This window comes from Amycolatopsis sp. NPDC028719 (genome assembly GCF_055565395.1).
This window is the reverse complement of the sequence record NZ_JBVHUL010000012.1, coordinates 54,576-109,628: the sequence shown is the minus strand read 5'-3', so window position 1 is coordinate 109,628 and position 55,053 is coordinate 54,576. Positions and strand designations below refer to the sequence as shown.

Annotated in this window: 58 protein-coding genes and 1 pseudogene (2 of these 59 running past the window's edge); 27 read left to right on the top strand and 32 right to left on the bottom strand. The window is 71.9% G+C overall.

The window, feature by feature from the left end; translation table 11 throughout:
* A protein-coding gene (locus ACZ4TR_RS40805) for an FAD-dependent monooxygenase (protein ID WP_465293492.1) crosses the window boundary here: on the bottom strand, positions 1-226 show its beginning. It extends 1,181 nt beyond the left edge of the window; only the first 226 of its 1,407 coding nucleotides appear in the window; its start codon is at positions 224-226; its stop codon lies off the left edge, out of view.
* Between the two features lie 44 nt (positions 227-270).
* On the opposite strand from ACZ4TR_RS40805, the gene ACZ4TR_RS40800 reads away from it, so the two are divergent.
* Positions 271-918: a TetR/AcrR family transcriptional regulator gene (locus ACZ4TR_RS40800; protein ID WP_465293491.1), complete on the top strand. Its 648-nt coding sequence runs from the start codon at positions 271-273 to the stop codon at positions 916-918.
* A gap of 332 nt (positions 919-1,250) precedes the next feature.
* Here the strand turns inward: ACZ4TR_RS40800 and ACZ4TR_RS40795 are convergent, their stop codons facing one another.
* From ACZ4TR_RS40795 to ACZ4TR_RS40780, 4 genes are all read right to left on the bottom strand, one after another.
* Positions 1,251-1,556: an antibiotic biosynthesis monooxygenase gene (locus ACZ4TR_RS40795; RefSeq protein WP_465293490.1), complete on the bottom strand. Its 306-nt coding sequence runs from the start codon at positions 1,554-1,556 to the stop codon at positions 1,251-1,253.
* A gap of 53 nt (positions 1,557-1,609) precedes the next feature.
* Positions 1,610-2,701 (bottom strand): succinyldiaminopimelate transaminase, encoded by a 1,092-nt coding sequence (gene dapC / locus ACZ4TR_RS40790; protein ID WP_465293489.1) that lies wholly within the window; start codon positions 2,699-2,701, stop codon positions 1,610-1,612.
* Positions 2,698-3,018: a ferredoxin gene (gene fdxA, locus ACZ4TR_RS40785; protein ID WP_003083029.1), complete on the bottom strand. Its 321-nt coding sequence runs from the start codon at positions 3,016-3,018 to the stop codon at positions 2,698-2,700. The genes dapC and fdxA overlap by 4 nt, the downstream gene beginning before the upstream one ends.
* Positions 3,019-3,131: 113 nt before the next feature.
* On the bottom strand, positions 3,132-3,314 hold the full coding sequence (locus ACZ4TR_RS40780; protein WP_465293488.1) for a hypothetical protein: 183 nt from the start codon (positions 3,312-3,314) through the stop codon (positions 3,132-3,134).
* A gap of 58 nt (positions 3,315-3,372) precedes the next feature.
* Here ACZ4TR_RS40780 and ACZ4TR_RS40775 point away from each other — a divergent pair, with 58 nt between their 5' ends.
* Genes ACZ4TR_RS40775 through ACZ4TR_RS40745 form a run of 7 tightly spaced genes read left to right on the top strand, consistent with a single transcriptional unit; the run spans position 3,373 to position 8,114 of the window.
* A complete protein-coding gene (locus tag ACZ4TR_RS40775; RefSeq protein WP_465293487.1) occupies positions 3,373-4,164 on the top strand; it encodes a GNAT family N-acetyltransferase in 792 nt (263 codons plus the stop codon).
* Positions 4,161-5,150, top strand: a complete 990-nt coding sequence (gene cofD / locus ACZ4TR_RS40770) for a 2-phospho-L-lactate transferase (protein WP_465293486.1) — start codon at positions 4,161-4,163, stop codon at positions 5,148-5,150. The genes ACZ4TR_RS40775 and cofD overlap by 4 nt, the downstream gene beginning before the upstream one ends.
* Positions 5,086-6,480: a coenzyme F420-0:L-glutamate ligase gene (locus ACZ4TR_RS40765; protein WP_465293485.1), complete on the top strand. Its 1,395-nt coding sequence runs from the start codon at positions 5,086-5,088 to the stop codon at positions 6,478-6,480. The genes cofD and ACZ4TR_RS40765 overlap by 65 nt, the downstream gene beginning before the upstream one ends.
* Positions 6,477-7,022 (top strand): NUDIX hydrolase, encoded by a 546-nt coding sequence (locus tag ACZ4TR_RS40760; protein WP_465293484.1) that lies wholly within the window; start codon positions 6,477-6,479, stop codon positions 7,020-7,022. The genes ACZ4TR_RS40765 and ACZ4TR_RS40760 overlap by 4 nt, the downstream gene beginning before the upstream one ends.
* Positions 7,023-7,048: 26 nt before the next feature.
* Entirely contained in the window at positions 7,049-7,510 is a 462-nt protein-coding gene (locus ACZ4TR_RS40755) for a hypothetical protein (RefSeq protein WP_465293483.1), read from the top strand.
* Complete coding sequence (locus ACZ4TR_RS40750) at positions 7,507-7,872, top strand: GntR family transcriptional regulator (protein WP_465293482.1); 366 nt, start codon at positions 7,507-7,509, stop codon at positions 7,870-7,872. Before ACZ4TR_RS40755 ends, ACZ4TR_RS40750 begins: the two co-directional genes overlap by 4 nt.
* Positions 7,872-8,114 carry a hypothetical protein gene (locus tag ACZ4TR_RS40745; RefSeq protein WP_465293481.1) on the top strand — a complete coding sequence of 81 codons (243 nt, stop codon included), beginning with the start codon at positions 7,872-7,874 and terminating at the stop codon, positions 8,112-8,114. The genes ACZ4TR_RS40750 and ACZ4TR_RS40745 overlap by 1 nt, the downstream gene beginning before the upstream one ends.
* Positions 8,115-8,130: 16 nt before the next feature.
* On the opposite strand, the gene ACZ4TR_RS40740 is transcribed toward ACZ4TR_RS40745, so the two are convergent.
* Together ACZ4TR_RS40740 and manB are read right to left on the bottom strand one after the other, a co-directional pair.
* Positions 8,131-9,027, bottom strand: coding sequence for a DNA-3-methyladenine glycosylase family protein (locus ACZ4TR_RS40740; RefSeq protein ID WP_465293480.1), 897 nt, complete (start codon positions 9,025-9,027; stop codon positions 8,131-8,133).
* Between the two features lie 2 nt (positions 9,028-9,029).
* Positions 9,030-10,109, bottom strand: a complete 1,080-nt coding sequence (gene manB / locus ACZ4TR_RS40735) for a mannose-1-phosphate guanylyltransferase (RefSeq protein ID WP_465293479.1) — start codon at positions 10,107-10,109, stop codon at positions 9,030-9,032.
* A gap of 141 nt (positions 10,110-10,250) precedes the next feature.
* On the opposite strand from manB, the gene ACZ4TR_RS40730 reads away from it, so the two are divergent.
* A complete protein-coding gene (locus ACZ4TR_RS40730) occupies positions 10,251-10,727 on the top strand; it encodes a hypothetical protein (protein WP_364526422.1) in 477 nt (158 codons plus the stop codon).
* On the opposite strand, the gene ACZ4TR_RS40725 is transcribed toward ACZ4TR_RS40730, so the two are convergent.
* From ACZ4TR_RS40725 to ACZ4TR_RS40715, 3 genes are all read right to left on the bottom strand, one after another.
* On the bottom strand, positions 10,724-11,584 hold the full coding sequence (locus tag ACZ4TR_RS40725) for a glycosyltransferase family 2 protein (protein ID WP_465293478.1): 861 nt from the start codon (positions 11,582-11,584) through the stop codon (positions 10,724-10,726). The genes ACZ4TR_RS40730 and ACZ4TR_RS40725 overlap by 4 nt on opposite strands.
* A 79-nt stretch (positions 11,585-11,663) precedes the next feature.
* The gene (locus ACZ4TR_RS40720) at positions 11,664-12,812 is read right to left on the bottom strand and encodes a glycosyltransferase family 4 protein (RefSeq protein ID WP_465293477.1); all 1,149 of its coding nucleotides are present in this window, start codon (positions 12,810-12,812) and stop codon (positions 11,664-11,666) included.
* Between the two features lie 53 nt (positions 12,813-12,865).
* The gene (locus tag ACZ4TR_RS40715; protein WP_465293476.1) at positions 12,866-13,942 is read right to left on the bottom strand and encodes a glycosyltransferase family 4 protein; all 1,077 of its coding nucleotides are present in this window, start codon (positions 13,940-13,942) and stop codon (positions 12,866-12,868) included.
* Between the two features lie 9 nt (positions 13,943-13,951).
* On the opposite strand from ACZ4TR_RS40715, the gene ACZ4TR_RS40710 reads away from it, so the two are divergent.
* The 3 genes from ACZ4TR_RS40710 to ACZ4TR_RS40700 are packed head-to-tail and all read left to right on the top strand — an operon-like array spanning position 13,952 to position 18,497.
* Complete coding sequence (locus ACZ4TR_RS40710; RefSeq protein ID WP_465293475.1) at positions 13,952-14,887, top strand: glycosyltransferase family 2 protein; 936 nt, start codon at positions 13,952-13,954, stop codon at positions 14,885-14,887.
* 30 nt (positions 14,888-14,917) lie between these two features.
* The gene (locus tag ACZ4TR_RS40705; RefSeq protein ID WP_465293474.1) at positions 14,918-17,419 is read left to right on the top strand and encodes a glycosyltransferase; all 2,502 of its coding nucleotides are present in this window, start codon (positions 14,918-14,920) and stop codon (positions 17,417-17,419) included.
* Positions 17,412-18,497 carry a glycosyltransferase family 4 protein gene (locus tag ACZ4TR_RS40700; RefSeq protein WP_364526410.1) on the top strand — a complete coding sequence of 362 codons (1,086 nt, stop codon included), beginning with the start codon at positions 17,412-17,414 and terminating at the stop codon, positions 18,495-18,497. Before ACZ4TR_RS40705 ends, ACZ4TR_RS40700 begins: the two co-directional genes overlap by 8 nt.
* Before the next feature lie 109 nt (positions 18,498-18,606).
* Here the strand turns inward: ACZ4TR_RS40700 and rfbD are convergent, their stop codons facing one another.
* Together rfbD and rfbB are read right to left on the bottom strand one after the other, a co-directional pair.
* The gene (rfbD, locus tag ACZ4TR_RS40695) at positions 18,607-19,494 is read right to left on the bottom strand and encodes a dTDP-4-dehydrorhamnose reductase (protein WP_465293473.1); all 888 of its coding nucleotides are present in this window, start codon (positions 19,492-19,494) and stop codon (positions 18,607-18,609) included.
* Positions 19,495-19,503: 9 nt separating this feature from the next.
* Positions 19,504-20,493 (bottom strand): dTDP-glucose 4,6-dehydratase, encoded by a 990-nt coding sequence (gene rfbB, locus ACZ4TR_RS40690; RefSeq protein ID WP_465293472.1) that lies wholly within the window; start codon positions 20,491-20,493, stop codon positions 19,504-19,506.
* 140 nt (positions 20,494-20,633) lie between these two features.
* Between rfbB and ACZ4TR_RS40685 the strand changes: the two genes are divergently transcribed.
* Both ACZ4TR_RS40685 and ACZ4TR_RS40680 read left to right on the top strand, forming a co-directional pair.
* The gene (locus ACZ4TR_RS40685; protein ID WP_465293471.1) at positions 20,634-22,154 is read left to right on the top strand and encodes an LCP family protein; all 1,521 of its coding nucleotides are present in this window, start codon (positions 20,634-20,636) and stop codon (positions 22,152-22,154) included.
* A 37-nt stretch (positions 22,155-22,191) separates the two neighbouring features.
* The gene (locus tag ACZ4TR_RS40680; RefSeq protein WP_465293470.1) at positions 22,192-23,484 is read left to right on the top strand and encodes an LCP family protein; all 1,293 of its coding nucleotides are present in this window, start codon (positions 22,192-22,194) and stop codon (positions 23,482-23,484) included.
* 6 nt (positions 23,485-23,490) lie between these two features.
* Here the strand turns inward: ACZ4TR_RS40680 and ACZ4TR_RS40675 are convergent, their stop codons facing one another.
* Positions 23,491-24,321 (bottom strand): NmrA family NAD(P)-binding protein, encoded by an 831-nt coding sequence (locus ACZ4TR_RS40675; RefSeq protein ID WP_465293469.1) that lies wholly within the window; start codon positions 24,319-24,321, stop codon positions 23,491-23,493.
* Positions 24,322-24,429: 108 nt separating this feature from the next.
* Between ACZ4TR_RS40675 and ACZ4TR_RS40670 the strand changes: the two genes are divergently transcribed.
* Positions 24,430-25,140 carry a TIGR03089 family protein gene (locus tag ACZ4TR_RS40670; protein WP_364526398.1) on the top strand — a complete coding sequence of 237 codons (711 nt, stop codon included), beginning with the start codon at positions 24,430-24,432 and terminating at the stop codon, positions 25,138-25,140.
* Positions 25,141-25,201: 61 nt separating this feature from the next.
* On the opposite strand, the gene ACZ4TR_RS40665 is transcribed toward ACZ4TR_RS40670, so the two are convergent.
* Positions 25,202-25,642 (bottom strand): DoxX family protein, encoded by a 441-nt coding sequence (locus ACZ4TR_RS40665; RefSeq protein WP_364529546.1) that lies wholly within the window; start codon positions 25,640-25,642, stop codon positions 25,202-25,204.
* Positions 25,643-25,900: 258 nt separating this feature from the next.
* Here ACZ4TR_RS40665 and ACZ4TR_RS40660 point away from each other — a divergent pair, with 258 nt between their 5' ends.
* Complete coding sequence (locus ACZ4TR_RS40660) at positions 25,901-27,826, top strand: GTP-binding protein (protein ID WP_465293468.1); 1,926 nt, start codon at positions 25,901-25,903, stop codon at positions 27,824-27,826.
* Here the strand turns inward: ACZ4TR_RS40660 and ACZ4TR_RS40655 are convergent.
* From ACZ4TR_RS40655 to ACZ4TR_RS40635, 5 genes are all read right to left on the bottom strand, one after another.
* A complete protein-coding gene (locus ACZ4TR_RS40655; RefSeq protein WP_465293467.1) occupies positions 27,790-28,650 on the bottom strand; it encodes a DUF1206 domain-containing protein in 861 nt (286 codons plus the stop codon). The two genes, ACZ4TR_RS40660 and ACZ4TR_RS40655, sit on opposite strands and share 37 nt — an antisense overlap.
* A 150-nt stretch (positions 28,651-28,800) precedes the next feature.
* On the bottom strand, positions 28,801-29,226 hold the full coding sequence (locus ACZ4TR_RS40650; protein WP_465293466.1) for a hypothetical protein: 426 nt from the start codon (positions 29,224-29,226) through the stop codon (positions 28,801-28,803).
* A gap of 68 nt (positions 29,227-29,294) precedes the next feature.
* Positions 29,295-29,777, bottom strand: a complete 483-nt coding sequence (locus ACZ4TR_RS40645) for a triacylglycerol lipase (RefSeq protein WP_465293465.1) — start codon at positions 29,775-29,777, stop codon at positions 29,295-29,297.
* Positions 29,774-30,235 (bottom strand): esterase/lipase family protein, encoded by a 462-nt coding sequence (locus ACZ4TR_RS40640; protein WP_465293464.1) that lies wholly within the window; start codon positions 30,233-30,235, stop codon positions 29,774-29,776. Before ACZ4TR_RS40640 ends, ACZ4TR_RS40645 begins: the two co-directional genes overlap by 4 nt.
* A 385-nt stretch (positions 30,236-30,620) precedes the next feature.
* On the bottom strand, positions 30,621-31,778 hold the full coding sequence (locus tag ACZ4TR_RS40635) for an acyl-CoA dehydrogenase family protein (protein WP_364529002.1): 1,158 nt from the start codon (positions 31,776-31,778) through the stop codon (positions 30,621-30,623).
* Positions 31,779-31,893: 115 nt separating this feature from the next.
* Between ACZ4TR_RS40635 and ACZ4TR_RS40630 the strand changes: the two genes are divergently transcribed.
* The gene (locus tag ACZ4TR_RS40630; protein ID WP_465293463.1) at positions 31,894-33,570 is read left to right on the top strand and encodes a class I adenylate-forming enzyme family protein; all 1,677 of its coding nucleotides are present in this window, start codon (positions 31,894-31,896) and stop codon (positions 33,568-33,570) included.
* On the opposite strand, the gene ACZ4TR_RS40625 is transcribed toward ACZ4TR_RS40630, so the two are convergent.
* Positions 33,535-34,572, bottom strand: coding sequence for an Lrp/AsnC family transcriptional regulator (locus ACZ4TR_RS40625; protein WP_465293462.1), 1,038 nt, complete (start codon positions 34,570-34,572; stop codon positions 33,535-33,537). The genes ACZ4TR_RS40630 and ACZ4TR_RS40625 overlap by 36 nt on opposite strands.
* A gap of 105 nt (positions 34,573-34,677) precedes the next feature.
* Here ACZ4TR_RS40625 and ACZ4TR_RS40620 point away from each other — a divergent pair, with 105 nt between their 5' ends.
* Positions 34,678-35,367 carry an SDR family NAD(P)-dependent oxidoreductase gene (locus ACZ4TR_RS40620; protein ID WP_465293461.1) on the top strand — a complete coding sequence of 230 codons (690 nt, stop codon included), beginning with the start codon at positions 34,678-34,680 and terminating at the stop codon, positions 35,365-35,367.
* Between the two features lie 3 nt (positions 35,368-35,370).
* On the opposite strand, the gene purE is transcribed toward ACZ4TR_RS40620, so the two are convergent.
* From purE to ACZ4TR_RS40595, 5 genes are all read right to left on the bottom strand, one after another.
* Complete coding sequence (purE, locus tag ACZ4TR_RS40615; RefSeq protein ID WP_465293460.1) at positions 35,371-35,868, bottom strand: 5-(carboxyamino)imidazole ribonucleotide mutase; 498 nt, start codon at positions 35,866-35,868, stop codon at positions 35,371-35,373.
* A 10-nt stretch (positions 35,869-35,878) separates the two neighbouring features.
* Positions 35,879-37,063: a 5-(carboxyamino)imidazole ribonucleotide synthase gene (locus ACZ4TR_RS40610; protein WP_465293459.1), complete on the bottom strand. Its 1,185-nt coding sequence runs from the start codon at positions 37,061-37,063 to the stop codon at positions 35,879-35,881.
* 12 nt (positions 37,064-37,075) lie between these two features.
* The gene (locus tag ACZ4TR_RS40605; protein ID WP_465293458.1) at positions 37,076-38,284 is read right to left on the bottom strand and encodes a glycosyltransferase 87 family protein; all 1,209 of its coding nucleotides are present in this window, start codon (positions 38,282-38,284) and stop codon (positions 37,076-37,078) included.
* Entirely contained in the window at positions 38,259-39,611 is a 1,353-nt protein-coding gene (locus ACZ4TR_RS40600; protein WP_364528981.1) for a glycosyltransferase 87 family protein, read from the bottom strand. The genes ACZ4TR_RS40605 and ACZ4TR_RS40600 overlap by 26 nt, the downstream gene beginning before the upstream one ends.
* Positions 39,612-39,682: 71 nt before the next feature.
* Positions 39,683-40,516: a GGDEF domain-containing protein gene (locus tag ACZ4TR_RS40595; RefSeq protein ID WP_465293457.1), complete on the bottom strand. Its 834-nt coding sequence runs from the start codon at positions 40,514-40,516 to the stop codon at positions 39,683-39,685.
* A 269-nt stretch (positions 40,517-40,785) separates the two neighbouring features.
* On the opposite strand from ACZ4TR_RS40595, the gene ACZ4TR_RS40590 reads away from it, so the two are divergent.
* The 7 genes from ACZ4TR_RS40590 to ACZ4TR_RS40560 all read left to right on the top strand — a co-directional run bounded on the left by ACZ4TR_RS40590 (position 40,786) and on the right by ACZ4TR_RS40560 (position 48,010).
* Positions 40,786-42,993, top strand: a complete 2,208-nt coding sequence (locus tag ACZ4TR_RS40590) for a sigma-70 family RNA polymerase sigma factor (RefSeq protein WP_465293456.1) — start codon at positions 40,786-40,788, stop codon at positions 42,991-42,993.
* Positions 42,994-43,003: 10 nt separating this feature from the next.
* Complete coding sequence (locus tag ACZ4TR_RS40585; protein ID WP_465293455.1) at positions 43,004-43,504, top strand: GtrA family protein; 501 nt, start codon at positions 43,004-43,006, stop codon at positions 43,502-43,504.
* Between the two features lie 37 nt (positions 43,505-43,541).
* Positions 43,542-44,069 (top strand): GtrA family protein, encoded by a 528-nt coding sequence (locus tag ACZ4TR_RS40580; protein WP_465293454.1) that lies wholly within the window; start codon positions 43,542-43,544, stop codon positions 44,067-44,069.
* 370 nt (positions 44,070-44,439) lie between these two features.
* Positions 44,440-45,741: an MFS transporter gene (locus ACZ4TR_RS40575; RefSeq protein WP_465293453.1), complete on the top strand. Its 1,302-nt coding sequence runs from the start codon at positions 44,440-44,442 to the stop codon at positions 45,739-45,741.
* Positions 45,738-46,592 carry an NAD(P)H-binding protein gene (locus ACZ4TR_RS40570; protein WP_465293452.1) on the top strand — a complete coding sequence of 285 codons (855 nt, stop codon included), beginning with the start codon at positions 45,738-45,740 and terminating at the stop codon, positions 46,590-46,592. Before ACZ4TR_RS40575 ends, ACZ4TR_RS40570 begins: the two co-directional genes overlap by 4 nt.
* 16 nt (positions 46,593-46,608) lie before the next feature.
* Entirely contained in the window at positions 46,609-47,259 is a 651-nt protein-coding gene (locus tag ACZ4TR_RS40565; protein ID WP_465293451.1) for a response regulator, read from the top strand.
* A gap of 118 nt (positions 47,260-47,377) precedes the next feature.
* Complete coding sequence (locus tag ACZ4TR_RS40560; protein WP_465293667.1) at positions 47,378-48,010, top strand: response regulator transcription factor; 633 nt, start codon at positions 47,378-47,380, stop codon at positions 48,008-48,010.
* Between the two features lie 93 nt (positions 48,011-48,103).
* Here ACZ4TR_RS40560 and ACZ4TR_RS40555 read toward each other — a convergent pair whose 3' ends face one another.
* The gene (locus tag ACZ4TR_RS40555; RefSeq protein ID WP_465293450.1) at positions 48,104-49,387 is read right to left on the bottom strand and encodes an ATP-binding protein; all 1,284 of its coding nucleotides are present in this window, start codon (positions 49,385-49,387) and stop codon (positions 48,104-48,106) included.
* A gap of 3 nt (positions 49,388-49,390) precedes the next feature.
* The gene (locus ACZ4TR_RS40550; protein WP_364518950.1) at positions 49,391-50,086 is read right to left on the bottom strand and encodes a response regulator transcription factor; all 696 of its coding nucleotides are present in this window, start codon (positions 50,084-50,086) and stop codon (positions 49,391-49,393) included.
* Positions 50,087-50,128: 42 nt separating this feature from the next.
* Here ACZ4TR_RS40550 and hisN point away from each other — a divergent pair, with 42 nt between their 5' ends.
* Entirely contained in the window at positions 50,129-50,914 is a 786-nt protein-coding gene (gene hisN, locus ACZ4TR_RS40545) for a histidinol-phosphatase (protein WP_465293449.1), read from the top strand.
* A gap of 61 nt (positions 50,915-50,975) precedes the next feature.
* Here hisN and ACZ4TR_RS40540 read toward each other — a convergent pair whose 3' ends face one another.
* The 5 genes and pseudogenes from ACZ4TR_RS40540 to ACZ4TR_RS40520 all read right to left on the bottom strand — a co-directional run bounded on the left by ACZ4TR_RS40540 (position 50,976) and on the right by ACZ4TR_RS40520 (position 54,763).
* Positions 50,976-51,236, bottom strand: a complete 261-nt coding sequence (locus ACZ4TR_RS40540; protein ID WP_003105220.1) for a hypothetical protein — start codon at positions 51,234-51,236, stop codon at positions 50,976-50,978.
* The gene (locus tag ACZ4TR_RS40535) at positions 51,236-52,204 is read right to left on the bottom strand and encodes a TNT domain-containing protein (RefSeq protein WP_465293448.1); all 969 of its coding nucleotides are present in this window, start codon (positions 52,202-52,204) and stop codon (positions 51,236-51,238) included. Before ACZ4TR_RS40535 ends, ACZ4TR_RS40540 begins: the two co-directional genes overlap by 1 nt.
* Positions 52,205-52,363: 159 nt before the next feature.
* Positions 52,364-53,293, bottom strand: a pseudogene (locus ACZ4TR_RS40530) (hydroxymethylglutaryl-CoA lyase); the annotation flags it as partial.
* Positions 53,293-53,880: a PH domain-containing protein gene (locus ACZ4TR_RS40525; RefSeq protein WP_364518768.1), complete on the bottom strand. Its 588-nt coding sequence runs from the start codon at positions 53,878-53,880 to the stop codon at positions 53,293-53,295. The gene ACZ4TR_RS40525 and the pseudogene ACZ4TR_RS40530, both read right to left, overlap by 1 nt.
* Positions 53,881-53,965: 85 nt before the next feature.
* Positions 53,966-54,763 carry a biotin--[acetyl-CoA-carboxylase] ligase gene (locus ACZ4TR_RS40520; RefSeq protein WP_364518770.1) on the bottom strand — a complete coding sequence of 266 codons (798 nt, stop codon included), beginning with the start codon at positions 54,761-54,763 and terminating at the stop codon, positions 53,966-53,968.
* Positions 54,764-54,844: 81 nt separating this feature from the next.
* Here ACZ4TR_RS40520 and ACZ4TR_RS40515 point away from each other — a divergent pair, with 81 nt between their 5' ends.
* On the top strand, positions 54,845-55,053 hold the beginning of the coding sequence (locus ACZ4TR_RS40515; RefSeq protein WP_465293447.1) for a C40 family peptidase. 823 nt of this gene lie beyond the right edge of the window; only the first 209 of its 1,032 coding nucleotides appear in the window; the start codon lies at positions 54,845-54,847; its stop codon lies beyond the right edge, outside the window.

Below are 55,053 nucleotides of genomic sequence, written 5' to 3'. Positions count from 1 at the left end.
GGATCTTCATCGGCACCGGCGCGGCCCCCGCCGCGAGCACCGCGTCGAGCACGCCGAGGTCCTCGAAGACCTCCAGCGTGCGCGGCTGGAGCCCGTCGCCGCGCGAGCCCAGGAAGAACGTCTCGGCCTTGTCGATGATCCGCACGGCGACGTCGCGCCGGGCCAGCTCGATGGCCAGCGTCAACCCGGTCGGTCCCGCCCCCGCGATCAGCACCCGTGTATCCATCTCGCCCTCCCAGTGAATTGAAATTCAGTGAATCTTGATTCAGAATGACACTGCTAGCGTCCGGCGTCAAGGAGGTGGCGGTGAACCGCAAGGAGAAGGCCGCGGAGACGGAGACCGCGCTGAAGGCGGCGGCCCGGCGCGTGTTCGCGCGGAAGGGCTACCTGAACACGAAGATCACGGACATCACCGCCGAGGCGGGCCGGGCCGCGGGGTCGTTCTACAACCACTTCGCGGGCAAGGAGGAGCTGCTCGAGGCACTCCTGGCCGACATCGCGGCGTCAGGCGACGAAAGCGCGCTGACCGAAGGGCACCTGTCGGACTTCAGCGACCCGGCGGCGGTGCGCTGGCACGTGGCCCAGTACTGGGACTTCTACAAGGAGCACGCGTCGACGATGCAGGCGCTGCGCCAGGCGGCGATGGTCAACGACGCGTTCGCGCGGACGATGGCGAACTTCGGCGCGACCCAGGCGGCGGACCTCTACGGCCACCTGGCGCACGTGACGGCGGCCGGGATGCGGCTGCCGGCGAGCAAGGAGCTGTCGATCGCGATGATGTACCAGCTGGTCGACAGCTTCGCGCAGATGTGGCTGCTCGACCCGGCGCCGCCCGGGTGGACGCCACCGACCGACGAAGAAGCGATCGAAGCGCTCACCCGGTTCGTCTACCGCGGGTTCACGGGCCGGGACTGCTAGGGGCGCGCTCATCGCCGCCGCCGGGAACGTGATCGCCCGGCGCCGGGCAGGTTCGCCCGCCGCCGGGGACACGGGCTGCCCGTTGTAGACCTCGACGCGGTCCACGGCCGCCACGGCGAGGATTGCTTCGCCTCATACGGCGGAACCTGGGCGTCCTGCCAACGCCGCCGGTCCCGCGCGGGTTCGCCGCGTTGCGGACTCTGCCGGAAGGGCTGCTCGTGCCCGTGCTGGGGCGCTTCTTGCGAAGCGCGACGGCCGTGCACAGCGGGTTCAGCGACACCTCGCCCGCGGCGGCGGCCGAACTCGAGCGGCTGGCCGAACAGCTCCGGACCTCAGGCGGGGTCCGGCCAGGCGTCGACGACTTCGACGTGACGCAACCCCGAAGACGCGCTGATGTGCCGGAACCAGGCGGCGCACACGGGCACCGTGTCGATCGACCGGGCCGCTTCCTCGGCTTCGGCAGGGCTGCGCCACAAGACGACGTCCGGCCAGCCGCCGTCGTCCTCCCGGGTCAGGTACGCGGCGAGGCAGCCGGGGAACCGCCGACGCATCGCCTCGACCATCGCCGGACGCTCGGCCACCAGCCGGTCCACCGCCGCGTCTTCGATCCGGAAGCGAGCAAGCTCGATCGTCGTCACGAGCGCAACCCAGCCGCGAGCACCGACAGTTTTCGGGCGCCGTCGGGCCAGTGCTACTCGCTCAGGCGCTCCACGGCGGCGTCGACGCGCTCGTCCGTCGCGGTCAGGGCGACGCGGACGTGCTTGCCGCCCTTGGGGCCGTAGAACGTCCCCGGGGCCACCAGGATCCCGCGGTCGGCCAGCCACTCGACCGTCGCCGAGGCGTGCTCGTCCCTGGTCGCCCACAGGTACAGCCCCGCCTCGGAGTGGTCGATGCGGAAACCGTTGTCCTGCAACGCTTTTCGCAACGCCAGCCGGCGCCGGGCGTACCGCTCGCGCTGGGCGGAAAGAGCTTCGTCGTCGGTCAGGGCGGCGACCATCGCCTCCTGGACCGGGCGCGGCACGATCATGCCCGCGTGCTTGCGGATCTCCAGCAGTTGCTTGATCAGGCGCGGGTCACCGGTCAGGAAACCGGCGCGGTAGCTGGCCAGGTTCGCCGACTTGGAGAGCGAGTGCACCGCGATCAGGCCGTCCGTGCGGCCGTCGCAGACGTCCGAGTGCAGGACCGACAACGGCGAAGTCTCCCAGCCCAGCGCCAGGTAGCACTCGTCGGACACCACCACGACGTCGCGCTCGCGGGCCCACTCGACGACCTTGCGCAGGTGCTCCACCGGCAGCACCTGGCCGGTCGGGTTGGACGGCGAGTTCAGCCAGATCATCGCCGGCTTCTGCGGGCCGAGCGCGGTCAGGCCGTCGGACCGCAGGATCGACGCGCCCGCCAGCAGCACCCCGACCTCGTAGGTCGGGTAGGCCAGCTCCGGGATGACCACCAGGTCGCCCGGGCCGAAGCCGAGCAGGCGCGGCAGCCAGGCCACGGCCTCCTTCGACCCGATCGTCGGCAGCACCGCGTCCGGCTCGATGCCGGTGACGCCGTGCCGGCGGCCGAGGGCGGCGATGGCCGCCGCGCGCAGGGCCGGGATGCCGTGCGTCGTCGGGTAGCCCGGGATCTCCGACACCGACGCGAGCGCGTCGCGGATGCCGGCCGGGACCGGGTCGACCGGCGTGCCGATGGAGAGGTCGACCACCCCGCCGGGATGCGCCTGCGCCTTGGCCTTGACCTCGGCGAGCGAATCCCAGGGGAAGTCGGGCAGCGCGACCCGGCTCATTCGCCCTGCGGGGGCAGCGCCTTGATGAACGCCGGGTCGTGCGCGGTCTTGCCGACCTTGGAGGCGCCGCCGGGCGAGCCCAGCTCGTCGAAGAAGTCGACGTTGGCCTTGGTGTAGTCCGACCAGTTGTCCGGGACGTCGTCCTCGTAGTAGATCGCCTCGACCGGGCAGACCGGCTCGCAGGCGCCGCAGTCGACGCACTCGTCCGGGTGGATGTACAGCATCCGCTCGCCCTCGTAGATGCAGTCCACGGGGCACTCGTCGATACACGCCTTGTCGAGCACGTCGACGCAGGGCTCGGCGATCACGTAGGTCACTGCGCACTCCTGCTTTTCTCTGCAAACAGCCAGTCGTGGCCGACACTACGCGGTTCGGCCACCCGTTCGGTTGGTGAGGCAAGCCTTAGCCATACCCCGGGTATGGCGGGTGCTCACCTCTCCCGGCGGCGCGACGGCGGGGTGGCCCGGGCGTCACCGGTGATGACGAAGCGAGGTTTCGGAGCCTCGCCTGCGTCGCTTTCGGCCTTCTTCTCCCCCACGGCGCGGTTGAACCCCTCGGAGATCTCGTCGACGAGCTTCTCGTTGTGCCGCTCGTCCTTGCGCTGGACGCCCACGGCCCACCTCCTCGGAAATCCGTTCCGCGCCGTTCACGGCCTTGGGGACAATCTAGCCGTGAACGCACCCGAGTCGCTCGAAATCGCCTGCAGCAGAGCATGGCCGCCACTGGTCGAAGAACCCTTGGGGACCTGGCGGCTGCGCTGGGCGGACGGGTTCACCGGCCGCGCGAACAGCGCACTCGCCGTGGGCGACCCCGGCCGGCCCGTCTCCGAGGCGCTGCGTGCGGTGTGTGACTTCGCCCACGATCGGGGGATCGCGCCGATGGTCCAGGTGATCCGAGACAGCCCGAACGAGCGCGCGATCGCCGCCGCGGGCTGGTCCCAGGCAACGCGCCACCACCGCGGCCACGAGGTCGTGGTCCTCACCACCACGCTCGCCGCCGGACGCATCTTTCCTAGGGAAAGTGACGCCTCCGGCCCCTCCGACGCATCTTTCTCGGCGAAAGTGGCGGATGAGCCGACGCCCGGCTGGTGGGGGCTGACCCTCGGGCCCGGGGAGGACACCGACGCCGCGCGGAGCGTCCTGACCGGCGGAAAGGTCGGTTACGGTGTCGCGACGATCGACGGCCTCACCGCCGGCGTCGTCCGCGGGGCCCTGGTCGACGGCTGGCTGCACGTCGGCCGCCTCGAGGTCGGCCCGGCCTTCCGGCGCCGCGGGCTCGCGTCGGCGCTGATGGGCGCCCTGCACACGTGGGGTGCGGAACACGGAGCCGGCCAGGCGGTGTTGCAGGTCGCGGAAGGCAACGAAGGCGCACTCGCGCTTTACGCGGGGCTCGGCTACGCCCCGCACCACAGATACCGGTACTGGGTGCCCGCACCCGGCTCGTGCGAGGATTCGACGTCGTGAAGATCGTGGTAGTGGTCGGCGGAGTGGGCGGGGCCCGTTTCCTGCTGGGTGTAAAGGCGGCTTTGGGCATGGCACCGGAAGGTGCCTCCGAGTCGGAGCACGAGGTGACGGCGCTGGTCAACACCGGCGACGACGTCTGGATGCACGGCCTGCGGATCTGCCCGGACCTGGACACCTGCATGTACACCCTGGGCGGCGGCATCGACAAAGAACGCGGCTGGGGGCACTCGGGCGAGACCTGGGTCGTCAAGGAGGAGCTGGCGGCCTACGGCGCCGAGCCGTCGTGGTTCGGGCTCGGCGACAAGGACATCGCCACCCACCTGATCCGGTCGCGGATGCTGCGCGCGGGCTACCCGCTCTCGGCGGTGACCGAGGCCCTCTGCGACCGCTGGCAGCCCGGCGTCCGGCTGCTGCCGATGTCGGACGACCGCGTCGAGACGCACGTCGTCATCGACGACCCGGAGCAGGAGGGCCAGCAGAAGGCCGTCCACTTCCAGGAGTGGTGGGTGCGCTACCGCGCCGAGCCGAAGGCGCACTCGATCGTCGCGGTCGGCGCCGACGAGGCCAAGCCCGCGCCCGGCGTGCTCGACGCGCTCAAGGACGCGGACGCCGTGCTGTTCGCGCCGTCGAACCCGGTCGTGTCGGTGGGCACCGTGCTGGGCGTGCCCGGGGTCCGGGACGCGCTCCGCAAGACGTCCGCGGGCGTCGTCGGGGTGTCGCCGATCATCGGCGGCAAGGCGCTGCGCGGGATGGCCGACGCGTGCCTGACCGCGATCGGCGTCGAGACGTCGGCGGAGGCGGTGGGCCGGCACTACGGCTCCCGCAAGGACGGCGGTGTGCTCGACGGCTGGCTGATCGCGGAAGGCGAAACGGCGGACGTGCCGGGCGTGACCGTCCGCGACGTCCCCCTGCTGATGTCCGATGTGGACGCGACCGCGGCGATGGCCCGTGCCGCCCTGGAACTGGCTGGAGCCCCTGTTGACTGACCACGCTTCCCCCAAGCTGGAGATCCTGCCCGTCACCGGGCTGCCGGAGTTCCGCCCCGGCGACGACCTGACCGGCGCGATCGTCGAGGCCGCGCCCTGGCTGCGCTCGGGTGACGTCCTCGTCGTGACCAGCAAGATCGTCTCGAAGGCCGAGGGCAGGCTCGTCAAGGTGCCCGCCGACCCCGAGGTCCGCGACGCCGAGCGCCGGAAGCTCGTCGAGCGCGAGGCCGTCCGGGTGGTCGCGCGGATCGCGCGCACGGTGATCACCCAGAACCACCTGGGGATCGTGCAGGCGGCGTCGGGCATCGACGCGTCGAACGTCGAGGGCGACGAGGTCGCGCTGCTGCCGGCCGACCCGGACGCGTCGGCCCTGGCCCTGCGCAACGGGCTGCGCGAGCGGCTCGGCGTCGAGGTCGCGGTGGTCGTCACGGACACGATGGGCCGTGCGTGGCGGGTCGGGCAGACCGACGCCGCGATCGGCTCGTCCGGGCTGCGCGTGCTGCACGCCTACCGCGGCGAGGTGGACGGCCAGGGCAACGAGCTGGCCGTCACCGAGGTGGCGGTCGCGGACGAGCTGGCCGGGGCCGCCGACCTGGTCAAGGGCAAGCTCGGCGGCACGCCGGTCGCCGTCGTCCGTGGTCTGGACATCTTCGACGACGGCTCGACGGCGCGGAACCTGGTCCGCCCGCTCGAGGAGGACCTCTTCCGGCTGGGCTCGAACGAGGCCATCGCGCAGGGCCGCCGGGAAGCGGTGCCGGCGCGGCGTTCGGTGCGGCGGTTCAGCGACGAACCGGTGAGCCCGCGGTCGATCCGGCGGGCCGTGGGCTCGGCGCTGACCGCGCCCGCACCGCACCACACGCACCCGGTGCGGTTCGTGTGGCTGCGCGACGGCGGGAAGCGCAAGCAGCTGCTCGACGCGATGCGCGAAGCGTGGCAAGCCGACCTGACCGGCGACGAATTCACACCGGAGCAGGTCGCGAAGCGGCTCAGCCGCGGCGACATCCTTTACCGGGCACCGGAAATCGTCATCCCCTTCCTGGTGCCGGACGGCGCCCACACCTACCCCGACGCCCGCCGCAACGACTGCGAAAAGACGATGTTCACCGTCGCCGGGGGCGCCGCGGTGCAAGGGCTGCTGGTCGCGCTCGCCGCCGAAGGCCTCGGCTCGTGCTGGATCGGATCGACGATCTTCGCCGCCGGCATCGTCCGTGAGGTCCTCGGGCTGGACGAACGCTGGCAGCCGCTGGGCTCGGTCGCGATCGGCATCCCGCTCACCGAGCCGGACCCGCGCGGGCCGGTCGAGCCGGGTGAAGGGCTGCTGGAGCTGTGACCCTGCACGCGGACGCCGTCGCGACGCTGGATTCGTGGCGGCCCGCCCTCGGTTCCCAGGAGTCGCTGCGGCAGGCGTTCCTCGGTTTCCTCGCGGCCCGGGAGGACGCCTGCCGCCGCTCGTGCGAAGCCGGGCACCTCACGGCGTCGGCGGTGGTGCTGGACCACACCGGGACGCGGGTGCTGCTCACGCTGCACCCGCGGGTCGGCCGCTGGCTGCAGCTCGGCGGGCACTGCGAACCTTCCGACGGCTCGCTGGCCGAGGCCGCGCTGCGCGAGGCCACCGAAGAGTCCGGCATGGCCGGGCTGCGGATCTCCGCCGAGCCGGTGCACCTGGACGTCCACCCGATCACGTGCTCGCTCGGCGTGCCGACGCGGCACTTCGACGTCCGGTACGCGGTGCACGCCCCGGCCGGCGCGGAGCCGGTGCGCAGCGACGAGTCCGACGACCTGCGGTGGTGGCCGGTGGACGCGCTGCCGGCGGGGTCGGAAGATCTCGCCGATCTGGTGAAAGCGGCCGTTCCTGTCGGTGCCGGGCACTAGCCTGGGGCGCGGAGAGGGAGGACCAGATGGCTACGCAGTTCCTGGAGCGGGTGCACTATCACTCCGGCGGTGGCGGCGGCGACGGGGTGTTCGGCTACATCGTCGTCGGGCTGCTGATCCTGGCGATCATCGTGTTCGTGATCGTGGTGGCGGTGCGGGTGTCGAAGATGCGCCGCGAAGAGGCGATGAAGAACGGCGGCGGGCAGTTCCCGCCCGCTGCGAACTTCCCGCCACAGCAAGGTTTCCCGCCACCGTCCGGCGGGTTCGCGCCGCCGCCGGGGCCGTCGGGTGGGTTCCCCGCGCCGCCGCAGCCGTATCCGCCGCAGCAGGGGTTCGCGCCGCAGCAGGCCGGGTTCCCGCCGTCGCAGCCGGTTCCGCAGCAGCCAGGGTTCGCGCCGCAGCAGGGGTACCCGCCGGCGCCCCAGCAGCAGTACGCGCCGCAGGGGCAGCGGCCGCCGGGCCCGGGAGCGGGTCCGCAGAGCTGGTGATCATCCCCTTCGACAGCAGTTCGCCGGTCCCGCCGTTCGAGCAGGTCCGGTCCGGGCTCGCGACGCGGATCAACAACCGTTCGCTGGCGGTCGGCACGAAGCTGCCCACCGTCCGGCAGCTCGCGGGCGACCTGGGCATCGCCCCGAACACGGTGGCGCGCGCGTACCGCGAACTGGAGGAGGCCGGGCTGATCGAGACGCGCGGCCGGGCGGGCAGCTTCGTCGCGGCTTCGGGCGACCAGAGCCGCCGCCGCGCCCAGCAGGCCGCGGCCGGCTACGCCGCGCTCACCCGCAAACTGGGCCTGGACGACGCGGAAGCGCTGGCGATCGCCCGCGCCGCACTCGACGAAGGGAAGAGCTGATGGTGAGCGTGCTGATGCTGCTGATCCTCGTGGTGGTGATCGGGGGTATCACCGGAGTGGTGCTGCTGATCGTCAACGCGAGCAAGCCGAAGCCGCCGCCGTACCCGCCGCAGCAGGGCTACCCGGGTTACCCGCCGCCGCCTTACCCCCCGCAGGGCGGCTATCCGGGTCAGCAGCCGCCGGGTTATCCGCCGCAGCAGGGATATCCGGGCCAGCAGCCGCCCTACCCGCCGCAGCAGTAGGCCAAGTCGGAGGGCTTCACATGGCGCGGTAGTCGCGCAGTTCGATGCGCGGGCCGAAGCGCGGCCGCCGATGTCCGGCCGCCTCCAGGTACCGCACCGCCCGCTGCCGCTGCGGGGCGTAGGGCGCCAGGACCTCCGCCATCCCCGCGTCGTCGAGTTTCAGGCCCAGCACGGCGTTCCCGACCATCGACGGGATGTTGTAGTCGCCGAAGCTGACCGCGTCCGGGTCGCCCCACGCGCGCTGGGCGACCTCCGCCGCCGTCCACACCCCGATGCCCGGGACGTGCCGCAGCAGGTGCCGGCCTTCGATGCCGCCCAGCTCCACCGCCCGCTCCAGGTGACCGGCGACGCGGGCCGCGTTGAGCAACGCCGTGCGGCGCTTGATGTCGACGCCCGCGCGGTGCCAGTGCCAGTCCGGCAGCGACCGCAGCGCCACCGGCGTCGGCGGCACGCGCAGCCGTTCCGGCCCCGGCCCGGGCGCCGGTGCGCCGAACCGGCGGCACAGCTCGGCCCACGACCGGATCGCCTCCTTGCCGGTCACCTTCTGCTCCAGCACCGCGAGCACCAGCCAGTCCCACACGACACCGGTCGCGCCGAGCCGCAGCCCCGGGTTTTCCCGCCGGGCGCGCGCGACGACGTCGTGGTGCGCGACGAACCCGGAGTCGTCGTCGTTCGCGCCGAGCAGCGCGGGAACGCCGCTGAGCAGCCGGTCGGCGCCGTCGCCCCAGGCCGCGGCCTCGATCCGGCCGTCGGTCAGCTTGCGCAGCGCGAGGGTGCCCGGGCCGTCCGGCGTGTTCGACGCGAGCCAGGTGATGCCGCGCTCGTCGGTCAGGATGTTGAGCGACCCGCGCCCGCGCTTCAGCGGACCCAGGACACTGCCCAGGTCGACTTCGAACGCGGGACGCCAGAACATCGCTACGCGTCGCTCGAGAAGCGAATGGAACCGTCCGGCAGCACGGTGTCGGGCCAGATCCGGGCGCCGTCGAGCAGCTCGCAGCCGGCGCCGACGGACACGCCGTCACCCAGCACGACCCCGCGCAGCACCGCACCGGCGCCGACGCGCGCACCGTGCCCGAGCACCGAGCGCTCGACGATCGCGCCCTCGGAGACGGCTGCGCCGTCGAACAGCACCGAGCCGTCGATCTTCGCGCCGGAGCCGACCACGGCGGCGACGCCGATGGTCGAACCACCGGACAGCTGGGCGTCTTCGGCCACGGAAGCGCCGTCGAGCACCAGGAAGTCGCCGGGCCGCCCGGGCAGCGCCGACGTCGGCGCGACGCCCCGCACCAGGTCGGCGGAGCCCCGCACGAACGCTTCCGGCGTGCCGACGTCCAGCCAGTAGGACGCGTCGACGAAGCCCTGGATGTGCGCGCCCTGCTCCAGCAGCTGCGGGAACGTCTCGCGCTCGACCGACACCCGGCGGCCCGTCGGGATGGCCTCGATCACCGGACGGCGGAAGACGTAGCAGCCGGCGTTGATCTGGTCGGTCGGCGGGTTCGGCGTCTTCTCGAGGAACGCCTGGACGCGGCCGGTCTCGTCGGTCGGCACCGAGCCGAACCGGCTCGGGTCGGGCACGCGCTGCAGGTGCAGCGTGACGTCGGCCTCGGACTCGCGGTGCACGCGCAGCTGCTCGCCGAGGTCCGAGCCGGAGATGATGTCGCCGTTGAAGACGATCACATGGTCGGCGCGCAGCTTGCCGTAGACGTTCCGGATCGCGCCCGCCGTGTCGAGCGGCTCCTCCTCGACGACGTACTCGAGGTCCAGACCGATCGACTTGCCGTCGCCGAAGTACTCCTCGAACACCTCCGCCCGGTAGCTCGTACCCAGCACGACGTGCCGGATCCCGGCCTCGCGGATGCGGGAGAACAGGTGGCTGAGGTAGGGCGTCCCGGCTGTCGGGAGCATCGGTTTCGGCGCCGAAAGGGTCAGTGGGCGCAGTCGTGTGCCCTTGCCCCCGACCAGCACGACGGCGTCGATCTCGACCTCGGACGTCACGGAAATCTCCTCTTGTATCACGCACCGCTGAGCGACAAGCCGCGGGAAACCCTGACGGAGGTCGCCCGGAGGGCCTACCCTAGACAGGAAACAGGCGGGCCTTTCCCCAGAGGGCCCCGGGTCAGTCGGGAGGCCGAGGGGATGGACCCCCGCGATCGGGCGGACGCCCTGCTCGCACGAGCCCAGGCGCGCGGTGTGTTCGTGGTGACGCCGGACAGCGCCATCTCGCCGATGGACGCCTCGAACACGCAGCAGATACCGCGTGCCGCCATCGACGGCCTCGACAGAAGCCAGGACCCGGACACGACCACGCAGCTCCCGGCGTCGCTGATCGAGGAGAACGACCACCCGCTCGCGGGTGCGTCGCCCACGCGGCGGCTGGAGGCTTCCGGTGGCTCGCGCCGTCCGCAGGCGACCACTCCGTTGAGCACGCCGACGCCGACGACACCGATGCACAAACCGGGGACGCAGGTGACCGCCCCGCTGTCCCGTCGTCCCCAGGCCGAGCCGATCACGAGCCCGCTGAAGGAGCCGGACCCGGAGGACACCGGGCTGGTGCCGACGGTGACGCAGAACAACGGCCGGTCCGACCTTTCGCGCCGGCTCGACGGGATCTAGCGCGTCTCCAGCTTCAGCCGCACGGCGAGGCCGAGCTTCGCGGCGGCCAGCACCGGCTTCCAGGCGAGGCCCTGGTGGCGGTCGGCGAGGTAGCGGTAGGCGCTGTCGTGGTGGGCCTTGAGCATCTTTTCCGAGGCCTGCGACGTCGAGTGCCCGCCCTCGTGGGTGACGCTGGCGGACGGCGCGTAGACGTTCAGCCAGCCCGCCTTCGCCAGCCGGTCGCCGAGGTCGACGTCCTCGAAGTACATGAAGTAGCGCGTGTCGAAGCCGCCGACGGAGTCGAACGCCTCCCGGCGGATCAGCTGGCACGAGCCGGACAGCCAGCCCGCCGTGCGCTCGACCGGGGTGCCGGTCTCCTGGCGGTACTGCTTCGTCCAGGGGTTGCCCGGCCAGATCTTCGCGAAGACGGCGTGCCCGATGCCGCGCCCGAACGACGGCAGCAGCCGCGCCGAGGGGTAGACGGTGCCGTCGAGGTCGTGGATCAGCGGCCCGAAGGCACCTCCGCGCGGCCACCGGCTCGCGACGTCGAGCAGCGTGTCGAGCGAGCCGGGCTCCCATTCGAGGTCCGGGTTGACGACGACGACCCAGCCGTACCGCTCGTCCAGCTCGGCGACCCCGCGGTTGGCGGCGGCTCCGTAGCCGACGTTCTCCCCGATGCTGAGCAGCTGCACGTTGTTCCGGTGGGCGGTGGCCCGTTCGAGGGCGCCTTCGACGGAAGCGTTGTCCGCCACGACCACCTTGACGTCCCGCTCGGTGGCCTTCTCGAGGGTGTCGAGGAACCGCTCGATGGTGTCCTCGGAGAAGTAGGTCACGGTCACGACGCCGACTTCGTCGCCATAGCGGGAGTGCTCAGTCACCCGGCCATTGTCCACCGGTCACCCAACGCGACCCCGCCACCCCACAGGGCGTACCCGGAGGGTACGTGAGCCGGCCTGTTCAGCGGGTGCGGAGGTGGCGGGACCAGGCTTTCGCGTACGCCTCTCGGTGCCGTTCAGCGGTCGTAGCCCACGAAAACTCCTTCGCGCGCTGCTGGGCCGCCGTGGCCAGCTCGGATCGACGGCCCGGGTCCGCGAGCAGCTCCGTGATCGCCGCCGCCACATCTCCCGCGCCGACGCCGCAGTACGCCACCGCGTCGCCGCCCACCTCGGGCAACGACAGCCGGCGCGTGGTCAGCACGCACGCGCCGCACGCCATCGCCTCCAGCACCGGCAGCCCGAACCCCTCTCCCAGCGACGGGTACGCCACCAGCGAAGCCCCGCCGAGGAACCCGGCCAACGTGCCGAAGGGCAGGTAGCCCGCCCGGATCACGCGCAGGCGGTGCGGAACCGCGTCCAACGCCCGCTCGACCTGCGTGTCCCACCCCGGCTGCCCGGCCAGCACCAACGCCGGCGCGTCGCGCTGCCCGGCCACCGCCCTGGCGAACCCGCGGATCAGCGCCGGCACGTTCTTGCGCGGCTCCAGCGCCCCGAGGAACGCCACGTACGGTGTCCGGCCCAGCCCGACCGCCGCACGGGCGGCCGCCACCTCGGACGGTGACGGTGGGTGAAAACGCTCGGTGTCGACGCCGTGGTGAATCACTTCCAAGGAAGCGTGCCGCACCGGTCCGACGCGGGCCAGCTCCGCGGCCGTCGCCGCCGAGGGCACCACGCACAACGTCGCGCGCCGGAGGGCCGTCGACGTCCACGCGCGGAAGAAGCGGGCCTTCACCGACGAGTGCAGCACGGCGTCGGTGAAGAACGTCGCGTCGTGCAGCGTGACGACCGATGCCGCCGACGTGGCCAGCGGCATCGTGTAGTGCGGCGAGTGGACGACGTCCGCGCCGAGGCGGCGCGTCAGCCGGGGCAGGGTCGCCTGTTCCCAGGTCAGCCGCGCGGTGCGGGTGGTCGTCGACGGCGAAGCGGGCACGACGCGCGAGTTCGGCGCCAGCCGATCGTAAAGCTGCAGGTCCCGGGGCTGGCAGACGACGGTGATGCGCGCGCCGTCCGCGTCCAGGGCGGCGACGAGCGAATCCACGTAGCGCCCGACCCCGCCGCGGTCCGCGGGAACCGCGGTCGCGTCGATCAGGACCCGGGGATCATCGCTCACCCCTGCAGGGTACGGCGGCAACCCTGCGTCATGGTGGGGAACTGGCAAACCGGTCAGCCATGCGCCCGCGTGTGGATGGCCCAGACCGCTTCCGCCGCGCGACGCCAGGTGAACGCCTTCGCCCGCTCCCGACCCGAACGAGTGAGCCCGGCCGCCACGGTGGGTGAACCCAGCACCTCCCGCAACGCCGATGCCAGCGCCGTCGAGTCGCCGCGCGGCACCGTGATCCCCGCGCCGCCCGCCACCTCCACCAGCGCCGGAGCGTCCGTGTGCACCACCGGGATTCCCGCCGCCATCGCCTCCAGCAGGCCCAGCCCGAACCCCTCGGCGAGGCTCGGCACGGCCAGCACGCTCGCCTGCCGCAACGCGGTCGCCAGCTCGGCGTCCGACACCTTCCCCAGCATCCGCAGCCGGTCCGCCGGCAGCCCGCGCTCGGCCGCCAGCGCGACCGGGTCGATGCCGCCCCAGCCCGGCTGCCCGGCGAGCACCAGCACCACGTCGTCGAGCGCCGCGACCGCGTCGACCAGCACGTCGATCCCCTTGCGCGGCTCGATCGTGCCCACCGCGAGGACATAACGCGAAGGCAGGTCCAGCGGAGCCGAACCCGCGGGCACGCGCACGCCGTGCGGCACCACGCGCACCGGGACGTCGACGTCGATCAGCACCGCCAGCTCGTCGGCGACCGCCCGCGTCGGCACCACCAGCCCGGACGCCCGCCGCGCCGCCCGCGCGATCATCGACCGGTGCCAGCTGACCCCGCGCGCGGTGAGCGTCTCGGGGTGGGTCCACGGCACGGTGTCGTGCACGGTCACGCTCAGTGTCTTCCCGGCCGGTGCGCGCGGCGGCGCGAACGGCGTCGGCGCGTGCACCGCGTCGCCGCCCGGCCACCAGCGCAGGCCCAGCTGCCAGACGCCGACCAGCGCGCGCGGCGGGATCCGCAGCACCCGCGGGCCCTCGACGCCCTCCAGCCGAGCCGCGTCCACGTCGGCGTGCCGCGCGACCACGCTGGACACCGTCCACCCCGGCGGCGCGGTCTTCGCGAGCGCGGGGAGCAGCTCGGCCGTGTAGCGCCCGGTGCCACCGGGCACGGGCGCGAGGAGCTGCTCGGCGAGCACGACCAGTTCGGGCACGCGGCTATTGTGCGGGACGTGACCGCGAATCCCGCCACCACGGTGGTCGTCGTGACCTGGCGGGGTGCCGGGCACGTGACCGCCTGCCTCGACGCGCTCGCCGCGCAGACGCGTCCACATCGGACGCTCGTGGTGGACAACGCCTCCGAAGACGGCACCGCCGCCCTGCTCGCGGCCCATCCTTCGCACCCGCAAGTAATTCGCCTGCCCCGCAATACGGGTTACGCGGGCGCGCTCGCCGTCGCCGCGAAGCGCGTCGACACTCCGCTGATGGCGTGGCTGAACGACGACGCCGAACCCGAGCCCGACTGGCTCGCGACGCTGGAAGACACGCTCGAAAAAGCACCGCTGGCCGGCGCGGCGACGTCGCGGCTGGTCCGGCCCGACGGGAGCACGCAGTCCGCCGGGGTCCGGCTGACCGCCGACGGCCACGGTGCCGACCTCACCGAGCCCGCCGCCGAGGTGTTCGGCTTCTGCGGTGGCGCGGCGCTCCTGCGGACGGACGTGCTGAAGAGCGTGCACGGCGTCCCGGCCGGGTTCTTCTGCTACTACGAGGACACCGACACGGCGTGGCGGCTGCGGCTGGCCGGGTGGGACGTCGTCGCGGCGCCCGAAGCCCGCGTCCGGCACGCCCACGGCGTCAGCAGCGAGCTGGGTTCGCCGCTGTTCCACCGCTGGAACGAGCGCAACCGGCTGCTCATGCTGCTGCGCTGCGCCCCTCGCGGCGTCGCGGTGAACCAGCTGGCGAAGTTCGCCGTGTTGACAGCGGTGCTGCCGCTGCGGCCGGGCCGTCCGGCCGCGCCGAACTTCCGGTTCGGCCTGCGCTGCCGCGTCCTCGCCGAGGTCGTGGCCGGGCTCCCCGCGACGCTGGCGGCCCGCCGCAGGATCGGCCGGGCGGCGGCGCTCGGCCGAGGCGCGGTCTGGGAAGCTTGGGCCGGCCTTTAAGCTGGCGCAATCCCGACGAAGGAGCTGGCTTTGGCGCAGGGGGAACCGCAACCGCTCGTCTCGGTGATCGTGGTGAACTACCGCGGTGCCGACGACACGATCACGTGCCTGCGCGCGCTCGCCGAACACGACTACCCCGAGCTCGAGCTGATCTGCGTCGACAACTCGGACGAAGCCGCCCGGATCCGGGAAGCGGTCCCCCAGGCCCGCGTCGTCGAAGCCGGCCGCAACACCGGGTTCGCCGGCGGCTGCAACCTCGGGGCGAAGCACGCGAAGGGCACCGTCCTCGGTTTCCTCAACAACGATGCCCGCCCGGCGCCCGGCTGGGTCTCCGCCGCGGTCGCCGAGCTGCGCGCGCAACCCCGCGTCGCCGCCGTCGCCAGCAAGGTCCTCGACTGGGACGGCACCGGCACGGACTTCGTCGACGGCGGCCTGACCTGGTTCGGCATGGGCTACAAGCGCCACGCGGGCTCGCCCCTGGCCGACGTCCCGGCGGCCGAGCACGAGGTCGCGAAGGACGTCCTGTTCGGCACCGGCTCCGCGATGTTCGTCCGCACGGCCGTGTTCGCCGAGCTCGGCGGCTTCGACGAGCGGTTCTTCATGTTCTACGAGGACGTCGACCTCGGCTGGCGGCTCAACCTGCGCGGCTGGCGCGTCCGGTACGTGCCGGAATCGCTCGCCTACCACCGCCACCACGGCACGATGGCCGCGGTCGACGCGCCGGAGACCGGCCGCGAGACCTTCCTCCTGGAACGCAACGCCCTCGCCGCGCTCTACAAAAACCTCTCCGACGAAACCCTGGTCCGCGCGTTGCCCGCGGCGCTTGCCCTGGCCGTGCGCCGGGCCACCGCCCGCGGCGAATTGGACGCGACCCAGCTGGACCTCGAAAAGGGCGTCGGCCCGATCGAGTCCGGCGACGTCGCGATCCCGCGCACCACGCTCGCCGGGATCCTCGCCATCGACCAGTTCGTCGAGCAGCTGCCGGCGCTGGCCGAGTCGCGCGCGGTCGAGCAGGCCGCCCGCGTCCGCACCGACGCCGACCTGCTTCCCTTGCTGCGCAAGGCGTTGGAGCCCGCGTACCCGCTGCCGCGCTACCTCGCCGCGCACGACATCCTCGTCGAAGCGTTCGGCATCGAAAAGGCCTTCGGGCAGCGTCGCAAGATCCTGGTGATCACCGGCGACGCGCTCACCGAGCGGATGGCCGGCCCGGCGATCCGCGCGTGGAACATCGCGCTGGCCCTCGCCGCCGAGCACGACGTCCACCTTGTCACGACCAACCCGCTCGCGACGCCGCCGCCCGCGCCGTTCCGCATCAGCGCCGGCAAGCACCGCGAGCTCGAGGCGCCGATCGCCTGGGCGGACGTCATCGTGCTGCAGGGTCACGTGCTCGAACTCGCGCCGTCGCTGAAGAAGGAGCACAGCGGCAAGATCGTCGTCGCCGACCTCTACGACCCGATGCACCTGGAGCTGCTGGAGCAGGGCAAGGGCGTCGCCGACGACAAGCGCGCGGCCGACCTCGCCGGCGTCACCCGGGTGCTGGACGCCCAGATCGAGCGCGGCGACTTCTTCCTCTGCGCGTCCGAGCGGCAGCGGCACCTGTGGCTCGGCCACCTGGCCGCGCTGGGCCGGCTTTCGCCGCGGCTCTACGACGCCGACCCGACGACGCAGTCGCTGCTGGCGGTCGTCCCCTTCGGACTGCCGACGCAGGCGCCGGTCCGCACCGGGCCGGGGCTGCGCTCGACGCTCGGTCTCGGCGGCACCGACCACGTCGTGCTCTGGGCGGGCGGGGTGTACAGCTGGTTCGACCCGCTGACGCTGGTGCGCGCGATCGACACGCTGCGCCGCCGCCGCGGCGACGTCCGGCTGGTGTTCCTCGGCATGAAGCACCCGAACCCCGAGGTCGCCGAGATGGACATCGGCACGCGCACGATCCGGCTGGCGGATTCGCTCGGGCTGACCGGCAAGCACGTCTACTTCAACGAGCAGTGGGTGCCCTACCACGAGCGCCAGAACTGGCTGCTCGACGCGAACTGCGGCGTCACGACCCACTACGAGCACGTCGAGACGACGTTCGCGTTCCGCACCCGGGTGCTCGACTACCTGTGGGCCGGCCTGCCGATCGTGACGACCGACGGCGACTCGTTCGCCGACCTCGTACGGGCGGAACGGCTCGGTGTCGTCGTGCCGGCCGAGGACGCCGACGCGCTCGCCGCGGCGCTCGAAAAGTGCTTGTACGACGAGGAGTTCGCCGCGGGCTGCGTCGAGCGGATCGCCGTCGTCGCGCAGCGCTACACCTGGCCGGAGGCATTGAAGCCGCTGGTGGAGTTCTGCCGCGACCCGCGCCCGGCGGCCGACCGGCTGCCCGGGTCCGCGGACCTGGTGACGACGCCGGCGGTACGCGGCCGGGCGATGGTGCGCCGCGACGTCGACCTGGTCCGCGAGTACCTCGCCGCGGGCGGGGCGGGCGAGCTGGCGCGGCGCGTCGGCGGCCGCGTGCTCAAGGTCGCCAAGCAACGGATCCGTCGTGGCTAGGTCGCTGCGCGTCCTCCTCGACGGCACCCCGCTCCTCGGCTCGCGCACCGGGATCGGCCGGTACACGTCCGCGCTGATCGAAGAGCTGGTGTCGATCCCCGAGGTGGACACGCGCGCGGTGGCGTTCACGCTGCGCGGCTGGCGGCGGCTGCGGCACGTGCTCCCGTACGGCGCGCGGGCGCGCGGGATGCCGGTGGCGGCGCGGCTGCTGCGGGCGGCGTGGATGCGGTCGGACTTCCCGCCGGTGGAGGTGTTCGCCGGGTCGACGGACGTCGTGCACGGCACCAACTTCGTGCTGCCGGGCCGGTTCCGCGCGGCGGGCGTGGTGACGATCCACGATCTGGCCTTCTTCGACAACCCGGCGGAGCTGGCCCCGAGCGACCGCGGTCTGCCGGAGCTGGTCCGCCGCGGTGCCCGCCGCGCGAACGTGATCTGCACGCCGACCGCGGCGGTGGCCGACTCGGTGGCGGAGCGCCTGGACGTCGACCGCGACAAGATCGTCGTGACGCCGCTCGGCGTGAACCCGGCGTGGTTCACCGCGCGCCCACCGGACGACGAGCGGCGCGCCCGGCTGGGGCTGCCCGCCCGGTACCTGTTGTTCGCCGGAGCAGCGGGGCCCCGCAAGGGCCTGGACTGGCTGACCCGCGCCCACGACGCGGCGCCGGACCTGCCGGACCTGGTGTTCGCCGGACCGGGCCCGTTCCCGCGGGGTGCCCGGACTTCGCAGACCGGCTATCTGTCCGACGTGGACCTGCGTACGGTGGTGGCGGGGGCGTCGGCGCTGGTGCTGCCCTCGCGCGACGAAGGGTTCGGGCTGCCGGTGCTGGAGGCGATGGCCTCGGACGTCCCGGTGGTGTGCACGGACATCCCGGCGCTGCGCGAGGTCGCGGGCGAGTGCGCGAGCCTGGTCCCGTACGGCGACGTGGACGCGCTGGCGGAGGCGTTGCGGACGGCGGTGACGGACCCGCACGCGGTGGCGACCTCGGCCTCGCGCCGGGCGCACGCGGCGAACTTCACGTGGCGGACGTGCGCCGAGCTGACGGTCGGCGCCTACCGGCTGGCCTCCGGCCGGCACTGACCCGGACCCCAAGCGCCCCAATGTGGCCTTGGTTGCGTTCAACGCACCGAAGGCCGCCTTGGTTGCGTTCAACGCACCGAAGGCCACATTGGGGCGCTCGAGTCTGGGTCTACTTGGCCGCGAAGTAGGCGTCCAGTGCTTCTTCCCACGGACGCATCGGCGTCAGCCAGGCTTCTTTCCACGAAGCGGGTGACAACACCGAGTAAGCCGGCCGCGCCGCCGCCTGCGGGTACTCCGCCGTCGTGCACGGCCGGACCCGCGCCGGGTCCGCGCCCAACCGGGAAAAGATCGCCCGGGCGAAGCCGCACCAGCTCACCGCGCCCGCGTTCGTGCAGTGCAGGATCCGCCGCTCCGGCCCGTCGCCGGCCGCCACCCGGGAAGCCAGCTCCAGCAACCCGGACGCCAAGTCGGAAGTCCAAGTAGGACCACCGACCTGATCGTCCACAACGGACAGCGTGTCCCGGGAAGACTCCAGGCGCACCATGGTCTTCACGAAGTTCGACCCGGCGAGCCCGTACAGCCACCCGGTCCGCACCACCCACGACGAGGCCCCCGACCCGAGCACCGCGTCCTCCCCGGCCGCCTTCGTCCGGCCGTACGCCGACCGCGGTCCCAGTTCGTCGGAAGGCTCATAAGGCTCGGATGCGTCGCCCGAAAAGACGTAGTCCGTCGACACGTGGATCAGCGGCACCCGGCGGGAAGCGCAGGCCGCCGCCAGGACGCGCGGCCCGTCCGCGTTCACCGCGAACGCCCGCTCCTCGTCCGTCTCGGCCTTGTCGACCGCCGTGTACGCCGCCGCGTTGATCACCACCGGCGCCGAACCCGCTTCACGCGCGCGGTCGGCCAGCGCGCCGACCGCCGCCAGGACCTGGCCGGCCTGGGTCACGTCCAGCTCGGCCGATCCCGGCGCGACGACGTCGACGTCGGGGGAAGCCAGCGCGGCGAGATCCCGGCCGAGCTGCCCGGAACCCCCGGGCACAAGCACCGTCAGCGGCACGAAAAACCCCTACTTCTTCAGCGCGGCCCGGTCCGCCAGGGGCTCCCACCACGCGCGATTGTCCGTGTACCAGGCCACCGTCGCGGCCAGACCGTCCTCGAAGGACACGCGCGGAGCGTACCCCAGCTCCGAAGCGATCTTCGCGATGTCCACCGAGTACCGGCGGTCGTGCCCCTTGCGGTCCTCGACCGGCTCGACGCTGTCCCAGCCCGCCCCGACCGCCGCGAGCAGCTTCTCCGTCAGCTCACGGTTGGTGAGCTCGGTGCCGCCGCCGATGTTGTAGATCTCGCCGGGCCGGCCGCCGTCGGCGACCAGCTGGATGCCGTGGCAGTGGTCGTCCACGTGCAGCCAGTCACGGACGTTGAGCCCGTCGCCGTAGAGCGGCACCTTCCGCCCGTCGAGGAGGTTGGTCACGAACAGCGGGATGACCTTCTCGGGGAACTGGTACGGACCGTAGTTGTTGGAACACCGCGTGACGCACACCGGCAGCCCGTGGGTGCGGAAGAACGACCGCGCCACCAGGTCGGAGGACGCCTTGGACGCCGAATAGGGCGAGTTCGGCTCCAGCACGTGGTCTTCGGTCCAGGAGCCGGTCTCGATCGAGCCGTACACCTCGTCCGTGGACACGTGGACGAACTTCGAGACGCCGGCTTCCAGGGCCGCCTGCAGCAGGTTCTGCGTGCCGAGCACGTTGGTCAGGACGAAGTCGGCGGCGCCGAGGATCGAACGGTCCACATGCGACTCGGCGGCGAAGTGCACGACGAGGTCGACTCCCGACATGACCTCGGCGACCTGCCGCGCGTCGCAGATGTCGCCGCGGACGAACTCGAGCCGCGGGTCGGCGGCGACCGGGGCCAGGTTGGCCTCGTTGCCGGCGTAGGTGAGCTTGTCCAGCACCACCACCTCGGCGTCACGCAGCGCGGGGTAAGCGCCACTCAGCGTCTGCCGGACGTAGTGCGACCCGATGAAGCCGGCACCACCGGTGACCAGGACCCGCATCTTCCCGCCTTTCCCTCGGCCCCCGTCCGGGGCAATCGGCCCCCAGCCTACGGAGGTCCAACAACACCCTCAGTAGAGTCATGGTCGTCAGGCACAGGGGTGCCCTGGGGGAAGCACGGGTTTCACAGGGGAGGAAGCGCGTGACCGAATGGCCTGCGCCGCCCGTCCCGGGGCGCCGGAGCTACGGCGTCGCGGTCCTCGCACGCCGCGGCGGCAAAGTCGTCGTGTCGCTGCTCTCCGTCGCGATCCTGGCCCTGACCTGGTACGGCTGGCACTTCATCGGTGACCCGAACACCGGCCTGACCACCACGAACGTCTTCGCCGACACCGAGGCGCACGCGAAGCCGCTCGACGGCGCCATCGACATCCTCCTGGTCGGCCAGGACAGCCGCACCGACGCGCAGGGCAACCCGCTGCCCCGCGAGGTGCTGGACATGCTGCACGCCGGCGTCTCCGACGGCGAGCTGAACACCGACACGATGATCCTGGTGCACATCCCCCAGAACGGGAAGCACGCGATCGCGCTCTCGTTCCCCCGCGACTCCTGGGTGGAGCTGGCCGGCGGCTACGGCAAGCACAAGCTCAACAGCGCGTTCGTCTACGCGTACACGGACACTTACAAAACGTTGCAGCGCCAGGGCATGACCGACCTCAAGCAGGCCGACGCGCAGGCGAAGGTCGCCGGGCGGAAGAACCTGATCGCCACGATCGAGAAGTTCATCGGCAAGCCGGGCATGATCGACCGCTACGCCGAGGTGAACCTGGCGAGCTTCTACGAGATCACCAAGTCGATCGGCGGCGTCGAGGTCTGTCTCAACGGACCGGTCAAGGAAGTGAAGTCCGGCGTGGACCTGCCGGGCGGGCGCCAGACGATCGAAGGCGTGCAGGCGCTCGCGTTCGTGCGGCAGCGCTACGGCCTGCCCAACTACGACCTCGACCGGATCGCGCGGCAGCAGGCGTTCCTGTCCGGGCTGGCCCGCAAGGTCATCTCGAGCGACGTCCTGACCAGCCCCGGCAAGATCGCCGACCTCGTGTCCGCGGTGAAGAAGTCCGTGGTGGTCTCCCAGGGCTGGGACCTGACCGAGTTCGCCGAGCAGATGCGCGGCCTGACCGGCGGCAACATCGAGTTCCACACCATCCCCACGCTGGGCAACGCGGTGATCGGCGGCGCCGACGTGCTGAAGGTCGACCAAGCCGCCGTTCAGGCCGAGGTGACGCGGCTGACCTCGGACGGCGACACCCCGGCGGCTCCGTCGGCCACCCAGGTACCGGGCGCGAAAGCCGTCACCGTCGAGCTGTTCGACGGCTCGGGTGCCGCGGCGCTGGCCGGCCAAACGCACACGATGCTCGCGGGCAAGGGCTTCACGGTCGCCGCCGACCAGAAGCTGAGCACCCGCAACACCACCGTCATCCGGTACAACCCGGCCGACAGCGCCGCGCTGGACCTGGTCAAGCAGGCGCTGGGCACCAGCGCCCAGGCCGAGCCGGATCGGGACGTCGCCGCCGGGCACGTGCGCGTGCTGCTGGGCAAGGACTTCCGCAGCTCTTCCGCCGGCCCGGGCGGTGCGCCGAGCTCGACCCCGAAGCCGCCGTCGGCCCCGGTGTCTTCCGCCCCCGCCGCCCCGCCGATCACCGCGGGCGACGTTCCCTGCGTCAACTAGACTGGGCACGCAGGGTGGTCGGGGGAGGTAAACCAGGATGGAAGACGACCAGGAACAGCCGGAATCGGCCACCGAGCCGGTGACGGAGCGCGACGACCCCGAGTGGAAGCCGTCGCCGTTCCCGCGTGAAGCGGAACCCGCTCCGGTGGCCGCGAAGCCGTCTCGGATGCGGCGGGCCGGGCGGGTCACCCGCCGGATCGCGGTCGGGCTCGTGTCGGTGCTCGCGCTCGGCGCCAGCGGCTACGCCTACGTCACCAAGGACCAGCTGCAGAGCACCGTCCCGACGACCGACGCGCTCACCCCGCGCGCCGGTGAGCCCGCGCCGCCGCCCGCGGACGACGGCGCGGACGACATCCTGCTCGTCGGCAGCGACGCGCGGACGGACGCGCAGGGCAACCAGCTTCCGCCGCGGGTGCTCAAGGAGCTGCGGACCGAGGCCAACAGCGGCGCGGTGAACACCGACACGGTGATCCTGCTGCGGGTGCCGAAGAACGGTTCGAAGCCGTCGGCGGTGTCGGTGCCGCGGGACACGTGGACCGACGTTCCGGGCCGCGGCAAGGCGAAGATCAACTCGGCGTACGGCATCGCGAAGGCGCACTTCGCGCAGCAGCTGCGTGCGCAGGGCGAGCGTGACCAGGCGAAGATCGAACGCGACTCCGACACCGAAGGCCGCCGGGTGCTGGTGCAGGCGGTGCAGGACCTCACGCAGGTGCGCGTCGACCACTACGCCGAGGTCAACCTGCTGGGCTTCTACCTGCTCACCGAGGCGCTCGGCGGCGTGAAGGTGTGCCTGAACCACTCGACCGAGGACAAGGACTCGGGCGCGAACTTCCGCCGCGGCCCGCAAACGGTGTCCGGCGGCGAAGCGCTGTCGTTCGTCCGGCAGCGGAAGAACCTGCCGCGCGGTGACCTCGACCGGATCGTGCGGCAGCAGGCGTTCCTGTCCTCGGCCCTGCACCAGGTGCTTTCGGCGGGCACGCTGACCAGCCCGGGCACGCTGAGCGACCTGATGGACGCGGTGCACCGGTCGCTGACCCTGGACCCCGGGCTCGACCTGCTGCAGTTCGCGCAGCAGGCGAAGGGCATCGCCTCGGGCGACCTGGCGTTCGCGACGATCCCGGTCATCACGGCGAACGGCCGGAGTGAAGACGGCCAGAGCATCGTGGAGATCGACCCGAAGGCGGTCCGCGAGTTCGTGGCGGGCCTGGCCGGGCGCTCCGCCGCTCAGGTCCCGGCCAAGGCACCGGCGGGTGGCGGCTCGAGCAGCGGTGCCGCCCCCGTCGCGGCACCGCTGCGCCAAGCCTCCGACGGAGTCCCCTGCGTCAACTGACGGAGCTCAGGCGAAGTCGGCGTGGTGGTCCTCCGCCCACTGCCGGAACGTCCGCGGAGCGTGCCCGGTCACCTCGCGCACCACGTCCGTCACCACGGACGGCTCCCGCGTCGTCCGCTCCATCGCCCGCAGGATCTCCGGCGGCACCTCGGGCGGCCAGCCCAGCGAGGTCATCCGCTCGGCGGCCTGCTCCGGCGTCAGTTCCTCGACGCGCAGCGGCCGGCCGAGGACGTCCGCGAGCACCTCGGCCTGCTCGCGGAAGCTGATCGGCGAAGGCCCGCTCAGCTGCAGCGCCTGCCCGGCGTGCGAACCGGACGCCAGGATCTTCGCCGCGACGTCACCGATGTCCCGCTCGTGGATCGCGCCGACCCGCGAGTCCGGGTACGGCGTGCGGACGACGCTCTCTGCGATGTCCGCGCGCCAGCCGAGCGCGTTCGTCGCGAACGAGCCCGGGTTGAGCAGTGTCTCCGCGAACGGCGCCGCGATCAGTGCCTCCTCCACGGCCCGGTGCAGGCGCGCGACGCGACTCTGCGCGGACTTCGGTTCGAGCGTCGCCCCCGACGACAGCAGCACGACGTGCCGCACGCCGGCCGCCTCGGCCGCCTTCACGAAGCCCTCGATCCCCGACGGCCGCGTGTACAGGAACACCGACTCGACGCCGTCGAGCGCGGCGTCCAGCGTGGACGGATCTTCCAGGTCGGCGCTCACCTTGGCGGTCGGGACGTCGACCGTGGCGGCGTCGCGGCTCGACGCGCGCACGTCCTGACCCGCGGTGACGAGCGCGTCGAGCACGGCGCGGCCGACGTGTCCACGGGCCCCGGTGACGAGAATGGTCATGGCTGTCCCCCAGCTCTCAAATTGTATTTGCTTGCAAAGCAAACGTACTGAGACCGAAGTGGCGGTGTCAACCGGCGCGGCGCGTGGTCCGCGCTTTAGCCTGTCCGCATGAGCCTGACCGACGAGCTGCTGCGGCCGCTGCTGGCCTCGCCCGCCAAACCGTTGATCACCCATTACGACGACCAGCTGGGCAGCCGCGTCGAGCTGTCCGTGGCGACGACCGCCAACTGGGCGGCGAAGACGGCGAACTGGCTGACCGAGGAGTTCGACATCGAGCCGGGCGACGCCGTGGCGGTGCAGTTGCCGGCGCACTGGCAGACCGTGGGCGTGCTGCTCGGCGCGTGGTGGTGCGGGGCGCGCGTCGTGACCGAAGGCGCCGGCGCGCGGGTGGCGTTCGTCGGGCCGGACGACCCGGAGCCGACCGGCGCGACCGCGACCGCCGTCGTGACGCTGGACCCGATGGGACGCGGTCTGTCCGAGCCGCCGGGCGGCGGCGCGTTCGACTACCTGAGCGAGTCCCGGCTGGCGGGCGACCAGTACAGCCCGCTCTTCCCGATCCCCGGCGACACGGCCGCCCTGTTCGAGTCCACAGTGGACGAGGTACTGGCGGAAGCCCGCGCCCGCGCGGCGAAACTCGGCCTCGGCGCGGACGACCGGGTGCTGTCCACCCGGGACTGGAGCGGCCCGGAGGGCATCCTCGACGGCCTGCTCGTCCCCCTCGCGGCCGGCGCGCACCTCGTCCACGTGAGCAACGCGGACGAGGCGAAGCTTTCCGCCCGCCGCGACGCCGAGCGCACCACGGCGGACCTCCCCGCTTGAAAGCCGTGAATGTCGCATTGAGGGACTTCAAGTCCCTCGATGCGACATTCACGGACTTGGGTCAGGCGTTCTGGAGCTCGCCGACGTCGGCGTCGCGGCGGGCCCGCTTGCGGCCCCACAGCAGGTGGTCCAGCGAGAGCCGGCCGCCGTTGAAGCCGAGGGCGAGCCCGGCGAGCGCGAGCACGAGGACCAGCTCGTAGCCGCCCTGGCCGGTCAGTCCGTTGTCGATGTGCACCGAGAGCAGCGCGCCCACGGAGATCACGACGTACCCGATGCCGACCAGCGGCATCAGGAACCCGATGATGAACGCGATCGAGCCGAGGATTTCGACGGTCATCGCGAAGACCGCGGCGACCGTGGGCATCGGGATGCCCGTCATCGAGAAGAACTTCGCGGTGCCGTCGATGCCGTTGTTCCACTTCTGGAGGCCGTGCGCGAGGAAGACGACCGCGACGCCGATCCTCCCCAGCAACAGGGCCACGTCCTTGAATCGTCCGAACATCCGGTTTCAGCTCCCCGGTGGGTGAATTTTCAACTGACCCGCCCCAAGTTAGGGCCCGGGCACCCCGGATCGAAGCTCCGGAGGGTGATCGACAGGGAACCGACAGGGACGACCGGGCCCCCGAAAACCGGTTTCGCGCGCCCCGCCGGAGGGCTATCTTCGCCCTGACCTGCGTCCGCGACCGTGAGGAGACCCCGATGCGCCGACAGACCGTTCCGCCCGGCCTGTCCCCCGCATCGCAAAGGATCTCCCACGACCGTGAAAACCCTGAACATCGGCATCCTCGCGCACGTCGACGCCGGTAAGACCAGCCTGACCGAGCGCCTGCTCTTCGAGGCGGGCGCCATCACGCACCTCGGCAGCGTCGACCGCGGCGACACCCAGACCGACTCCCTCGAGCTCGAACGCCGTCGCGGCATCACCATCCGCTCCGCGGTGGCCTCGTTCACGACCGGCGACACGCGGATCACGCTCATCGACACCCCGGGCCACTCGGACTTCATCGCCGAGGTCGAGCGCGCGCTGCGCGTGCTCGACGGGGCCGTCCTGGTGGTGTCGGCCGTCGAAGGCGTCCAGGCCCAGACCCGCGTGCTGATGCGCACCCTGCGCCGGCTCGGCATCCCCGCCCTGATCTTCGTCAACAAGATCGACCGCGGGGGCGCCCGCGACCTGCTCGACGACGTCCGCGCGAAGCTGGCGCCGCGCACGGTCGCCCTCAGCACCGTCACCGGCGCCGGGACACCGGACGCCGTGAGCACCCCCGCGTTCCCGGCCGAGCTGGGCGAAATCCTGGCGGACGGCGACGACGCGTTCCTGGAGTCCTACGTGGACGAGCGCGTCGACGAAGCGGCCTGCCGCGCCGAGCTGGCCCGGCAGGTCGCGCGCGGCGCGCTGCACCCGGTGCTGTCCGGGTCGGCGATCACCGGCACCGGCGTCGCGGACCTCGTCACGGCGATGGCCGAGCTGCTCCCGGCCACCGAGCGCACTGGCGACGGACCCCTGCACGCGACCGTGTTCAAGATCGACCGCGGCCGGGCCGGGGAGAAGATCGCCTACGCGCGGCTGCACTCCGGTTCCCTGGCGGTGCGGCAGCGGATTTCCTTCTACCGCGGCGAAACCGAGCTCACCGGCCGCGTCTCCGCGCTCGAAGTCGCCGGCGACGACGTGGCACTCGCCGGTGACGTCGCCCGGGTGCGCGGGTTGCGGGAGGTCCGGATCGGCGACCGGCTCGGCTCACCGGGTGCCGCTCGCGACGGCGTGTTCACGCCGCCGAGCCTCGAGACCGTGGTGCGGCCGGTCCGCCCGGAGCAGGCGGCGGCGCTGTTCACGGCGCTGACCCGGCTGTCCGAAGAGGACCCGTTGATCGACGTCCGCCGCCACGGGCCGGACATTTCGGTGCGGCTCTACGGCGAAGTGCAGAAGGAAGTCCTGAGCTCGATGCTGGCCGACGGTGCCGGCATCGACGTCACGTTCGAGCGGACGCGCACCCTGTACGCCGAGAAGCCGGTCGGCCGCGGGGAAGCCGTCGAGGAGCTGGATCCGGAACAACGGCTGTACTTCTTCGCGACGGTCGGGCTGCGGGTGGAACCCGGGCCCGGCGTCACGTTCGGGCTTTCGGTCGAGCTGGGCTCGCTGCCGCTCGCGTTCCACAAGGCCATCGAGGAGACCGTTCACGCCACACTCGAGCAGGGGCTGTACGGCTGGCCGGTGCGGGACGTCGCCGTCACGCTGACGCACACGGCGTTCTTCAGCCCGCTCAGCGCCGCGGGCGACTTCCGCAAGATGACGCCGCTGGTGCTGATGGCGGCGCTGAAGCAGGCCGGCACGCGGGTGCACGAGCCGGTGCACCGCTTCGAGCTGGAGGTCCCGGCGAACGCCGTCAGCGCGGTACTGCTCAAGCTCGCCGACCTGCGCGCGGTGCCCGGGGAACCGGTCGTGGGGCCGTCGTCGTGCACGCTGCAGGGCACGATCCCGGCCGAGCACGTCCACGTGTTCGAACAGGCACTACCGGCGCTCAGCCAGGGCGAAGGCGTCTTCCTCAGCGAGTTCGCGGACTACCGGCCCTACCCGGGCCCGCCGCCGGTTCGGCCGCGGACCGACGACAACCCGTTGGACCGCAAGGAATACCTGGCGCAAGTCGCCCGGCGTCAGCGCTTGTGGGCCCAGGCCGCGCCGAAGCAGTAGGCGCCGAACGCGGCGAGGCCGAGGGCCACGACGGTCAGCAGCGCGGTGCCGAAGGGCTGGGCGGCGAGCGTTTTGAGCGCGGCGTCCAGCCCGCCGGCCTTGTTCGGGTCAGCCTTGAACCCGGCGATGGCGAGGAGGATCGCGACGATGGTGAAGACGACACCCTTGGCGAGGTAGCCCGTGGTGCCGAGCCAGCTGACCCAGCGCTTGGTCTTCCCCGGCAGCTCGGTGGTGTTCAGGTCTTCGAGGAACTTCTTCTTGTAGCCCTTGATCCCGGCGGCGATCGCGACACCGAGAACGGCCGCGGCGGCGATGACCACCAGCGCCCGCCCGAACGGCAGCTGGAGCAGCTTGGCGGTGAACTCCTGCTGGCTCTGGTTCCCCGAGCCGCCGCCGCCACTGCCGGTCGCGATCCGGAAGGCGGTGAAGCCAAGCACGACCACGACGACACCGCGTGCGGCCGCGCCGATCCGCTTGCGCGTGCGCTTGCCGCCGCTTACCCATTCGTAGCCGGTCGCGGCCATCAGGAACTGCCAGAGCCCGAACAGGACCAGGCCGATGGCGAGGATCCAGAGCAGCACCTGGCCGAACGCCGTCGAGCCGATCTGCTGCAGCGCACCCTTCTGGTCGGCCTGCTCACTGTCCCCGAAGGCGATCTGCAGGGCCAGATAGGCGATGACGAGGTGGACGACGCCGTAGCAGGCCATGCCGATCCGGCCGAGCAGCTGAGCGGTGTTGCTCTTCTCGCCTCTGTCGGCTTCGGCCTCGGTCCGGTGCGCGCCCTCTTTCGCGCCCTCTTTGGCGCCTTCTGATGTCCGGTTCATTCCCTGGGAGTACCCGCTCCGCGCCGTACCCCGCTGGGCCATGCGGCGGAATCGCGCGCTGTGACGGGACGATTCCGGCACGGAGGCGCGACCGTCTCGCGCCGGATCGAGCACTGGGACCACCAACCCGGCGTCGGCCTCGGTGAAGCCCTAGCCGGGACGGCGGCGGACCTCGTCGAGCCCGGTCCAGCCGCCGTTGGCCGCGAGCAGCGCCAGCACCTGCTCGGCCTGTTCGGCGAAGCGCGCGAGGTCGTCGTGGAGCAGGGCGGCGCGTTCACTGTCGAGCGGGTCGAAGTCGTCCCACCAGAGCCCGATCGCCGTGCCCGCCGTGACGACGAGGCCCTGCACCAGGCGCCGGAACCCGGGCGACGGCGTCTTCGCCGTCTCGCGGTAGGCCGTCTCGATGTCGTCACACGCGGCCAAGAGCTCCCGCAGCTGGGCGACGGCACCGGCGGGCGTGCCGTCCCAGGCGGCCGTCGGCCAGGCGCGGTCGGACAGTTCGAGCCACAGCCGCCAGCCGGCGAGCAGCTCGGCTTCGTCGTGGGGCGTCCAGGACGCCGGAAGCGGCCAGTACATGCTTCGAGAGTGACACCGCCGGAGCGGAAATCCGCCCCGGCGGTGGGTTATGTCTCATGTGGCGAACTTCAGCCGATCTGCCCGCTGATCACGGGCGGCACCGGCACGCAGGGCGGCGTCTTGGCGTGCGCCGGATCGAGCGCGTTGAGCACCAGCCCCTGGGCGACGGGGTCGTAGGTGATGCCGAGGTGGTCGGTGAAGTCGAGCCCGCAGACGTTCTGCAGCAGAATGTTCTTGACGTTCGGCTTCGGGGCGAGGAACGCGCTGGTGTAGGGCGTGACGACGTCGTCGTAGCGGGTCTGGATGACGGTGTACTGGATGCCGTCGACGGTCTCGCCACCGGCGTTGAGGCCGGTGATGAAGTCCGAGCCGACGGCCTGTTCGTTGCACGCTTGGCAGACGGTCCCGAGCGCGGCGGGGACGCCGGGGATCATTTCGAGGGTGCTGAGCAGGCCGAAGAGGTCGGTCCCGTGATTGGACGGCGACAGCCCGACGAGCCGGCTGATCTTGCCGGCGCCGCCGAGGTACTTGATCCAGTACCGGACGTTCATCCCGCCTTGCGAGTGCCCGACGACGTCGAGTTTCTCGGCCCGGTGGCCCGGAGGATCTTGTCCCCGAAGGCGGCAAGCGCTTTCGTGGTGTCGGCGATGGGCCCGACGGTCTGCAGGAAGCTCCCGGGCGCCCCGCCGAAGTTGCCGGCGAAGACGCAGTAGCCGGCGTTGGCGAGCTTCTGGGAGAGGTTTGCCCAGTTTTCGTAGGCGTTGGCGGTGGTCCCGTTGGAGAGCAGCACGGGATTCGGGTGGGCATCGCCGGGTTTGCAGTTCCAGTCGTTCGCCCCGGGCGGCGCGATGGTGGGCGCACCGAGCGAGTAGAGGGCGGCCGTGAGGATGTTGGGCTGCACAGGCCCGGTGGGTTCCTTTTCGGCCGCTTGGGCGGCCCCGGCCTCCAGTGCCAGAGCCGCCACCGTGGCGACGGCCGCCGTGAGCCACCTGCGCGTCGTTGCGCCCATCCGCTTCACCTCTCTGTGAACCGATGGTGACCCGCGTCACCGTAGGCTTAACGCGCAGGTAACTTGTTCGGACACTCCCCCCGGTGAGTGTTTTCTTCCGGCGCGTGACCTGCTACGAGTGACACACAACAGGCAAAGTGCCACTCATGGACATGACAAAGCCCCCGGCACCTAAGTGCCAGGGGCTCACGCAAACGCGAGGGTCAGCTCGAAATCAGGCCAACGAGCACCCAGACCTCCCCCGCACCCCGATCCGAAGCCAAAACACGGCCGGCGGTGCCGGGTCAAGGCATCTTTCCCGCCTTGACGCGGTACCGCCGGCCGTAGTCACAATCAGGGCTTCGGGGTGCCGGGCTAGTCCTTTGACCGCTCCGAAGGTGCCGAATTACCCCTTGAGCAGCGCCCGAGCCATGACAACCTTCTGGATCTGGTTGGTCCCCTCGTAGATCTGCGTGATCTTCGCGTCCCGCATCATCCGCTCCACCGGGAAGTCCCGCGTGTACCCAGCCCCACCGAAGAGCTGGACCGCGTCCGTGGTCACCTCCATCGCGATGTCGGACGCATAAGCCTTCGCAGCCGAAGCCATGAACCCGGCCCGCTTGTCCCCACGCTCGGAAGCCGCCGCCGAGGCGTACACCAGGTGGCGGGCCGCCTCGATCTTGGTGCCCATGTCGGCCAGCATGAACTGGACGCCCTGGAACTCCGCGATCGACTTGCCGAACTGCTTGCGGTCCTTCACGTACGCGATGGCCGCGTCGAGCGCGCCCTGGGCGATGCCCAGTGCCTGCGCGCCGATCGTCGGGCGGGTGTGGTCGAGCGTCCGCAGCGCCGTCTTCAAGCCCGTGCCCGGCTCGCCGATGATGCGGTCCTCGGGGATCGTGCAGTTCTCGAAGTAGATCTCGCGCGTCGGGGAGCCCTTGATGCCGAGCTTCTTCTCCTTCGGGCCCACCGAGAAGCCCGGGTCGTCCTTGTGCACGACGAACGCCGAGATGCCGTTGGCCTTCTTCTCCGCGTCCGGGTCGGTCACGGCCATCACCGTGTACCAGGACGACTCGCCCGCGTTCGTGATCCACGCCTTGGTGCCGTTGAGCACCCAGTGGTCACCGTCGAGCCGGGCGCGCGTGCGCATCGATGCCGTGTCCGAACCCGCTTCGCGCTCCGAGAGCGCGTACGACGCCGAAGCCTCACCCGACGCGATCGAGGGCAGCACCAGCTTCTTCACGCTTTCCGAAGCCGACAGGATGATCGGCTGCGTGCCGAGCTTGTTCACCGCCGGGATCAGCGACGCCGACGCGTCGACCCGCGCGACCTCCTCGATCACGATGCAGGCACCCACGGCGTCCGCGCCCTGGCCGTCGTACTCCTCGCCGATGTGGACGGCGTTGAACCCGGACTTGACCAGCGCGTTGTACGCCTCGATCGGGTAGCGCTCGTTTTCGTCGACCTCGGCCGCGTACGGCGCGATCTCCTTCTCGGCCAGGGCCCGGACCGCGGCCCGCAGCTCCTCGTGCTCCTCGGCAAGCTGGTACAGGCCGTCGGTCACTTCCGGTCACCTTCTCTACGACGTCGGGAGGGTTTCATCGATGTTAGCGCTCGTTCACTGCACGCGTCCGCACTCGTCCTTGTGTCGTTGACCGCACAACTCGTACCGTCGGGTGATGCCGCTCACCGCGCCGACGACGCCGCCCGGTTTGCCCGCCTCCCTCGACTACCCCGAAGCCCCGGTCGGTTCCCTCATCGCCGCGGGCGCCGCCCGCTGGGGTGACCGGACCGCCTTCGCCCACGACGGCCGCAGCCTCACCTTCGCCGAGACCTACCGCGCGGCCTGCCGCTTCGCCCACGCGCTGCGGGAGCGGGGCGTGGGCCGCGGCGACGTCGTGGCGCTGCACCTGCCGAACTGCCTGGCCTTCCCGGTCGCCTACTACGGCACCGTGCTGGCCGGGGCGACGTTCAGCCCGGCCAACCCGCTGCTCCCGCCGGACGACCTCGCCTTCCAGCTCGCCGACTGCGAGGCCGCGGCCGTCGTGACGTACGGGCCGGTCGCCGGGGTGCTCGCGAGCGTCGCCGACCGGATCCCGGCCCGGCTGACCGTCGTCGTGAACCCCACCGCCGACCTGCCCGAGGGCGCCGTCGAGTTCGAGGCGTTCCAGGCCGGCCACCCGGAGACGCGCCCCGAAGCCGACGTAGCGATCCACGACGACCTCGCGCACCTGGCCTACACCGGTGGCACCACCGGCCGGTCGAAGGGCGTGCGGCTCTCCCACCGCAACGTCGTGGTCAACACCTTGCAGCACGCATGCTGGGGCAGCGGTTCGGTGCCGGCACTCGACGCCCACGGCGACGTCACCCTCGACCAGGTCGGCAGCGAGGACGAGTGGCCGACGCGCCTGGGCACCGGCGTCGCGATCAACCTGACGCCGTGGTTCCACGCGATGGGCATCATCGGCGGGCTGAACGCGGCGGTGATCGCCGGCACGACGATCGTCCTGCACTCCCGCTTCGACCCGGCGGCGTACGTCACCGACGCCGAACGGCTGCGCATCACCGGCATCGGCGGCGCGCCCGCACTGTTCGCCGCGCTGCTCGCGACGCCGTCGTTCCACACCGCGGACCTGTCTTCGGTGAAGTCGATCGGCTCCGGCGCGGCGCCGATGAACCACGCGATGATCAACGCGCTGCGCGAGCGGTTCCCGGGCGTGGTCGTCGCCGAGGGGTACGGCCTCACCGAAGCGACCATGGGCGCGGTCATCTCCCCGACCTACCGCTCGGGCACGCGCAAGGTCGGCTCGGTCGGCGTGCCGATCTTCGACACCGAGGTCAAGGTCGTCCCGGCCGAAGGCGGCGAAGACCCGCTCCCGGCGGGCGAGAAGGGCGAGGTCTGCCTGCGCGGGCCGCAAATCATGCTCGGCTACCGCAACCGCCCGGAGGAGACGGCGGCCGCCCTGGTCGACGGCTGGCTCCACACCGGCGACGTCGGCATCCTCGACGCGGACGGCTATCTGTCCATCGTGGACCGCAAGAAGGACATGCTGCTGTACAAGGGGTACAACGTCTTCCCGCGCGAGCTGGAGGAGCTGCTGATCACGATGCCCGGCGTCGCGGCGGCGGCCGTGGTGGGCCGGCCCGACACCGAGGTCGGCGAACTGCCGGTGGCGTTCGTGGTGCCCCGCGGTTCCCTGGACGCCGACGAGCTGATGGCCGCGGTCAACGAGAAAGTGACGCCCTACAAGCGGTTGCGCGAGATCCATGTGGTCGAGCAGATCCCGGTGTCCGCCGCCGGCAAGGTGCTCAAGCGGGAGCTACGGCAGCAGCTGATCGGCGAGCTGCCCGGCTAGGCGGTCGCCGGACAGGAGCGTGCCGGCCTGCTTGACGTGCTTGAGCAGCGGCGAGACCTCCATGCTCTGCAGCCCGGGCAGCGAGCCGATCCGGTCCGAGGTGAACTCGAACAGCTCGTCGAGGTCCCGGCAGTGCGCGACGGCGTGGACGTTGTACGACCCGGAAACCGCCGCGGCGAAGGCGATTTCCGGCATCTGCGCGAGCGTGCGCCCGACATCCTTGACCGCCGAGGGGTGCACGCGCAGCCAGAGGTTCGCCCGGGCGTGGTAGCCGAGCGCCTCGGCCGCGATCTCGACATCGATGTGGACGACGCGCAGCCGGATCAGCGTCTCCAGGCGACGTGCGGCACGGCCGGGCGTGAGGTCCGCCGCCGCGGCGAGGTCGACCAGGGCGGCGCGGCCGTCCGCGGCGAGGACGTCGAGCAGCTTCTCGTCCTCGGCGGTCAGGCGCACGGGTTCGCGGGCCACGACCGGCGCTTCCGTGAACGGCGACTCGTCGGTCCCGAGCAGTGCTTCCTGCTCGGGAGCCAGCGTGCCCCGCAGCGCGGCCCAGTAGTGCCCGCGGCCGCCGACGAACTGGCGAAGCATCGCGGACGCGTGGATGTCGAGGACGGCCGCGGTCCGCGGCAGCTGCTGACCGAGCAGGTCGTCGCGCTGTCGCCGGGTCCGCGACCGCACCGCGAACCCGATCTCGGAACCCCCGGCGCAGAGCCCCACCCAGCTGACGTCGTCGCGCTTCGCGAGGGCGTCGGCGATCGCCGCGACGCTCCCGGGACGGCACCGCAGCCGCACCAGCCACTTGCTCTGGCCCAGCGCTCCCGGGTCGACGATGCCGGCGACGCGCAGGACGCCCTCGGCGCGAAGCCGCCGATAGCGACGGCCGACCGCGTTCTCGGTGACGCCGAGTGCGGCCGCGATCGAGGCGAACGAGGCCCGCGGAGCGATCTGGAGCGCGCGGATGAGACGCACATCGTCGGGCTGCACACTGACGGATTCGGCCATCGACGCTCCTGTCATCGAGGCAATCCTACAAATCCACCGTCCGGACGGGTGTGGTCGACGCTCGGGTGGACAGACTCGGAGGGCACTCGACCGAAGGGAACGACCATGGAGACCGCCCTCATCGTCGGGGCGTCGCGCGGACTCGGTCACGCGATCGCCACCGAGCTCGCCGCCCGCGGGTGGCACGTGATCGGCACCGTCCGCGACCCGGCCGCCCGGACACCCCTGCACGACCTGGCGGAGGCGTCGGACGGGTGCGTCGAGGTCGAGCACCTCGACATCACCGAGCCCGATCAGCTGCCGCCCCTGCGCGAACGGCTCGCCGGCCGCCGGCTCGACGTCCTCTTCGTCAACGCCGGCACGACGAACAACCCGGCGACTCCGATCGGCGAAGTGCCGACCGCCGACTTCGTCGACGTCATGGTCACCAACGCGCTCAGCCCGATGCGCGTCATCGAAGCGCTCCAGGACCTCGTGCCCACCGACGGGCTCATCGGCGCGATGTCCTCCGGGCAGGGCAGCATCACGAACAACACGGCCGGCTCACGCGAGGTCTACCGCGGCAGCAAGGCGGCGCTGAACATGTTCATGCGCAGCTTCGCGGCCCGGCAGGCCGAGACCGGGCGGGCGCTGGCCCTCGTGGCCCCCGGCTGGATCCGCACGGCCCTGGGCGGCCCGGACGCGCCGTTCACCATGGAGGAAACCGTCCCGAAGGTGGTCGACGTCCTGCTCGCGAAGCGGGGCCGGCCCGGCCTCGAGTTCCTGGACCGCGAGGGCAAGACCGTGCCGTGGTGACGGCTAGTGGCCGGTCTTCGCCCGCAGGGCCGCGTCCTTGTCCAGGACCAGCTTCTCCAGGTCCTGCTGGAACTTCGCCATCTTCGAGCGCAGGCCCTCGTCCGACGCCGCCAGGATGCGGACCGCCAGCAGGCCCGCGTTGCGCGCGCCGCCCACCGAGACCGTCGCCACGGGGACGCCCGCCGGCATCTGGACGATCGACAGCAGCGAGTCCAGGCCGTCCAGGTACTTCAGCGGGACCGGGACGCCGATCACCGGCAGCACCGTCGCCGAGGCGACCATGCCCGGCAGGTGGGCCGCGCCGCCCGCGCCCGCGATGATCACGCGGATGCCGCGGGCCACCGCCGACGTCGCGTAGTCCAGCATGCGCTGCGGGGTGCGGTGCGCCGAGTAGACGCCGACCTCGTACTCGACGCCGAACTCGTCCAGCGCCGCACCGGCCGCCTCCAGGGTCGGCCAGTCCGAGTCGCTGCCCATGATCACGCCCACCTGCGGCGCCATACCTGATCTCCTAGTGGATTTCGTAGCCGTCGAGCCAGACGGCGTGGGACAGCCAGTGCGCCGACAGCAGCGCGCGGTCGCGCAGGTCGTCCATGCGCTCGCCGGTGAAGTTGACGTGCCCGAGCTTGCGCCCCGGCCGCTCCTGCTTGCCGTACAGGTGCACCCGCGCCTCGGGGTACCGCGCGAACAGGTGGTGCAGCCGCTCGTCCGGCCCCATCTCGGGCAGCTCCGGCGCGCCCAGCACGTTCGCCATCACGCACGCCGGCGCGATCAGGTCCGTCCGGCCCAGCGGGTAGTCGAGCACCGCCCGCAGGTGCTGCTCGAACTGCGACGTGCGCGCGCCGTCCATGGTCCAGTGCCCGGAGTTGTGCGGGCGCATGGCCAGCTCGTTGACCAGCAGCCCGGTGTCGGTCTCGAACAGCTCGACCGCGAGCAGCCCGGTGACGTCCAGCGTCGACGCGACCCGCAGCGCCAGGTCCTGCGCCTCGTGCACGCGCTCCGGCGCGAGCCCGGGCGCCGGGGCCAGCACCTCGGTGTTGATCCCGCCGGTCTGCACCGTCTCGACCACCGGGTACGCCGCCCCCTGGCCGAAGGGCGAGCGGGCGACGAGCGCGGCCAGCTCCCGCCGCATCGCCACCTTCTCCTCGACCAGCAGCGCCGTGCCCGCTTCGAGCAGCTCCGGCACGGTCTCGCGGGCGTGCCGCGCGGTGTCCAGCATCCAGACGCCGCGGCCGTCGTACCCGCCGGTCGACGCCTTGAGCACGACCGGCCAGCCGTGCTCGCCGCCGAACTTCACCACGTCGTCCACAGTGGACACCTCGGCGAAGGCCGGGCCCGGCACGCCGAGGCCCGCCATCATCTCGCGCATCACCAGCTTGTTCTGCGCGAAGCCCAGCGCCGCCGGCGCCGGCCGGATGAGGTAGCCCTCCATCGCCAGCGTCAGCAGGTGCTCGCCCGGCACGTGCTCGTGATCGAACGTGAGCACGTCGACCGACGCCGCGAACTTCCGCAGCGCGTCGAGGTCGGTGTGGTGCCCCAGCGAGACGTCGCCCGCGACGAGCCCTGCGGCTTCGTTTTCCCCCGCCGCGAGCACGCGCAGGGACTGGCCGAGGGAGATCGCCGCCTGGTGGGTCATCCGGGCCAGCTGACCGCCGCCCACCATGCCCACGACGGGCAGACCGGTGTGTTTGTCCATAGCGGCATCAGCCTAAACGGTCACGACCTGCGGTGACCGCCGGACCAGACGTAGCTCACGCGCCGCGAGCCCGAGGATCCCGGCCGCCGCCGCGAGCACGTACACGTTGCCGAGGACCGACCAGCCCAGGCCCCAGCCGAACTCCGTGTCGCCGCCGTTGGGCACGAGCATCACGATCTGCGACACGAACAGCAGTGCGACCGCCGCCGCGGCCCACCACCGCGCCTTCACCACCAGCAACGTCAGCAAGGGCACGCACCAGACCCAGTGGTGCGACCACGACACCGGCGACAGCAGCAGCCCGTAGAACGCCGTCACGAGCAACGCCGCCGCGTTCTCGCCGCGCCGGTGCAGCCGCACGACCAGCCACACCGCGGGCACGGCGAGCACCGCCGCCACCCCGGCCGCCACCGCCAGCGACCAGGGCGCCAGGTGGGTGGCTCGGTTGACCAGCCCGTTGAGTGACTGGTTGAAGATCCAGTGCACCGACCCGACCCGGCTCGGGTCGGTCGCCGAATCCCGCCAGAACCGCGCCGCGTCGACCGGGATGACCGCGAACATCACCGCTTCGAGCGCCACGAACGTGCCCAGGGCCCGCAGCCCGTCCTTCCACCGGCCCGTGAAGAACAGGTGCGGCACGAAGATCAGCGGGGTCAGCTTGATCGCCGCGGCAACGCCGATCAGCACGCCCGCCCACCGCGACCCGCGCAGAGAGAGCACCAGGACGTCCAGCACCACGAACGCCATCAGTATCAAGTTGATCTGGCCCAGGAACAGCGTCTTCCACACCGGTTCCAGCGCCAGAGCGATGGCCGTTCCCGCCGGCAGCGCCCACCGGCTTCTTCCCAGAAGCGATGCGCGCCCCGGCGACGACGAAACCACCGTGATCACGACCATAAGGGCGACCACCGACAAAAACGCGATCACGCCCCACACCAGGCCCGACGGCACGAGCGCGAGCGGCAGGAACAGCGGCGCGGCGGCCGGCGTGTAGGTGAACGGCAGCCGCACCCAGTCGGGCAGCGCGGTCAGCACGTCCCGCGTGTAGAGCGGGTCGCCGTGCAGCAGGGTCAGTGCTCCGGCGCGGTAGACGGCGCTGTCCGCGCCCAGGTGCCACCCGGCCAGCCAGCCGACGATGCCGAAGCCGAGGACGAGAAGCGCGATCCCCCCGGCGAAGAACCAGCCGGTGCGCGCCTCAGACGCCGGTCGCGACGTCGACATGCTCGTCCGGCGCCGAGGCCTTCTTCCTGGCCCGCCGCTGCAGGCCCCAGCGCAGGATCAGCGCCGCGGCCAGCACGACCGGCATCAGGATGTAGGCGTCGCCCAGGATGTTCTGCCACACCTTCCAGTGCAGCTCGACGTTGCGGCCGTTCGGCAGGATCAGCAGCACGCAGCTGACGAACACGAACGCCACCAGGCCGGTCCCGACCCAGCGCTTCCACGCCGTCTTCGGAGTCGTCTTCGGCAGCCGCGACACCAGCAGCACGATCAGCGGGATCACCCACACCCAGTGGTGGGTCCACGAGATCGGCGAGATCAGCAACGTCCAGAACGCGGTGACGAGCACCGCCGCCAGTGCCTGGCCCTTGCGGTGGAAGCGCATCAGCAGCCACAGCGCCGGGATCGCGAGCAGGAGCCCGATGCCCATCGCCGCCTTCGACGCCCACGGCGCGAGGTCGGTGGCCCGGTTCATCAGGGCGTTCAGCGACTGGTTGCCCGCCCAGTGCACCGGCCCGATCCGGCCGGTGTCCGGCAGCGTCACGGTCCAGTACTTGGCCGCGTCGTGCGAGTTGATCAGGAACATCAGCCCCTGCAGCACGACGAACGTGGCGAAGCCGCGGATCGCGTCCATCCGCCGGCCGGTGACGAACAGGTGCCCGAGGAAGACCAGCGGGGTCAGCTTGATCGCCGCCGCGACGCCGACCAGCACGCCGCCCCAGCGGCTCCCCCGCGTGCCGATGACCAGCATGTCCAGCAGGATCATGGCCATCAGGATCAGGTTGATCTGGCCGAGGAAGATCGTCCGCCACACCGGCTCGAGGGCGAGGAAGACCAGGAAGAACACGATGGTCGAGCGGGCGGGCGAGGCCCACCAGCGCGGCCCGTCGGCGGCCGGGCGGGGCAGCGCGCCGATCGCGATGCGGATCGACAGCGCCATCGCCGCCAGCGAGACGGCGGTGATCAGGCCCCAGGAAATCTGTGTCGGGAACGCGGCGAGCGGCACGAAGATCAGCGCGGCCGTCGGCGGGTAGGTGAACGGCAGCAGCGCCCACCACGGCTCGGGGGCCAGCGTGTTCGCGTCGTAGAGGGAGTCGCCGTGCAGCAGCGTGAGCGCCCCGGCCCGGTAGACCGCGCTGTCGACGCCGAGCACCCAGTCGTGCTGCCAGCCCCAGATGCCGTACCCGATCGCGAAGAGCGGGATGACCATGAGGATCAGGATCGACCGTGGGCGGACGGACAGGCGCGCGAGTGACTTCCGCAGGGCCAGGCGGTGCTGCGAGCCGGCCGCGACTGCGCCGTCGACGTCGGTGATTACGGTCGGGGTCACCGCACCAGGAAATCATGACCCGCCGGATCCGGGTCAGAAGGGTCCGCGCGGACCCGGACTTTTCTCGTGTTTCACGCCCGGGCGAGCTGGGCCAGCAGGTCGCACGCCATTTCGTGGGTGGCGGGCAGGCGCACCGCGGACACCCGCGGCCGGCCGGCGTCCGCCAGCTGTGAATCCACGGAAAGCCGCTCGTGGAGCGCTCTTCGCAGCGCGACGCCGTGTGAAGCGACCCGCTCGTCCTTCGGGACCAGCGCGGCGACGACGGACGTCCCCAGCGAGGCGACGCTCTGCCCGCTGTCGAACACCGCCCGCAACGCGTCCGCGACCAGGATCATCCCGGTCAGCCGCGGGAACCCGGTGACCGTGCTGAGGTCGAGCGACACGACCAGCAGCACGTGGTCCTCGGCGGCCGGCCGCTCGCGCGCGGCGGCGGCCCGGTAGACCTCGTAGAGCCGGGTGCGCAGGTAGGCGGCCGACGGCAGGCCGGTCAGCGGGTCGGTGACCTCGGTGTGCACGAGCTGGTCGGTGGCGACGTCGGCCCAGGCCAGCGCGGTGGTCCGGAGCAGCCGCGCCGGCGTGGCGTCGACGTCCGGCGAGACGAACCCGTCGCCGCTGTGGTCGAGCACCGCGTGCAGCGCGGCCAGGTCGGCGAGGGTTTCCGCGAGCCCTGCGCCGGCCGCCGCCCGCGCCCGGGCCAGCCCGGCCAGCGCGGTTTCGGCGGCTTCGGCGCTCCCCTTGGCCATCACGGCCGCGCAGACGGCGTCGACCTCGGGCAGCGCCCAGTCGCTCGGGAACCGCCAGCCGGCGGCCAGGCTGGCCGTGCGCCAGCGGGCACGCAGCGTGCGCAGGGCGCGGTCGGCGAGCGGAGCGTCACCGGGACCGGAGCGCGTAGCCGGAACGTCCACAGGCCACCTGCCCCTTTCGTCCGGTCCGTGTCGATCTTGCTCGGTGCTTCACGGTGAGGACGTGTCCCGGCGGACGCCGTGACGCGTACTCGCGAGTTTTGTTAAGAAGCTTTTCCACGGCGCGACCCGGAGGTGGGTGATTTCGCTCCGCCGACGGAGTCAACACCCCCACCACGACGTGACGGCCCGGGGAGGGTCAGTCACACTTGTCTCGCGCCGCGGACCCACCTGTAATGGCAGGTCCTGGCCCTAGCCGACCGAGGAGTGCCGTGTCCACCGTTCCCGCCGATCTCAGCGGAAAGAGTGACGCCGAGCTGATCGCCGAGGTCCGCGCCGGGAAGATCGAGTCTTATGGGCCGCTGTACGAGCGCCACACCGGCGCGGCGCACAACCTCGCTCGTCAGCTGGCCCGGTCGAGCTCGGAAGCCGACGACCTGGTGTCCGAGGCGTTCGCCAAGGTGCTGGACACGCTGCGTGGCGGGAAGGGGCCGGACACAGCCTTCCGGGCGTACCTGCTGACCGCGCTGCGTCACACGGCGTACGACCGCACGCGCAAGGAACGCCGGGTCGACCTCAACGAGGACATGACCGACGTCTCCGCCGAGGCGCTGACCGTGCCGTTCTCCGACACCGCCGTCGCCGGGCTCGAGCGGACGATGGCCGCCAAGGCGTTCGCCCGGCTGCCCGAACGCTGGCAGGCGGTGCTCTGGCACACCGAGATCGAGCAGCAGAGCCCGGCCGAGGTCGCGCCGCTGCTGGGACTGACCGCGAACGGCGTCTCCGCGCTCGCCTACCGTGCCCGCGAGGGGCTGCGGCAGGCGTACCTGCAGGTCCACCTGCAGGAGAACGACGAGGAACGCTGCCGCGCCTGCGCCGAGCGGCTCGGCGCGTGGACCCGCGACGGGCTGTCCAAGCGCGAACGCGCCCAGGTCGAGAACCACCTCGACGAGTGCGAGAACTGCCGGGCGCTGGCGGCGGAGCTCGCCGACGTCAACGGCGGGCTGCGCGCGATCATCGCCCCGATCGTCCTGGGCGGTGCGGCGCTCGGCTACCTCGCCACGATCGGCGCGGCCAAGGCGAGCGCGGCCACCGCGGCGGCGGCCGGTGCGGCCGCCGCCGGTGCCGCCGCGGCCGGGGGCAAGGCGGGTGCGGCCGCGGGAGCCGCCGCCGCGGGACCCCGCCAGTTCGCCGGGGTCGCCGCCTCGGGCACGGCGGTCGTCGCGGCCGTCGTCATCGCGCTCACCGCCGGCGGCGGAGCGCAGGAGATCCCGGTCGCGGCCCAGGTGCCCCCGCCGGTGGTCCAGCCGGTCAACCCACCGGCGCCGAAGCCCCCGCCACCGGCCCCGCCCGCCCCCGCGCAGCCGCCGGCACCCCCCGCGCCTCCAGCACCTCCCGCGCCCCCCGCGGCGCCGCCCGTCGAGCCCGCGCCGCCGCCGGTCGAGCCACCCGCGCCGCCCCCGGCGCCACCCGCCCCGGCACCGGCGTCGATGTCCGCGACCACCCCGCCGGCCGGCGTCGAGCTCAGCCCCGGCGCCGCGACGAACCTGCCCGTCACCGTGCGCAACGACGGCGGGAGCCTGTCCGAGCCCGTCGCCGTCGCGCTGAACCTGCCGCCCGGCGTGCGCGCGATCGACGCGGCCGGTGGCGGCGCGCCGATGGCGTTCGCGCAGGACGGCGCCCCGATTTCGGTGAACTGCCCGGGCGGCGAGGGCACCGTCGTCTGCAAGACCGGCGCGGGCCTGCAGCCCGGTCAGAGCGCGACGCTGAACTTCCGGCTCCAGGCCGACGAAGACGCCCAGGGCGGCACGGTCACCGGATCCGTCACCGCCGGTGTGCAGATCAAGGTCGCGGTGAGCGTCAAGGTCACGGTGAAGCAGCCGCAGGAAGCGGTGGTCCTGGAGGCGCAGGGCGACGGGCTTTCGGCGTTCCCGTGGACCCGCAACCCGCTGGTCTACGTGCGAGTCCGCAACACCGGCGAGACGACCAAGCCGGTCACGGTCACCTTCGACCACCCGCTGTGGCAGTGGTGGAGCCTGCGCGGCTTCCCGTGCGCGCCTTCCGGCGAGGGCGCGACCTGCACGACGAAGACCGCACTGGCGCCCGGCCAGCACGTCAACCTGTGGGTGCGGCTGAAGGGCCGTCCCGACGACGGGCGCGTCACGATCACCGCCCGGCTCGGCAAGGCCTCGGCGGGGCCGGTGACCGTGGACTTCGGCTGCTACCACCACTGGTGCGGCCAGGATCCGCTGCCGACGACGACCCCGCCCACACCGTCGACCACGCCCACCAAGCCCACGAAGCCGACTCCGTCGAAGCCGTCGTCCACCCCGCCGGCGTCGACGACGGAAACCCAGCCGACGACCGAGCCGCCGACGTCGACGACCACGACGAGCGCGCCGCCGCGCCCGACCGGCAAGCCCGGCAACCAGCCGCCGACCGTCACCCCCGAGAAGGGATTCGGCTGGCTGACCGGGTAGCGTCCGCGCGGTGCGCGAGCTGCTGAAGAAGCATCGCGAGCTCCTCCGCTTCGCCGTCGTCGGCGGGATCAGCTTCGTGATCACGATGTCCGTCAACTACGGCTTGAAGTTCACCGTGCTGCGGACCCACCCGGTGACGGCGCTGATCGTCGGCGTCCTCGTCGCGACGATCTTCTCCTACGTCGCCAACCGCGAGTGGTCGTTCCGCACCCGCGGCGGCCGGGAACGGTCGCACGAGGCCGCGTTGTTCTTCCTGATCAGCGGCATCGCGCTGGGCCTGAACGCGCTGCCGCAGTGGTTCTCGCGGTACGTGCTGGACCTGCAGGCACCGCACCTGACGGCGTTCGGCGTCGAGGTGGCCGACTTCGTCAGCGGGATCGTCATCGGCACCCTGCTCGGCACGGTGTTCCGGTGGTGGGCGTTCAAGAAGTGGGTCTTCCCGGAAGAGGACGCGCGCGGGGTGGTCGTGGTCGCGGAAGATCCGGACATTCAGGACCGCAAGGCCGCCTGACCACGAGTAAACGCCGTGTGCTTCTAGACTGCACGGTGTGACCGTTGTGGAAACCGTGCTCAAGCGCACGCCCGAACCACTGCGTTCGGTGCTGATCAAGCACCGGGAGCTGCTGAAGTTCGCGATCGTGGGCGGCACGACGTTCTTCGTCGACAACGGCGTCTGGTACCTCCTCAAGCTGTCCGTGCTCGAGTCGAAGCCGACGACCGCCAAGGCGATCGCGATCATCGTCGCGACCATCGTGTCCTACATCCTCAACCGCGAGTGGTCGTTCCGCACCCGCGGCGGCCGCGAACGGGCGCACGAAGCCACGTTGTTCTTCGTGATCAGCGGTGTCGCGGTCGTGGTGAACCTGATTCCGCTGTACGTCTCGCGTTACGTGCTCGACCTGGAGGTCCCCCACGTGACGCGGCTGGTGCAGGAGGTCGCGGACTTCGCGAGCGGGTCGATCATCGGCATGCTGCTGGCGATGTTCTTCCGCTTCTGGGGCTTCAAGAAGTGGGTCTTCCCGGACGAGCTGGGCGAGCGCCGGCGCGACAACGGTGACGTGACCCGGCTGCACTGACCGTCCCCGGCCCCGATCACGCGAGTCACGAGCCCCATCACGCCGGTTCCTTTCCTGATCACGTGATCCAGCGGGCATCACGCGTGTTTGGCGGGGCATTTCGCGTGATCAGGAAGGCATCAGCCCTGGCACCGCTCGAAACTAATTGTCTTTGGACATGTAGTTGTCTACAGTCATGGTCGTCAGTGTTCCTTCGTGAGGACGCCGTCCGGGTTCGGCCGGGCGAGCGGGACGATTCGAGGTGGTTTCCGAGCGCGAAGAGGTCGCACCCGTTCGCGGGTGACGATGGAGCCTTTTCCCGACTCGACGGGACGCGTGCCCCTGGCCGCGTCCGCATCTCTCGTCCCTTCTGACGAAACAAGGACTTCTCTTGAGCACCACCGCGCTGAAACGCGCTCAAAATCCGGCCCTCGCGGGCCTGTTCCTGTCCGTCTTCCTCGCGATGCTCGACGCCCAGGTCGTCGCCACCGCGCTCCCCCGGATCGCCGCCGAGTTCGGCGGGACCGGGTCCTACGCCTGGGTCACCACCGCCTACCTGCTCGCCGGGAGCGTCACCGCTCCCCTGTACGGCAAGCTCGGCGACGTCTTCGGCCGCAAACGCGTGCTCCTGGGCGCGCTCGCTCTGTTCTTGCTCGGTTCACTCGCCTGTGGCCTGGCGCCGTCGGCCACCGCGCTCATCATCGGCCGGGTTCTGCAGGGCGCCGGCTCCGGTGGCCTCTTCGTCTCCGTCGGCGCTTCGCTCGGCGAGATGTTCACGCCTCGCGAAGGCGCGAAGTACTTCGGGTGGTTCTCGATCTGCTTCGCCGTCGCGTCGCTCGCCGGCCCGGTCGTCGGCGGCGTGCTCACCGGGGTCGCCGGGTGGCGGTCGATCTTCCTGGTCAACCTGCCGCTCGGACTCGTCGCCGTCACTCTCCTCAAGAGCCTCGACCTGCCGAGACGACGACGTGAAGCGCCCTTCGACTTCGCCGGCGTCGTCCTGCTGGGCGGGGCGATCACCGGGTTCACCCTGCTCACGCCGTGGTCGATCGGCCTCGGGGCGGTGGCGGCCGTCGCGTTCGTCTTCACCGAGCGAAAAGCCGAAGCGCCCGTGCTGCCCCTACGTCTCTTCAAGGACCGCACGTTCACCGCGTCCGTGGTGCTCAGCGTGCTCGCCGGCTTCGCGTTCCTCGGCTCGATCAACTACATCGCGGTCCTCCTGCAGGCCGACGCCGGCCCGGCGGAAGGCGGGCTGCGGCTGGTGCCGATGACGCTCGCCGTCTCGCTTTCCTCGGTCGTCGCGAGCAGGATCATCGCCCGCACCGGCGCCTACCGCTGGGCGCCGCGGCTGAGCATGGCCCTCGGCCTGCTCGCCGTGCTCGGCCTGACCACGCTCGACGCACTGCCCCTGGTGCTGGCCTGCCTGGTCGTCTTCGGCCTCGCGGCCGGGCTGAACCTGCAGGTGCTCGCCATGGCGACGCAGAACACCGCACCACCGGCGGATCGCGGCGCCGTCGCCGCCGGCGTCAACCTCGCCCGCGCGCTCGGCTCGAGCCTCGGCCCGGTCGCACTCGGCTTCGCCTACCAAGCCGGCACGCACGGCGTCTTCCTCGCCCTGCTGCCGGTGCTCGCGCTCGCCCTCCTCACGGCGTTCGCGCTCCCGCACGCCCCTCTCAAGACCGGAGAATCCCGATGATCTTCGTCCTCGGCGCCACCGGCAAGATCGGCCGCGCCCTCGTCCCCGCCCTGCTCGACGCCGGCGCCGCCGTCCGCGCCCTGACCCGCGACCCGGCCAAGGCCCGCATCGACTCGCGCGCCGAAGTCGTGGGGGCCGACCTGGACACCGCGGACCTGCCCGCGCTCCTCGACGGCGCGGACCGCGTGTTCGTGCTGACGCAGGGGCACAGCGCCGGCCGCGAACAGGCGGTCGCGCAAGCCGCCGCACGGGCCGGTGTCACCCACCTCGTCAAGCTGTCCACCACCGGTGTCCACTTCGGACAGACGGATCCGATCACCCGCGCCCACGCCGAAGCCGAGCAGGCGGTCCGCGAAGCCGGGCCGGCGTGGACGATCCTGCGGCCCGGCGCGTTCATGGACAACCGGTTCGCCTGGCGCGAAACCATCCGCGACGAGAACGCCGTCTACGTCCCCGAAGGCGATCCGGCGTCCGCGCTGATCCACGTCCGGGACATCGCCGCGGTCGCGACGCTCGCCCTCACGACGTCCGGGCACGAAGGCGCCACCTACGAGCTCACCGGCGGTGCGGCCCTGACGACCGGACAGCAGGTCGCGATCCTCGCCGACGTCCTCGGCCGTCCGGTGAAGTACGTCGAAGAGCCGCAGAGCGCCGCGCGCGACCGCATGATGCGGAAGTACGGCTGGCCCGCCGAAGCCGTCGACGGGTTCTTCGCCCTGAAGCGGGAGTCCGCCGAGCACGAACACGTCGTCTTCGACACCGTCGAGCGCGTGCTCGGCCGGCCGCCGCGCACGTTCGCCGATTGGGCACGTGAGAATGCGGCCGCGTTCCCCTACCATTACCGGGGGTGACGGGGGAGGTGACCGGATGGGCAAGAGCCTGCGGGTCCTCGTCGTGGACGATCACCCGCTGTTCCGCTTCGGCGTGTGCACGCTGCTGGACGCCGAACCCGGGATCGAAATCGTCGGCGAAGCCGCCAGTGGCACCGCCGCGATCGACGCCGCGGGCGCCTTGCTCCCCGACGTCGTGGTCATGGACCTGCACCTGCCCGACCTGTCCGGGATCCAGGCGACCCGGCACATCGCGGCCGTGAGCCCGGACAGCGGCGTGCTGATGCTGACGATGGCCGACGAAAGCGAGTCGGTCTTCGCGGCGATGCGCGCCGGTGCCCGCGGCTACCTGCTCAAGGACGCCGAGCCGGACGAGATCATCCGCGCGGTGCAGGCGGTCGCGCGGCGGGAAGCCATCTTCGGCCCGGACATCGCGAACCGCGTGCTCGGCTTCTTCAGCCAGCCACCGCCCGCGAGCGAGCCGGTGTTCCCGGAGCTGACCGTGCGCGAGCGCGAGGTCCTGTCCCTCATCGCGGCCGGGCACAGCAACGGCGTCATCGCGAACACCCTGTGCCTGAGCCCGAAGACCGTGCGTAACCACATTTCGAACGTCTTCAGCAAGCTGCACGTCGCGGATCGCGCCGAAGCGATCGTCCGCGCCCGGGACGCGGGCCTCGGCCGGTCCTGACGGGCAGCCCGTCCGGGCAACATCGGGACGCCGGTCCCATGCGCCCGGGACACCCGGACGGGCACTCTGGTCAGGTGAGGGGTGGAACTCTCGCACCGTTCGAGGGGAATGGGTGACGATGTTCGAATCCGACAGGACGCCGGTGGTGGTCCGCGCCACCGACCCGATCCTGCACAACGGCGTCTGCGTGGCGCTGCGTTCGCGGGACGAGGTCCGCGTGGTGGACGGCGAGGCGGGTGATCCGGCCGTGGTCGCGCTGCTGGTCGCCGACCGGCTCGACGAGACCATGACGCAGCTGCTGTCCGCGCTGCGTCACCAGGGCTTCACCCGCATCGTGCTGGTCGCGGGGGAAGTCGACGACAACGAGATCCTCAACGCCGTCGAGCACGGGGTCTGCGCGGTCGCCCGCCGCGCCGACGCCGGGCCGGAGGTGCTCGTCCGGCTGATCAAGGCGGCCGCGGCCGGTGAGGGCGCGCTGCCGCCCGACCTGCTCGGCCGGCTGCTGAACCGGGTTTCCCGCCTGCAGCGTCAGGTGCTCGAGCCGCGTGGCCTGCACCTGGGCGGGATGAGCGACCGGGAGACGGAGGTGCTCCGGCTCGTCGCGGCGGGGTATTCGACGCAGGAGATCGCCGACCAGCTGTGTTATTCGCAGCGGACGGTGAAGAGCATCCTGCACGACGTGACCAACCGGTTCCAGCTGCGCAACCGTTCGCACGCGGTGGCCTACGCGCTGCGTGAAGGGTTGATCTGAGCACCAGGGTGGGAGGGCGTGCCCTCCCACCCTGGCACCACCGAAAGCGCTTCCCAGCATAAATTGCTTTAGCCGCAACGAGATCCGGCAGCGCTAACGCGGGACGCGCTCGGCGGGCCAGCGCACTTCGGGGACGTCGCTCGGCCGCGGCACCTTCAGGAAGAGGCTGAATACCGCCGGGCGCCGGTTCGACAGCTCCAGGCGTCCGCCGTCGGCCTCCACGAGCGCCCGGGCCAGCGCCAGCCCGACACCCGTCGAGCCGCCGCCGGAGAATCCGCGCTCGAAGATGTGCGGGGCCAGTTCGTCCGGCACGCCCGAGCCCGTGTCGCTGACCTCGATCACCACCGTGCCGTCGGCGTCGCCGCGACGCGCGGCCACCGTGACCGTGCCCGAGCCGTGGCGCAGGGCGTTGTCCAGCAGCACCCCGACCACCTCGCGCAGCCGGCCCGGTGTCGCGCGCGCCATCAGGCCGTCGGCCACGCGCATCCGCAGGTTGCGCCCTTCCGAGCGAAGCAGCTCGCGCCACTCCTGCGCCATCTCCGGCAGCTGCGTCGGCAGGTCCACCGGTTCCGCGCCGACCTCGCGGGCCGCCCGCGCCGCCGCCAGCAGCTCGTCGAGCGCCTCGGCGAGCCGGTCGGCCTGTTCCTGGGCCGCCTTCGACTCGTCGGCCACCTCTTCGTCCGGGTGCACGGTGAGCGGTTCCAGCCGCAGCTGCAACGCCGTCAGCCGGCTGCGCAGCTGGTGCGAGACGTCGCCGACGAGCTGGCGTTCCCGCTGCACGAGCTGGGCGAGCGCGGTGCCGGACGCGTCGAGCGCCTCGGCGACCATGTCGAGCTCGCCGACGCCGTAGCGGCTCGGGTCGGGCCGGAAGTCCCCGCCGCCGAGCCGGGACGCGCGTTCGGCGACGTGCCGCAGGGGCTTCGCCAGCCGCCTCGCCGTCGCGATCGCCACCACCGCGCCGGTGCCGATCGACAGCAGCACGAGCAGCACGACGACCAGCGTCACCGTCGTCTGCCGTTCGTGCATCGGGCCGGCCGGGACGGCGATCGCGACCTTGCCGTCGCGCGCCAGGTCGGCCGTCTCGGTGACGGTGTCGGGACCCGGGTCGTTGCCGTAGCGCTTTTCCTGCTGGTTGGGGACCTGCACGGTGAGCAGCCCGTTCGCCGGGACGGCCGCGCGCACCTGGTCGAGGTCGATCGCCTGGCCGTTGGCGATCTCGGTGTCGAGGATCGCCGCCGCCGCGCGGGCGTTCTCGGCGAGCGTCTCGCGGTAGCTCGACTCGATCTGCCAGCTCGCCACGATGCCCAGCGGGATGCCGAGGACCGCCGCGGTGACGGCGACGGCCAGCAGGATGGCCAGCAGGATGCGGCGGCGCACGGCTTATTCGGCGTTGAACCGGAAGCCGACGCCGCGGACGGTCGCGATCCGCCGCTCGCCGTCGTGGGCCTTGCTGGTGCGGCCGGCGGCCTCGTCGGCGGCGATGGCGAGCTTCCGCCGCAGCCACGACATGTGCATGTCGAGCGTCTTGGACGTCTTCGACTCGAGGTCGTTCCAGACCTCGGCGAGGATCTCGTCGCGGCTGACGACCTGCCCGGCGCGGCTCATCAGCACGCGCAGCAGCTCGAACTCCTTGTTCGCCAGCTGCACCTCGTGCAGGTCGACGGTGACCAGCCGCGCACCCAGGTCCATCCGCACGCCACCGGCTTCGAGGACTTCGGGAACCCGGCGGCGCAGCAGCGCGCGGATCCGGGCGAGCAGCTCCGCGAGCCGGAACGGCTTGGCGACGTAGTCGTCGGCGCCCGCGTCCAGGCCCACGACGAAGTCGACCTCGTCGGTGCGCGCGGTGAGCATCAGGACGGGCAGCTCGGTGCCGTTCGCCCGGAGCCGCCGGCAGACCTCGAGACCGTCCATGCCGGGCAGCCCGAGGTCGAGCACGAGCAGGTCGACCTTCCGGGCGGCGGTGGCGTCGAGCACCGAAGGGCCGTCGGTGACGACGTGGATCTCGTATCCCTCACGTTCGAGGGCGCGGGAGAGCGGTTCGGCGATGGCCGGATCGTCTTCGGCAAGTAGGACCATGCTCACCTGGCCAACTCTACGGCGAAGAGGCGTGAAACCATCGTGACCGTGCCTGGCTACGGAGATGATCTGGCCCTCGCCACCCGGCTGGCTGACGCCGCCGACGCGATCACGACGGCGCGCTTCCGCGCCCTGGACCTGAGGATCGAGCGCAAGCCCGACCGCACCCCGGTGACGGACGCGGACACCGCGGTGGAAGACGCGATCCGCTCGTTGCTGGCTTCGGAACGACCGGACGACGCGGTGCTCGGCGAGGAGCGCGGCGGTTCGGCCGCGACCGGCCGCGCGTGGGTGCTCGACCCGATCGACGGCACCAAGAACTTCCTCCGGGGTGTACCCGTGTGGGCGACCCTGATCGCTCTCGTCGAAGACGGCGACCCGGTCGTCGGCATGATCAGCGCACCGCTGCTGGGCCGCCGCTGGTGGGCCGCCACGGGTTCGGGCGCGTTCTCGTCCGATTCCGCCGGGACCCGCCGGCTGTCGGTTTCCGGCGTCTCGTCCCTTTCGGACGCTTATCTGTCCACGACGGACGTGAACTCGTGGCGCGAGCACCACTCGCGCGAGAAGTACCTCGAGCTGGTCGACGCGTGCTGGGAGTCCCGCGCGTTCGGCGACTTCTGGCACCACGTACTGGTGGCGGAGGGTGCGCTGGACGTGGCGGCGGAGTGCATCGTGAACCCTTGGGACGTCGCGGCGGCGCAGGTGATCGTCACCGAGGCGGGCGGCCGGTTCAGCGACCTGGACGGCGCCGGCCGGTTCGACAACGGGAGCGCGTTGTCGACGAACGGCCGTCTGCACGACGAAGCGCTGGCGATCCTCAAGCGCTGACGCAAATCCGTGAATGTCGCATTGAGGGACTTGAAGTCCGTCAATGCGACATTCACGGATTTCAGGAACCCGGCAGCAGGCCGACGGCGCCGCGCGCGACCTGCGCCCAGGCCAGCCGGCCGAAGAGGTAGTGGCACGCCACCTGCTCGCTGGTGAACCGCGCCCAGTCGTAGCGGTTGCCCTGCTCCCGCCAGAAGACCTCCCACGCCTCGTCCTCGCCCTGCATCAGGCACCAGGCGTTGTCGACCTCGGCGCCGAGCGAGACGACCTCCGGCGGCACGCCCAGCACGCCGAGCCAGCGCTGGATCGACTGCGTGTTCATCAGTCCTCTTCCCCCTTGGCCTCGGCGAGGTAGCCGAGGGTCACGAGCTCGTCGGCCGCCAGCAGCGCACGGTACCGGGTGCCGCCGCCGACCTGGCCGAACCAGTTCGCGGTCTCCGACCGCCACATCGGCACCGCGCGCACCACGACGTACCGGCGGTACTCGGCGTCCAGCATCCCGGGCGGCAGCGAGCGTTCGGCGAACGGCGTGCCGTCGGCGAAGAACACCCGCCCGTACGCCGGCCCGAAGCGGTCGAGCACGGTGTTCATCGGGACCATCACCGGCTCGCCGTGATCGACGCACCCCTCCGGGTAGTGGTCGCCCGGCGGCCACGCGTACTCCGGCCCGAGTTCGCTGTGCCCGACGACGAACCGGCGGATCCACACGGCCTGCGTCGCCCGCGCGTACGGGACGTAGCCGTCGGTCAGGTGCCGGGGCACCGGCCGCGGCGGCGCGGTCGGCGACCGGCGGAACCCGGCGGTGACGTTGGTGAGCGCCTGGTCGTCGAAGATCAGCCGGGCGTCCGGGTGGTCGTTCGGGCCGAAGCCGTCCGGGTCCTCGGGCAGCGGCAGCTGCAGGGCCGGCCGGTCCATCGCCACCGGCAGGTGCCCGATCGGGAACATGTGCACCAGGAACAGCGCGACGACGCTGCCTCGCTCGGTGCGCGGCGACCCGAGCGCCGGCAGCGGCACGGGTGAACCGGGGTTCGGTGGCGGGCCCGCCACGGGCGGAGGCGGTCCGGCCGGCGCGGGCGGCACCGGCGCGGGCGGGGCCGGTGCCAGCGGGAACGGCGGCAGCAGCGGCGACACCGCGTGCGGCCACGCCGCGGGGGTGCCCGAGGGCGGGGTCGGCGCCTCTTCCAAGGCGCCGGAATCCGTCAGGCCGTACTCAGGCAGCCGGATCGGCCCGGTGTCGAGGTCGGCCTCGACCGGTTCGGAGCCCGCCTCGGAAGGCTCGGTCACACCCATCCTCCGGCTCGGTCGGTGCCCGCGGGCACACTGTTCGACTCGGCCGCGGCCGGTCCCCCTTGATACCGCACGCACCGCGTGCGGGTGCGGGCGAGGTCAGCTTTTTTCCGGGGGCTCCGGGTGGCGGAGCCCCCGGCCCGGGGCGAAGCCCCGGATGTCACCGCTCAGCGCGGTCACCACGCGGGACGGGCTCGGGCGGCCGAGCTGTCCCGCCATCCACGCGCTGGCCGCCACCAGCGTGTCCAGGTCGACCCCGGTGGCCACCCCGAGGCCCTCCAGCATCCACACCAGGTCCTCGGTCGCCAGGTTCCCCGTGGCCGACTCGGCGTACGGGCAGCCGCCGAGCCCGCCCGCCGAAGAGTCCACTGTCGACACTCCACATCGGAGCGCCGCCAGCGTGTTGGCCAGAGCCTGACCATAGGTGTCGTGGAAGTGCACGGCCAAAGTACCGACATCGCCGAACAGCCCGACCAGGTTCTCGACCTGGCCCGCGGTCGCGACGCCGATGGTGTCGCCCAGCGAAAGCTGCGAGCACCCCATGTCCAGCAGGCGGCGGCCGGCGTCGGCGACCTGCTTCGCCGGCACGGCGCCCTCCCACGGGTCGCCGAAGCACATCGAGAGATAGCCGCGCACGTCCAGGCCGGCTTCCCGCGCCCGCGTCACGACCGGCTCGAACATCGCGAACTGCTCGTCCAGCGACGAGTTGAGGTTCTTCCGCGCGAACGTCTCCGTCGCGCTGGCGAAGATCGCGATGTGCTCGACACCCGCGTCGAGGGCCCGGTTCAGGCCCTTATCGTTCGGCACCAGCACCGGGTAGCGGACGCCTTCGCGGCGCTCGAGCCCGGCCAGCAGCTGCTCGGCGTCGGCCAGCTGCGGCACCCACTTGGGGTGCACGAAACTCGTCGCCTCGAGCGTCGTCAGGCCGGCGCCCGCGAGCCGGTCGAGGAACTCCAGCTTGACCTCGACCGGGACGATCGTCTTCTCGTTCTGCAGCCCGTCCCGCGGGCCGACCTCCCAGATCGTGACCCGCTCCGGCAGCTCGCCCGCCGAGGGGACCCGCTCCGGCAGGCCCAGTTCGCGCGTGCCCATCAGCGGCGTCGGTCGCCGCGCGGCGGGTGCCCGCCCTGGGGCGGCAGCGGCTCGGTCTGCTGCGGCTGCTGCGGGCCGCCCGCGCGGTAGTCGTCGTACGGGTTGTCGTTGACCTCGCGGTAGATCACGGTGTGCACCTTCTCGACGTGCGGGATGTCCTCGAACCGCAGCGGCTCGGCCGACGCCGACTCGATGATCAGCGTGCCGCAGCCGAAGACCCGGTCCAGCAGGTCGTGCTCGAACTGGACGCTGTTGATCCGCCCCATCGGGATGTCGATGCCGGTGCGCTTCAGGACGCCTTCGCGGGCGATGAGGCGGTCGGTGGTCACGATGAAGTGGGTGGTGCGCCAGCGCACGAGCGGCACCAGGAACAGCCACACGATCAGCACCAGGGCGACGACGCCGATGGCGATCAGCCCGACCGTGTTCCACGGCGAGCCGGCGTCCTTCGCGAGGATCGCCAGCCAGATACCGGCGCCCAGGGTGACCAGGAAAGCGAGCGTCGGGAAGATCAGCATCTTGAAGTGGGGGTGACTGTGCACCACGACGTGCTCTTGCTCGCTGAGCAAATCGTCCGGATAAGCCACGGCGGACGCTCCCAAGGTCGGTGCGGCGATGTCGCTTCACCGTACCGGCGAGACGCCCGGCCGGTGAGTGCAACGCCCCGAAGAATCAGGCCGGGCGGACGTGGACCACGTCACCCGCGAACACGGTGTGCCGGCGGCCGCCGGTCAGGTCGACCTGCAGCTGCCCGGCGGCGTCGATGTCGGCCGCGCGGCCGACGAGCGACGTACCGTCCGGCAGCTGCACCTCGACGTCCTGGCCGAGGGTCGCGCAATGGGCGCGGTAGTCGCCCAGCAGGCCGGCTTCGGTGAGGTCGCCGCCCGCGAGCCGCCAGCGCTTCTCGAGGTCGTCGAGCTCCGTGAGCAGCGCGATCGCGACGTCGGTGCGGTCGGTGTTCGTGGCGCCCAGCTCGGCGAGCGACGTCGCGGGCAGGCCGCCCGGGCCCGGCTGGACGTCGCCGAGCGGCAGGACGTTGAGGCCGACGCCGAGCACGAGCGACGGCGGGTTCCCGGCGACGGCCTCGGCGAGGATCCCGGCGCACTTGGCGCCGCCGGAGAGGACGTCGTTGGGCCACTTCAGCACGGCGTCGACCCCGACGCCGGCCGCGGCCGCCCGGACGGCGAGCCCGGCGACGACGGAGAGTGACCCCAGCGCCGTGAACGGGACGCCCGGCCGCAGCGCCACGCTGAGGTACAGCCCGGCGCCCTTCGGCGAACTCCACTGGCGCGCTCGCCTGCCCACCCCGGCGGTCTGCTCCTCGGCCAGCAGAACGGTCCGGTCCGCGGCGCCGTCGTCGAGGGCTTTCCGCAGGTCGGCGTTGGTGGAGCCGGTGCGCTCGACGACGTCGATCTTCGCGTACCGGTCCTTGAGCGCCGCGGTCAGCCGGGCGGCGTCGATCTCTGCCATGTGTCCACCATATGGGAGTCCCCCTAACGTGCAAGGCGTTCGCTCGTTCACACAGAGGTGCGCTCTTCTAAATTGGACCCTGTGACGACCAAGCCGACTTCCTGGGCCCGCGGTGCGGCCTTGCGCGGCCTCGTCGCGCTGCCGCTCGTCGCGGGTCTGGTGGCCGCGGGCTGGCTGCTGGCCGACCGGTCGCCGGAGCCCGCTCCGGCGGCTCCCCTGCCGGTGGCGCGGGACGCGGCCGCGGCTTCGGGTCCCTCGGTCCTCGAAGTCAGCGCACCCGTGAAGGCCCA

What these genes read in the sequence shown, in the direction of transcription:
- dapC (WP_465293489.1), bottom strand. Translation starts at nt 2,701, where the DNA reads ATGAGCCGGGTCGCGCTGCCCGACTTCCCCTGGGATTCGCTCGCCGAG.
- ACZ4TR_RS40570 (WP_465293452.1), top strand. Translation starts at nt 45,738, where the DNA reads ATGATCTTCGTCCTCGGCGCCACCGGCAAGATCGGCCGCGCCCTCGTC.
- ACZ4TR_RS40645 (WP_465293465.1), bottom strand. Translation starts at nt 29,777, where the DNA reads ATGAACGTCCGGTACTGGATCAAGTACCTCGGCGGCGCCGGCAAGATC.
- ACZ4TR_RS40745 (WP_465293481.1), top strand. Translation starts at nt 7,872, where the DNA reads ATGGTGAGCGTGCTGATGCTGCTGATCCTCGTGGTGGTGATCGGGGGT.
- ACZ4TR_RS40610 (WP_465293459.1), bottom strand. Translation starts at nt 37,063, where the DNA reads ATGGACAAACACACCGGTCTGCCCGTCGTGGGCATGGTGGGCGGCGGT.
- ACZ4TR_RS40625 (WP_465293462.1), bottom strand. Translation starts at nt 34,572, where the DNA reads ATGGCCGAATCCGTCAGTGTGCAGCCCGACGATGTGCGTCTCATCCGC.
- ACZ4TR_RS40560 (WP_465293667.1), top strand. Translation starts at nt 47,378, where the DNA reads ATGTTCGAATCCGACAGGACGCCGGTGGTGGTCCGCGCCACCGACCCG.
- ACZ4TR_RS40675 (WP_465293469.1), bottom strand. Translation starts at nt 24,321, where the DNA reads ATGACCATTCTCGTCACCGGGGCCCGTGGACACGTCGGCCGCGCCGTG.
- ACZ4TR_RS40520 (WP_364518770.1), bottom strand. Translation starts at nt 54,763, where the DNA reads ATGGCAGAGATCGACGCCGCCCGGCTGACCGCGGCGCTCAAGGACCGG.
- ACZ4TR_RS40740 (WP_465293480.1), bottom strand. Translation starts at nt 9,027, where the DNA reads ATGTTCTGGCGTCCCGCGTTCGAAGTCGACCTGGGCAGTGTCCTGGGT.
- ACZ4TR_RS40640 (WP_465293464.1), bottom strand. Translation starts at nt 30,235, where the DNA reads ATGGGCGCAACGACGCGCAGGTGGCTCACGGCGGCCGTCGCCACGGTG.
- ACZ4TR_RS40800 (WP_465293491.1), top strand. Translation starts at nt 271, where the DNA reads ATGACACTGCTAGCGTCCGGCGTCAAGGAGGTGGCGGTGAACCGCAAG.
- ACZ4TR_RS40535 (WP_465293448.1), bottom strand. Translation starts at nt 52,204, where the DNA reads ATGGGTGTGACCGAGCCTTCCGAGGCGGGCTCCGAACCGGTCGAGGCC.
- ACZ4TR_RS40565 (WP_465293451.1), top strand. Translation starts at nt 46,609, where the DNA reads ATGGGCAAGAGCCTGCGGGTCCTCGTCGTGGACGATCACCCGCTGTTC.
- ACZ4TR_RS40670 (WP_364526398.1), top strand. Translation starts at nt 24,430, where the DNA reads ATGAGCCTGACCGACGAGCTGCTGCGGCCGCTGCTGGCCTCGCCCGCC.
- ACZ4TR_RS40665 (WP_364529546.1), bottom strand. Translation starts at nt 25,642, where the DNA reads ATGTTCGGACGATTCAAGGACGTGGCCCTGTTGCTGGGGAGGATCGGC.
- ACZ4TR_RS40620 (WP_465293461.1), top strand. Translation starts at nt 34,678, where the DNA reads ATGGAGACCGCCCTCATCGTCGGGGCGTCGCGCGGACTCGGTCACGCG.
- ACZ4TR_RS40550 (WP_364518950.1), bottom strand. Translation starts at nt 50,086, where the DNA reads ATGGTCCTACTTGCCGAAGACGATCCGGCCATCGCCGAACCGCTCTCC.
- ACZ4TR_RS40755 (WP_465293483.1), top strand. Translation starts at nt 7,049, where the DNA reads ATGGCTACGCAGTTCCTGGAGCGGGTGCACTATCACTCCGGCGGTGGC.
- ACZ4TR_RS40730 (WP_364526422.1), top strand. Translation starts at nt 10,251, where the DNA reads ATGGACCCCCGCGATCGGGCGGACGCCCTGCTCGCACGAGCCCAGGCG.
- ACZ4TR_RS40650 (WP_465293466.1), bottom strand. Translation starts at nt 29,226, where the DNA reads ATGTACTGGCCGCTTCCGGCGTCCTGGACGCCCCACGACGAAGCCGAG.
- rfbB (WP_465293472.1), bottom strand. Translation starts at nt 20,493, where the DNA reads ATGCGGGTCCTGGTCACCGGTGGTGCCGGCTTCATCGGGTCGCACTAC.
- ACZ4TR_RS40680 (WP_465293470.1), top strand. Translation starts at nt 22,192, where the DNA reads ATGGAAGACGACCAGGAACAGCCGGAATCGGCCACCGAGCCGGTGACG.
- purE (WP_465293460.1), bottom strand. Translation starts at nt 35,868, where the DNA reads ATGGCGCCGCAGGTGGGCGTGATCATGGGCAGCGACTCGGACTGGCCG.
- ACZ4TR_RS40765 (WP_465293485.1), top strand. Translation starts at nt 5,086, where the DNA reads ATGTGGACGCGACCGCGGCGATGGCCCGTGCCGCCCTGGAACTGGCTG.
- ACZ4TR_RS40605 (WP_465293458.1), bottom strand. Translation starts at nt 38,284, where the DNA reads ATGTCGACGTCGCGACCGGCGTCTGAGGCGCGCACCGGCTGGTTCTTC.
- ACZ4TR_RS40630 (WP_465293463.1), top strand. Translation starts at nt 31,894, where the DNA reads ATGCCGCTCACCGCGCCGACGACGCCGCCCGGTTTGCCCGCCTCCCTC.
- ACZ4TR_RS40540 (WP_003105220.1), bottom strand. Translation starts at nt 51,236, where the DNA reads ATGAACACGCAGTCGATCCAGCGCTGGCTCGGCGTGCTGGGCGTGCCG.
- ACZ4TR_RS40655 (WP_465293467.1), bottom strand. Translation starts at nt 28,650, where the DNA reads ATGAACCGGACATCAGAAGGCGCCAAAGAGGGCGCGAAAGAGGGCGCG.